This window comes from Streptomyces sp. NPDC050732 (genome assembly GCF_040654255.1).
In the GTDB taxonomy this organism is placed as follows: domain Bacteria; phylum Actinomycetota; class Actinomycetes; order Streptomycetales; family Streptomycetaceae; genus Streptomyces.
In genome coordinates this window covers 56,768-113,765 of record NZ_JBFAHP010000011.1, presented here as the reverse complement: position 1 = coordinate 113,765, position 56,998 = coordinate 56,768, and the positions used below count along the sequence as shown (strand labels likewise).

51 protein-coding genes (1 of these 51 only partly in view) are annotated in these 56,998 nt (G+C 70.2%); 26 read left to right on the top strand and 25 right to left on the bottom strand.

Features of this window, described 5'->3' with window-relative positions; translation table 11 throughout:
* The 7 genes from dxs to AB0H82_RS12585 all read right to left on the bottom strand — a co-directional run.
* A protein-coding gene (gene dxs / locus AB0H82_RS12615; protein ID WP_362991731.1) for a 1-deoxy-D-xylulose-5-phosphate synthase crosses the window boundary here: on the bottom strand, window positions 1–340 show its 5' portion. 1,592 nt of this gene lie to the left of the window's left edge; the window shows 340 of its 1,932 coding nt (coding positions 1–340); its start codon is at window positions 338–340; its stop codon lies beyond the left edge, outside the window.
* A gap of 192 nt (window positions 341–532) precedes the next feature.
* Entirely contained in the window at window positions 533–1,837 is a 1,305-nt protein-coding gene (locus AB0H82_RS12610; protein ID WP_362991729.1) for a sugar ABC transporter permease, read from the bottom strand.
* On the bottom strand, window positions 1,834–2,634 hold the full coding sequence (locus tag AB0H82_RS12605) for an ATP-binding cassette domain-containing protein (protein WP_362991728.1): 801 nt from the start codon (window positions 2,632–2,634) through the stop codon (window positions 1,834–1,836). Before AB0H82_RS12605 ends, AB0H82_RS12610 begins: the two co-directional genes overlap by 4 nt.
* Before the next feature lie 221 nt (window positions 2,635–2,855).
* Entirely contained in the window at window positions 2,856–3,947 is a 1,092-nt protein-coding gene (locus AB0H82_RS12600) for a substrate-binding domain-containing protein (protein WP_362991893.1), read from the bottom strand.
* Between the two features lie 131 nt (window positions 3,948–4,078).
* The gene (locus tag AB0H82_RS12595; protein ID WP_362991726.1) at window positions 4,079–5,278 is read right to left on the bottom strand and encodes an ROK family transcriptional regulator; all 1,200 of its coding nucleotides are present in this window, start codon (window positions 5,276–5,278) and stop codon (window positions 4,079–4,081) included.
* A 140-nt stretch (window positions 5,279–5,418) separates the two neighbouring features.
* Entirely contained in the window at window positions 5,419–6,297 is an 879-nt protein-coding gene (locus AB0H82_RS12590; protein ID WP_362991891.1) for a DMT family transporter, read from the bottom strand.
* 92 nt (window positions 6,298–6,389) lie between these two features.
* Window positions 6,390–7,106 (bottom strand): XRE family transcriptional regulator, encoded by a 717-nt coding sequence (locus tag AB0H82_RS12585; RefSeq protein ID WP_362991724.1) that lies wholly within the window; start codon window positions 7,104–7,106, stop codon window positions 6,390–6,392.
* A gap of 656 nt (window positions 7,107–7,762) precedes the next feature.
* Here AB0H82_RS12585 and AB0H82_RS12580 point away from each other — a divergent pair.
* From AB0H82_RS12580 to AB0H82_RS12545, 8 genes are all read left to right on the top strand, one after another.
* Window positions 7,763–9,613: a non-ribosomal peptide synthetase gene (locus AB0H82_RS12580; protein ID WP_362991722.1), complete on the top strand. Its 1,851-nt coding sequence runs from the start codon at window positions 7,763–7,765 to the stop codon at window positions 9,611–9,613.
* A 23-nt stretch (window positions 9,614–9,636) separates the two neighbouring features.
* Window positions 9,637–12,651 (top strand): beta-ketoacyl synthase N-terminal-like domain-containing protein, encoded by a 3,015-nt coding sequence (locus AB0H82_RS12575; protein WP_362991720.1) that lies wholly within the window; start codon window positions 9,637–9,639, stop codon window positions 12,649–12,651.
* On the top strand, window positions 12,644–13,798 hold the full coding sequence (locus tag AB0H82_RS12570; RefSeq protein ID WP_362991718.1) for a MupA/Atu3671 family FMN-dependent luciferase-like monooxygenase: 1,155 nt from the start codon (window positions 12,644–12,646) through the stop codon (window positions 13,796–13,798). Before AB0H82_RS12575 ends, AB0H82_RS12570 begins: the two co-directional genes overlap by 8 nt.
* Window positions 13,799–13,801: 3 nt before the next feature.
* Entirely contained in the window at window positions 13,802–14,356 is a 555-nt protein-coding gene (locus tag AB0H82_RS12565) for a gamma carbonic anhydrase family protein (protein ID WP_362991716.1), read from the top strand.
* The gene (locus AB0H82_RS12560; protein WP_362991714.1) at window positions 14,346–15,104 is read left to right on the top strand and encodes a transporter substrate-binding domain-containing protein; all 759 of its coding nucleotides are present in this window, start codon (window positions 14,346–14,348) and stop codon (window positions 15,102–15,104) included. The genes AB0H82_RS12565 and AB0H82_RS12560 overlap by 11 nt, the downstream gene beginning before the upstream one ends.
* On the top strand, window positions 15,091–15,648 hold the full coding sequence (locus AB0H82_RS12555; RefSeq protein WP_362991712.1) for a flavin reductase family protein: 558 nt from the start codon (window positions 15,091–15,093) through the stop codon (window positions 15,646–15,648). Before AB0H82_RS12560 ends, AB0H82_RS12555 begins: the two co-directional genes overlap by 14 nt.
* Window positions 15,645–16,928 carry a homoserine dehydrogenase gene (locus tag AB0H82_RS12550; RefSeq protein WP_362991710.1) on the top strand — a complete coding sequence of 428 codons (1,284 nt, stop codon included), beginning with the start codon at window positions 15,645–15,647 and terminating at the stop codon, window positions 16,926–16,928. Before AB0H82_RS12555 ends, AB0H82_RS12550 begins: the two co-directional genes overlap by 4 nt.
* Before the next feature lie 87 nt (window positions 16,929–17,015).
* Window positions 17,016–17,318 (top strand): putative quinol monooxygenase, encoded by a 303-nt coding sequence (locus tag AB0H82_RS12545; RefSeq protein WP_362991708.1) that lies wholly within the window; start codon window positions 17,016–17,018, stop codon window positions 17,316–17,318.
* 66 nt (window positions 17,319–17,384) lie between these two features.
* On the opposite strand, the gene AB0H82_RS12540 is transcribed toward AB0H82_RS12545, so the two are convergent.
* The 7 genes from AB0H82_RS12540 to AB0H82_RS12510 all read right to left on the bottom strand — a co-directional run bounded on the left by AB0H82_RS12540 (window position 17,385) and on the right by AB0H82_RS12510 (window position 25,353).
* A complete protein-coding gene (locus AB0H82_RS12540) occupies window positions 17,385–18,266 on the bottom strand; it encodes a carbohydrate ABC transporter permease (RefSeq protein ID WP_362991706.1) in 882 nt (293 codons plus the stop codon).
* Window positions 18,266–19,144, bottom strand: coding sequence for a sugar ABC transporter permease (locus AB0H82_RS12535; RefSeq protein ID WP_362991704.1), 879 nt, complete (start codon window positions 19,142–19,144; stop codon window positions 18,266–18,268). Before AB0H82_RS12535 ends, AB0H82_RS12540 begins: the two co-directional genes overlap by 1 nt.
* 79 nt (window positions 19,145–19,223) lie before the next feature.
* A complete protein-coding gene (locus AB0H82_RS12530; RefSeq protein ID WP_362991702.1) occupies window positions 19,224–20,486 on the bottom strand; it encodes an extracellular solute-binding protein in 1,263 nt (420 codons plus the stop codon).
* Between the two features lie 150 nt (window positions 20,487–20,636).
* Entirely contained in the window at window positions 20,637–21,530 is an 894-nt protein-coding gene (locus AB0H82_RS12525; RefSeq protein ID WP_362991700.1) for a carbohydrate ABC transporter permease, read from the bottom strand.
* 21 nt (window positions 21,531–21,551) lie between these two features.
* Entirely contained in the window at window positions 21,552–22,499 is a 948-nt protein-coding gene (locus AB0H82_RS12520; protein ID WP_362991889.1) for a sugar ABC transporter permease, read from the bottom strand.
* A 119-nt stretch (window positions 22,500–22,618) separates the two neighbouring features.
* Window positions 22,619–24,052, bottom strand: coding sequence for an N-acetylglucosamine/diacetylchitobiose ABC transporter substrate-binding protein (gene ngcE / locus AB0H82_RS12515; RefSeq protein ID WP_362991698.1), 1,434 nt, complete (start codon window positions 24,050–24,052; stop codon window positions 22,619–22,621).
* Between the two features lie 317 nt (window positions 24,053–24,369).
* The gene (locus AB0H82_RS12510) at window positions 24,370–25,353 is read right to left on the bottom strand and encodes a DUF1731 domain-containing protein (protein WP_362991696.1); all 984 of its coding nucleotides are present in this window, start codon (window positions 25,351–25,353) and stop codon (window positions 24,370–24,372) included.
* Window positions 25,354–25,513: 160 nt separating this feature from the next.
* On the opposite strand from AB0H82_RS12510, the gene AB0H82_RS12505 reads away from it, so the two are divergent.
* The gene (locus AB0H82_RS12505) at window positions 25,514–29,413 is read left to right on the top strand and encodes a GH92 family glycosyl hydrolase (RefSeq protein WP_362991694.1); all 3,900 of its coding nucleotides are present in this window, start codon (window positions 25,514–25,516) and stop codon (window positions 29,411–29,413) included.
* A gap of 54 nt (window positions 29,414–29,467) precedes the next feature.
* On the opposite strand, the gene AB0H82_RS12500 is transcribed toward AB0H82_RS12505, so the two are convergent.
* On the bottom strand, window positions 29,468–30,049 hold the full coding sequence (locus tag AB0H82_RS12500) for a hypothetical protein (protein WP_362991692.1): 582 nt from the start codon (window positions 30,047–30,049) through the stop codon (window positions 29,468–29,470).
* Window positions 30,050–30,226: 177 nt separating this feature from the next.
* Here AB0H82_RS12500 and AB0H82_RS12495 point away from each other — a divergent pair, with 177 nt between their 5' ends.
* On the top strand, window positions 30,227–30,871 hold the full coding sequence (locus AB0H82_RS12495; RefSeq protein WP_362991690.1) for a hypothetical protein: 645 nt from the start codon (window positions 30,227–30,229) through the stop codon (window positions 30,869–30,871).
* On the opposite strand, the gene AB0H82_RS12490 is transcribed toward AB0H82_RS12495, so the two are convergent.
* Window positions 30,849–31,301 (bottom strand): ATP-binding protein, encoded by a 453-nt coding sequence (locus tag AB0H82_RS12490; protein ID WP_362991688.1) that lies wholly within the window; start codon window positions 31,299–31,301, stop codon window positions 30,849–30,851. The genes AB0H82_RS12495 and AB0H82_RS12490 overlap by 23 nt on opposite strands.
* A 153-nt stretch (window positions 31,302–31,454) precedes the next feature.
* Here AB0H82_RS12490 and AB0H82_RS12485 point away from each other — a divergent pair, with 153 nt between their 5' ends.
* Window positions 31,455–32,240: a helix-turn-helix transcriptional regulator gene (locus AB0H82_RS12485; RefSeq protein ID WP_362991686.1), complete on the top strand. Its 786-nt coding sequence runs from the start codon at window positions 31,455–31,457 to the stop codon at window positions 32,238–32,240.
* Complete coding sequence (locus AB0H82_RS12480; RefSeq protein ID WP_362991684.1) at window positions 32,237–32,497, top strand: DUF397 domain-containing protein; 261 nt, start codon at window positions 32,237–32,239, stop codon at window positions 32,495–32,497. The genes AB0H82_RS12485 and AB0H82_RS12480 overlap by 4 nt, the downstream gene beginning before the upstream one ends.
* Here AB0H82_RS12480 and AB0H82_RS12475 read toward each other — a convergent pair.
* Window positions 32,482–32,940 carry a carboxymuconolactone decarboxylase family protein gene (locus AB0H82_RS12475; protein ID WP_362991682.1) on the bottom strand — a complete coding sequence of 153 codons (459 nt, stop codon included), beginning with the start codon at window positions 32,938–32,940 and terminating at the stop codon, window positions 32,482–32,484. The two genes, AB0H82_RS12480 and AB0H82_RS12475, sit on opposite strands and share 16 nt — an antisense overlap.
* Window positions 32,941–33,037: 97 nt before the next feature.
* Here AB0H82_RS12475 and AB0H82_RS12470 point away from each other — a divergent pair, with 97 nt between their 5' ends.
* Window positions 33,038–33,916 (top strand): sigma-70 family RNA polymerase sigma factor, encoded by an 879-nt coding sequence (locus tag AB0H82_RS12470; protein WP_362991680.1) that lies wholly within the window; start codon window positions 33,038–33,040, stop codon window positions 33,914–33,916.
* Between the two features lie 190 nt (window positions 33,917–34,106).
* Window positions 34,107–35,753 carry an FAD-binding protein gene (locus AB0H82_RS12465; protein WP_362991678.1) on the top strand — a complete coding sequence of 549 codons (1,647 nt, stop codon included), beginning with the start codon at window positions 34,107–34,109 and terminating at the stop codon, window positions 35,751–35,753.
* Between the two features lie 46 nt (window positions 35,754–35,799).
* Here the strand turns inward: AB0H82_RS12465 and AB0H82_RS12460 are convergent, their stop codons facing one another.
* Window positions 35,800–36,966: a S1 family peptidase gene (locus AB0H82_RS12460; RefSeq protein ID WP_362991676.1), complete on the bottom strand. Its 1,167-nt coding sequence runs from the start codon at window positions 36,964–36,966 to the stop codon at window positions 35,800–35,802.
* Between the two features lie 336 nt (window positions 36,967–37,302).
* Here AB0H82_RS12460 and AB0H82_RS12455 point away from each other — a divergent pair, with 336 nt between their 5' ends.
* Window positions 37,303–38,634 (top strand): MFS transporter, encoded by a 1,332-nt coding sequence (locus tag AB0H82_RS12455; RefSeq protein WP_362991674.1) that lies wholly within the window; start codon window positions 37,303–37,305, stop codon window positions 38,632–38,634.
* Window positions 38,635–38,713: 79 nt separating this feature from the next.
* Entirely contained in the window at window positions 38,714–39,106 is a 393-nt protein-coding gene (locus AB0H82_RS12450; RefSeq protein WP_362991672.1) for a VOC family protein, read from the top strand.
* 67 nt (window positions 39,107–39,173) lie between these two features.
* Here the strand turns inward: AB0H82_RS12450 and acnA are convergent, their stop codons facing one another.
* Window positions 39,174–41,888: an aconitate hydratase AcnA gene (gene acnA, locus AB0H82_RS12445; RefSeq protein ID WP_362991670.1), complete on the bottom strand. Its 2,715-nt coding sequence runs from the start codon at window positions 41,886–41,888 to the stop codon at window positions 39,174–39,176.
* Window positions 41,889–42,163: 275 nt separating this feature from the next.
* On the bottom strand, window positions 42,164–42,742 hold the full coding sequence (locus AB0H82_RS12440; RefSeq protein WP_362991668.1) for a CGNR zinc finger domain-containing protein: 579 nt from the start codon (window positions 42,740–42,742) through the stop codon (window positions 42,164–42,166).
* A 189-nt stretch (window positions 42,743–42,931) separates the two neighbouring features.
* Between AB0H82_RS12440 and AB0H82_RS12435 the strand changes: the two genes are divergently transcribed.
* Together AB0H82_RS12435 and AB0H82_RS12430 are read left to right on the top strand one after the other, a co-directional pair.
* A complete protein-coding gene (locus AB0H82_RS12435; RefSeq protein WP_362991666.1) occupies window positions 42,932–43,726 on the top strand; it encodes an MBL fold metallo-hydrolase in 795 nt (264 codons plus the stop codon).
* 79 nt (window positions 43,727–43,805) lie between these two features.
* Window positions 43,806–44,966: an LLM class flavin-dependent oxidoreductase gene (locus AB0H82_RS12430; protein WP_362991664.1), complete on the top strand. Its 1,161-nt coding sequence runs from the start codon at window positions 43,806–43,808 to the stop codon at window positions 44,964–44,966.
* Here AB0H82_RS12430 and AB0H82_RS12425 read toward each other — a convergent pair.
* Both AB0H82_RS12425 and AB0H82_RS12420 read right to left on the bottom strand, forming a co-directional pair.
* Window positions 44,909–45,568 (bottom strand): SUMF1/EgtB/PvdO family nonheme iron enzyme, encoded by a 660-nt coding sequence (locus AB0H82_RS12425; RefSeq protein WP_362991887.1) that lies wholly within the window; start codon window positions 45,566–45,568, stop codon window positions 44,909–44,911. The two genes, AB0H82_RS12430 and AB0H82_RS12425, sit on opposite strands and share 58 nt — an antisense overlap.
* 32 nt (window positions 45,569–45,600) lie before the next feature.
* Window positions 45,601–46,425: a class I SAM-dependent methyltransferase gene (locus AB0H82_RS12420; protein ID WP_362991662.1), complete on the bottom strand. Its 825-nt coding sequence runs from the start codon at window positions 46,423–46,425 to the stop codon at window positions 45,601–45,603.
* Between the two features lie 77 nt (window positions 46,426–46,502).
* On the opposite strand from AB0H82_RS12420, the gene AB0H82_RS12415 reads away from it, so the two are divergent.
* The 8 genes from AB0H82_RS12415 to AB0H82_RS12380 all read left to right on the top strand — a co-directional run bounded on the left by AB0H82_RS12415 (window position 46,503) and on the right by AB0H82_RS12380 (window position 54,313).
* Entirely contained in the window at window positions 46,503–47,090 is a 588-nt protein-coding gene (locus AB0H82_RS12415) for a TetR family transcriptional regulator (protein WP_362991660.1), read from the top strand.
* 217 nt (window positions 47,091–47,307) lie between these two features.
* Window positions 47,308–47,472 carry a hypothetical protein gene (locus AB0H82_RS12410; RefSeq protein ID WP_362991658.1) on the top strand — a complete coding sequence of 55 codons (165 nt, stop codon included), beginning with the start codon at window positions 47,308–47,310 and terminating at the stop codon, window positions 47,470–47,472.
* Between the two features lie 247 nt (window positions 47,473–47,719).
* Window positions 47,720–49,249, top strand: a complete 1,530-nt coding sequence (locus tag AB0H82_RS12405) for a UDP-N-acetylglucosamine 1-carboxyvinyltransferase (protein WP_362991656.1) — start codon at window positions 47,720–47,722, stop codon at window positions 49,247–49,249.
* A gap of 162 nt (window positions 49,250–49,411) precedes the next feature.
* Entirely contained in the window at window positions 49,412–50,686 is a 1,275-nt protein-coding gene (locus AB0H82_RS12400; protein WP_362991654.1) for a hypothetical protein, read from the top strand.
* 120 nt (window positions 50,687–50,806) lie between these two features.
* Complete coding sequence (locus AB0H82_RS12395) at window positions 50,807–52,072, top strand: DUF4145 domain-containing protein (RefSeq protein WP_362991652.1); 1,266 nt, start codon at window positions 50,807–50,809, stop codon at window positions 52,070–52,072.
* Complete coding sequence (locus AB0H82_RS12390; RefSeq protein WP_362991650.1) at window positions 52,069–52,929, top strand: carbohydrate kinase family protein; 861 nt, start codon at window positions 52,069–52,071, stop codon at window positions 52,927–52,929. The genes AB0H82_RS12395 and AB0H82_RS12390 overlap by 4 nt, the downstream gene beginning before the upstream one ends.
* A gap of 83 nt (window positions 52,930–53,012) precedes the next feature.
* On the top strand, window positions 53,013–53,561 hold the full coding sequence (locus tag AB0H82_RS12385) for a 2'-5' RNA ligase family protein (RefSeq protein WP_362991648.1): 549 nt from the start codon (window positions 53,013–53,015) through the stop codon (window positions 53,559–53,561).
* Entirely contained in the window at window positions 53,558–54,313 is a 756-nt protein-coding gene (locus tag AB0H82_RS12380) for an inositol monophosphatase (RefSeq protein ID WP_362991646.1), read from the top strand. Before AB0H82_RS12385 ends, AB0H82_RS12380 begins: the two co-directional genes overlap by 4 nt.
* A gap of 70 nt (window positions 54,314–54,383) precedes the next feature.
* Here AB0H82_RS12380 and AB0H82_RS12375 read toward each other — a convergent pair whose 3' ends face one another.
* The 3 genes from AB0H82_RS12375 to AB0H82_RS12365 all read right to left on the bottom strand — a co-directional run bounded on the left by AB0H82_RS12375 (window position 54,384) and on the right by AB0H82_RS12365 (window position 56,950).
* Window positions 54,384–55,100: a hypothetical protein gene (locus AB0H82_RS12375; RefSeq protein WP_362991644.1), complete on the bottom strand. Its 717-nt coding sequence runs from the start codon at window positions 55,098–55,100 to the stop codon at window positions 54,384–54,386.
* Between the two features lie 147 nt (window positions 55,101–55,247).
* Window positions 55,248–55,649 (bottom strand): RidA family protein, encoded by a 402-nt coding sequence (locus AB0H82_RS12370; RefSeq protein WP_362991642.1) that lies wholly within the window; start codon window positions 55,647–55,649, stop codon window positions 55,248–55,250.
* The gene (locus tag AB0H82_RS12365) at window positions 55,646–56,950 is read right to left on the bottom strand and encodes an acyl-CoA dehydrogenase family protein (RefSeq protein ID WP_362991641.1); all 1,305 of its coding nucleotides are present in this window, start codon (window positions 56,948–56,950) and stop codon (window positions 55,646–55,648) included. The genes AB0H82_RS12370 and AB0H82_RS12365 overlap by 4 nt, the downstream gene beginning before the upstream one ends.
* Between the last annotated feature and the right edge of the window lie 48 nt (window positions 56,951–56,998).

The window sequence follows — 56,998 nt, the reverse complement described above, 5'->3', positions numbered from 1 at the left end:
GGCTGTTCTCGATGACGTCGTGCTCGGACTCGGCGCGCGAGGGGTAGCCGGACAGGCCGCCCTTGCCGCGCAGCTTGCCGAAGTCCTGGCGGCCGGTGAGCAGCTTGTGCACGTAGCTCTGGTGGCCGGTGTCGAAGAGGACCTTGTCCTGGGGGGACTCGAAGACGCGGTGCAGGGCGATGGTGAGCTCGACCACGCCGAGGTTCGGGCCGAGGTGGCCGCCGGTCTTGGAGACTGCTTCGACGAGGAAGCCGCGGATCTCTCCGGCCAGCTGGTTCAGCTCCTCCGGGCTGAGACGGTCCAGATCGCGCGGTCCCGTGATGCGGGTCAGCAGCGGCACCCGTGCCTCCTTGCAGTAGAGCTGAGATGTGCGGTTCGAGCGTTGCCGGGTCTGCCGAGTCTAATGTTCCGCACCTGACGTGTGCGTCCGGGAGGCAACTTCTCCAGCCAAACGGAAGACCCCGCGCCCCTTTTTTAGGGGCGCGGGGAACTGCGCGCTCAGCCACAAACGGCCTGCAGCCGGCGGAGCACCTCAGGCGCGACCTGCGGACTTCTGAGTACGCCGCGAAACAGAGTCAATGACCACCGCGGCGAGCAGCACCGCACCCGTGATCATGAACTGGATCTCACTCGCCATGCCCAGCATGTTCAGCCCCTGCTGGATCGACTGGATCACCAGCATGCCGAGCAGCGCGGACCACACCTTGCCGCGCCCGCCGAAGAGGCTCGTGCCGCCGATGACGGCCGCCGCGATCACCATCATCAGCGTGTTGCCGCCGCCGAGGCTCTTCGTCGCACCGCCGGAGAGGCTGGCGATGAAGAGGCCGCCGAACGCGGCGAGCATGCCGGAGATGGCGAAGACGGTGATCCGGATCCGGTCGACGTTGATGCCGGCCCGGCGCGCGGCCTCCGCGTTGCCGCCGACCGCGAAGACCTGGCGGCCGAAGGTGGTGCGGCGCGCCACGAAGTCCGCGATCACCAGGACGGCGAGGAAGAGCACCAGGGCCAGCGGCAGGCCGCGGGCGCCGGACGGCTCGTTCAGCTCGTACGCGGCGCCGCCCGCGAGGACGGCGACGACGGCCGTGCGCAGCACGATCTCGCTGACCGGCCGCGACGGGAGCCCGGCGGCCTTGCGGCGACGGCTGTCGAGGAGCAGGGAGCCCGCGTACGCGATGATCGCGACGGCCGCGAGGCCGTAGGCGGCGCCCTTCTCGGCGAAGAAGTGCCCGGTGAGGTCCTCGACGACGCTGCCCTCGGGCGTGTTGATGCTGCCCTCGCCGCCCATCAGCCAGATCTGCAGGCCGCTCCAGCCGAGGAAGCCGGCGAGGGTGACCACGAAGGCGGGCACGCCGATCTTGGCGAAGAAGAAGCCGTGCAGGGCGCCGATGACCAGGCCGGACAGGACGGCGATGAGCACCGACAGCCAGTCGTTCAGCTCGTGGGTGACGCTCAGCACGGCCCAGACCGCCGCGCCCATGCCGGCCACCGAGCCGACCGAGAGGTCGATCTCGCCGAGCAGCAGGACGAAGACGATGCCGACGGCCATGATGCCGAGGCCGGAGGTGAAGACCGCGATGTTCGCGAGGCTGCTCGCGTCCAGGAAGTGGTCGTTCTTCAGCTGGAAGATGACCGCGATGACGATCAGGCCGACGACGACGGGCAGTGAGCCGAGCTCACCGCCGCGCATCTTGCGCTTGAACTCGGTCCAGTAGCCGGCCAGGCCCTCCTCGCGGACGAGCAGGCGCGGGTCGACGGCGGGTGCCGGGGCGGCCGGGGCGGGGGCGTCGGTCGCGGGCCCCGAGTCCTTGCCGGTGGGGGTCTTGGCGAGGTCGCTCACTTCGCGTCCTCCTTCGTCGCCGTGGCCGTGCGCGCCCTGCGGCGGGTGACGGCGTTGTCCGTCGCGCCGGTGATGGCGGCGATGATCTCTTCGTTGGTGGTGTCGGCGACGGAGAACGTGCCGTTGTTGCGGCCGAGCCGCAGCACAGCGACGCGGTCCGCGACGGCCTTCACGTCGGCCATGTTGTGGCTGATGAGGATCACTCCGTGGCCGCGCTCGCGCAGCCGCTCGACGAGGTCGAGGACCTGCGCGGTCTGCTCGACGCCGAGGGCCGCGGTGGGCTCGTCGAGGATGACGACCTTGGGGTCGCCGACGAGCGCGCGGGCGATGGCGACGACCTGGCGCTGGCCTCCGGAGAGCGCCGCGACCGGGATGCGGACGCTGGGGATGCGGATGGAGAGCGTGTCGAGGAGTTCCTTGGCCCGCTTCTCCATCTTGATCTCGTCGAGGACGGAGGCCGTCTTCAGCTCGCTGCCGAGGAACAGGTTGGCGACGACGTCGAGGTTGTCGCAGAGGGCGAGGTCCTGGTAGACGGTGGCGACGCCGAGGTTCTGGGCGTCGTGCGGGCGCCCGATGCGGACCGGCCTGCCCTCCCACTCGATGGTGCCGTCGTCGATCGGGTGGACGCCCGAGATCGTCTTGACGAGGGTGGACTTGCCGGCGCCGTTGTCGCCGACCAGGGCGACCACCTCACCGGTGTGGATTTCGAGGTCTACGTCCGTGAGCGCCTGGACGGCGCCGAACCGCTTGGAGACCCCGCGCAACGCCAGCACGGGCGTAGCGGACACGTGAATCATCTCCTTCGCCGCCTGACCGGCGGGGAATGGTGGTGCAGCAAGGGCAGGGCCGGTGCCCGCCCCCCGTCTGCGGGGCGGAGTGAATGGGGCGAGCACCGGACCGGTACTGGAATGCCGTCCCGTACGGGGGCCGCTCGGGAGCGCTCTCGCGCGCCCGCGGGCCGCATCTCGTGCGGCCCGGGGACCGCATCTCGTACGAACGGATTTACCGCAAACGGGAGTTACTTGATACCCGCGGTGTCGCACGCCTTCTTGTACTGGGCGGTGCAGATCTCGCTGACCTTGTACACCTTGTCCTTGACGATGGTGTCCGCGACCTCGTCCTTGGTGATCGCCTGCGCGTCGTACAGCTTGGCCGGGATGCCCTTGAAGTCGCCGCTCAGCGAGTCGACCTTGCGGTCGGTGAGGGTGTCGATGCTCTTGCCCTTGAGCAGGTTCACGGCGATCTCGGCGGTGGTCTCGGCCTCCGGCCGGATCTGCTTGTAGATCGTGTAGTCCTGGTCGCCGCTCAGCAGGCGCTGCACGCCCGCGAGTTCGGCGTCCTGGCCGCCGACCGGGACCTTGATGCCGCGCTGCTTGAGGGCGGTGATCACGCCGCCCGCCATGCCGTCGTTGGCGGCGTAGACGCCCTGGATGCCGTCCTTGCCGAGCTTGTCGATCGCGGAGGACATCTTCTTGTTCGCCTCGTCGGGCGACCAGTCCGGGATGTCCTGCTCGTACGCGATCTTCTTGACCTTCTTGTCGAGCACCGAGTGGGCGCCCTTCTTGAAGAAGGGGGCGTTCGGGTCGGTCGGCGAGCCGTTGATCATGACGACGTTGGCGTCCTTGGCCGCGGAGCCGAGCGCCTTGACCATGGCCCCGCCCTGGAGGCGGCCGATCTTCTCGTTGTCGTACGAGACGTAGGCGGCGAGGGGGCCCTCGGCGAGGCGGTCGTACGCGACGACCTTCACGCCCTGCTTCTCGGCCTGCTTGACCCACGACTTGGTCGACTTGTAGTCGACCGCGTCCAGGATGATCACCTTGACGCCCTGGGTGACGAGGGCGTCGAACTGCTTCTTCTGGTTCTCGATGTCCTGAGCGGCGTTGTTGTACTTGACCTTGCAGTCCGAGCAGAGTTCCTTGATCTTCGCCTCCATGATGGGGCGGTCGAAGGTCTCGTAGCGCGTGGTCTTGTTCTCGGGGAGCAGCAGACCGATGGTCTTGCCGTCGCCGCCGCTGCCCTTGTCGTCGTCGCCGTCTCCGGCCTTGCCACAGGCGGTCATGGCGAGTGCCATCGAAACCGCGGCCGTGCCTATGACGACGCGACGCGTCATTGCGTTCATGGTGGGGTGCCTCCCTGACGAGGCCGCGTCGTTGCGGCCGAGGTGGCTCGAAGTCAACTCGGCCGCCACACCAGCGTCAAGGAGTAAATCCTTAACGAGATGACAACGGTGCCATGCGTTATCTAAGTGAAGGCAGGCGCGCCCGCAGGCAGTGTTCCGTCCAAAAGGGTCGAATCCCCCATCTCGCTGAGTGCGAGCGCCAGCGCGCCGAGCACCTCGGCGCGGCCGCCGAGCGCCCCGGGCAGGACCGACAGCTGACGCGCCGCGCTCGGGATCGCATACCGCCCGACGGACTCCCTGATGGGTCCGAGCACCAGCTCACCGGCCTCGGCGAGGTCACCGCCGAGCACGACACGGGAGGGGTTGAGGAGGTTGCAGAGGTTCGCGACGCCACTGCCGATGTGCCGCCCGACGTCGGCGATCACGCGCCGGCAACCGGGGTCGCCGTCGCGCGCGAGGCCGACCACCCGCTCCATGGTCAGGTCGGTGCCGTGGCTCGACTGGAGGAGCGGCAGGACATAGCGGGCGGCGGTGAAGGTCTCCAGGCAGCCGCGGTTGCCGCAGCGGCAGACCGGGCCCGACTCGTCGAGCGTGATGTGCCCGATCTCCCCGGCCGTGCCGCCGGGGCCGCGGTAGATCCGCCCGCTGATCACGAGCCCGGCGCCGACACCGCTCGCGACCTTGATGTACGCGAGGTCCCTGACCCCCCGGCCGCTCCCCCAGACCAGCTCGCCGAGCGCGCCCAGGTTGGCGTCGTTGTCGACGTGCACCGGCACGCCGAGGCGGCCCCCGAGCTCCTCGGCGGGCTTGGTGCCGGTCCAGCCCGGCAGGATCGACGTGGAGCCGAGGGTCCCGGACTCGACGTCGATGGGCCCCGGCACGCCGAGCCCCACTCCGGCGATCTTCGTACGGTCCACTCCGGTGGCCGCGATCAGCCTGCTGACCAGTTGCTCGGCCCGGTCGAAGCCCTGCGCGGCGGACGCGTCGACGTCCAGCGGCTCGGACTCCTCGGCGAGCACCTGGTGGGCGAGGTTGCCGACCGCCACGCGCAGGTGCGTATGGCCGAAGTCGACGCCGATGACGATGCCGGCGTCACCGCTGAGCGAGACGCTGCGGGCCCGCCTGCCGCCCGCCGAGGTGGGCGTGACCTCGACCGTACCGCCGTCCTTCAGTTCCCGGACGATGTTGGAGACCGTCGCGGCCGACAGGCCCGTCGTCCTCGCGATCTCCGCCTGCGTGAGCGATCCCGCGAGCCGCACGGCGCGTACGACCCGCTCCAGATTGGCCCGGTGCAGAGACGACTGCGACCCCGGAGTCTCCATTGACTCTCACCCTTTGCCCTCATTCGGGCGACCTGTGGCCTCCCGTGACACCGGCCGCAGAAACGGGTACCGGGCCATGTACAAGTTGTGAACTCCAAACTCCGCTGAAGGAGCTGCCGCAGTCAAGTCGTTGACGGAAATCAGGAGTCGGCGGAGCTCCGGTCCCGCGGCTTCCCCCGCATCCGCGACACCGCGACCCCGGAGAGGCAGAGGAGACCGCCGAGGAGCGCGAGCCAGCCGGGCACCTCACCGAGGAACAGCCACGACATGAGGATGACGAGCACCGGCACCGCGTAGGTCGTCGTGCCCATCTTCCCCGCGGTGCTGTGGGAGATCGCGTAGGCCCAAGTACTGAACGCGAGGGCGGTCGGAAAGACGCCGAGATACACCACCTGCAACGTCGCCGACGCCGGGGCCCGGCCCACCTCCGACACGAACTGCCCGACGAACGGCAGGCACGCCACCGCGCCGACGAGCGCGCCGAACGTCGTCACCTGCAGCGGTGTGGCGTGCTTCAGCGTCGGCTTCTGCAGCACCACGCCCACCGCGTACACCACCGCAGCGAGCAGGCACAGCAGCACGCCGAGCAGCGAGGACCCGCCGCCGCCCGACGACGTGGCGAGCCCGACCACCACGGCCCCGGCGAACGAGACCGTCATGCCGGCCATCAGCTTGGGCGGGAAGCCCTCCTTGAGCAGCCAACCGCCGAGAAGTGCCATCAGGATCGGCCCGACATTGACGATCATGGAGGCCGTACCGGCGTCCACCTCCCGCTCGCCCCAGTTCAGCGCGACCATGTACGCGCCGAACCAGAGGGCGCCCGACGCGGCGATGCCGAGCCAGGCCTCGCGGGGCGGGAACCCCTCGCGCCGGACCAGCAGGATGGCGCCCAGCACGAGGGATGCCACCGCGAGCCGGCCGAAGGCGAGCGCGCCGGGTCCGAAGTGCTCGCCGGAGCTGCGGATCGAGATGAACGACGAGGCCCACAGCACCACCGTGACGGAGGCCGCCGCGAGCACGCGGCCGTCGTTCTTCTTCGGCTGCTCCTGCTTCTCGGGCCGCGCCGGCTTCTCCGCCCCTTGCGCCGCCGCTGTTGTTCCGGACTGTCGGCTCACGTTCGTGTCCTCCTGGAAGTCACCGGGTCCGGGCCCGCGGTGGGGGTGGGGGTCGGGGTTGCGGGGTCGGGCAGCAGGAGTACGTAACGGATCTCCTGCCGGTACGCGGGCAGCAGCACCTGCGACGTGACGGTGATCTCGTCCGCCGAGACGTGCGGGAGGCGCAGTCGGAAGCGGTGGCCCTGCCGGTAGGCGATGACGTTGAGGTCCTGGCTCCATCTGCTCCGGCACTCGGGGTCGTCGAGCACTTCGTCGAGGAGCGCGCCGAGTTGACGGTCGCCGCGGCTCGTCACCAGCGCGAAGCGCAGCTGGGCGAGGTAGACGGCGGCGTGGCCCGGCCAGTCGGTGAGCTGCTCGCGCGCCTCGGGCGAGAGGAGGACCCAGCGCAGGAGATTGGCGCCGGGCTCCAGGACCCAGGGGAACCAGGTGGCCATGGTCCGCGTGTGGTCAAGGATGTTCCAGGCCTGGTCGACGAGGTAGGCGGGGAACTGCTCCTGCGTGGCGAGGAGTTGGGAGAGGGCGCACCGGGGCGCTCCGTCGACTCTGCGGCCGGGCGTGAGCGGGTCGGCGTCGGCGTGCACGTTCCCGTACAGGGCGAGGCGTTCGTCCGGGCCGAGCGCCAGCGCCGCGGAGAGCCGCATGAGCGCGTCGGGGGTGAGCGGCACGCCCGCGTCGCTCTCCAGATTGCGGTACCAGCGCTCGCTCACTTCCATGCGCCGGGCGACTTCTTTCTGGGGCAACGGCTTGCCGCGCTGCATTTTCTTTCCGGCGGTGGCCCGCCACGCACGCAACAAGTCCGGGAGCCTCGCGGTGTGCTGAACCACCTGGAATTACCTCTCAGTTGCGCCATACACGCGTCATGCACGGGCCCGAAATGGAAACGGGCCCGCCGAAACAAGATCATCACGACCGAGCCCGCATACTACCTTCACTCCCAGAGCACGCAGTGTGATCTCCGGCACCCGCACCCGGGGTTTCGCCGATGTGCGCCGCGGCAGCACGGGCCGCCCAACGACCGGCAAATATTTGCCGGTTACTGACCCTCGCAATTCTACTGCAGACCCCGTGACACCTGCGGCACTTGCCCGACCCGTCCCCTTTGCGGGTAGGCAATCCCAAGACGCGCCGTATTCGGACGGCCACGCCATTCGGCGCGAGGCGGCAGATATTTGCCGCTTGACGGTGATCGTTTTTGGCTGGAAGCATCACCGCCAGCTGTCACGGAGAACGTTTCCGATTCGTTCCGTCTCCGATTCCTTCTCCCATTCCTTCTACGCTCCCTTCTCCGTTTCACTCCTGTCTCCGTTTCGTTTCCGTTTCTGTTTCGCTTCCGTTTCAGGCCGAAACCCCATCTCATGGAGAGTTACCCGTGCAGGCGGTCGACACCCTTTTGAAGCGGGCGTGCGAGAAATTCGCTGACGCGACCGCGATCACCTCTTCTGCCGATTCGATGTCGTACTCCGCACTGTTGGCACGCGCCGGACAGGTGGCGGACGAGCTGCGGGCGCTGGACATCGGCAGGGGCCATGTCGTCGGCATTCTCGGGCGGCGCGGCGCGTCGGCCGTCGTGGCCGTCCTCGGCGTGTGGATGTCCGGGGCGATCGTCATGCTCGTCGACGACTCACTGCCCGAAGTGCGGCGCGAGACGATGCTGAATTCCGGGCCGGCCCGGGCGACCGTCGACTGTACGGACGGCCACCGCGTCGCACTGCGGCCTCTCGCCTCCGGGCAGGAGGGCGCCACGCCCGCGGACCTCGACGACGAGGACTACGCGTACATCGCCTTCACCTCGGGATCCACCGGGCAGCCCAAGGCGATCGTCGGCAGCCACACGGGTCTCTCCCATTTCCTGGAGTGGCAGTCGCGCGAATTCGGCATCGGCCCGCACGACCGTTTCGCCCACCTCACCAACCTCTCCTTCGACGTCTGGTTCCGGGACGCCCTGACGCCCCTGATATCCGGCGCGACGCTGTGCGTCCCGGACGAGCGGCACCTCGACGCCGACGGCGTCCTCGCATTCCTGCGCCACCACGAGATCACCGGATTCCACCTGGTCCCCTCGCTCGCCAAGGTGTGGCTGTCCGCCGCCGCGCAGACCGCGCCGCTGCCCGCCGTCCGCCTCTCCTTCTTCGCGGGCGAACCGCTGGACGGCGCCCTGGTGAGCAGCTGGCAGACGCTGTTCCCCGACTGCCAGGTCGTGAACCTCTACGGCCCCACCGAGACGACGCTGGCCCAGCACTTCCACCGGGTGCCGCGCGACCCGGCCCCGGGCATCCAGCCCGTGGGCCGCAACCTCCCCGGCTCGCGCAGCCATGTCCTGGACGACAAGGGGGAGTTGTGCCCGGACGGCACCGCCGGTGAGATCCACATCGCCGCCGACCACCCCTCGCACGGGTATCTGGTCGACGGCCGGATGGTCTCGCCCTTCGTCGAGCTGCGGATCGACGGGGAGCGGGTCCTCGCCTATCCGACCGGGGACCTCGGACGGCGTGCCGCGGACGGCGGCCTTGAGGTCCTCGGCCGCGCCGACGACCAGATCAAGATCGCCGGTGTCCGCATCGAACTGCAGGAGGTCCGCTCCGCGATCCAGTCGCACCCGAGCGTCCGCGACGCGTTCGTCTGCGCCCAGGAGGACCGGTTCACCAAGGTCGTCGTCGCCGTCGTGGAGGGCGACGCCTCGGCCGAACGCGAGCTCCGCGACTACCTCGGCGGGCGCCTGATGAGCGTCATGCTCCCGGCCGCCTTCCTCTTCCTGCCCGAGCTCCCGAAGCTGCCCAACGGAAAGGCCGACCGGAAGGCGCTCTCGGAGGCCGCCCGGGTCCACGTCCAGGAGCGGGCCCGGCGCGCCGCCGAGGAGCGCGCCACCGCCGCACAGGAGCCGGGCGCGCGGGGCCGCTCGGTCGCCGACCGGCTCGAACGCATCTGGCTCGACGTGGCGGGTGGCGGGGCGGGACCGCTGGCCGACCGCGAGGCGAACTTCTTCGACGTCGGCGGGACCTCGCTGACCATCGTGGTCCTCCACGCCGAGCTGCAGCGCGAGTTCGGCGTCCGCTTCCCGCTCGTCCGCCTCTTCGAGCACGCGTCCTTCAACGCCCAGCGGCGCTTCCTCACCTCCGTGACCGACGAGCCGCGCGACCGCGTGCCGAGCGCCCCGGCCACCGCGGGCCGCGCCACGCGGAGCCGTGTGCTGTCGACCCGGCGCGCCCGCCGCCGCCCGTAACCACTCCCTTTACCCGAGCAAGGATGAACATGGAAAGTGACGACGAGCTGATCGCCATCGTGTCGATGGAGTGCAGGCTGCCGCAGGCCGACGGCGTCGACGAGTTCTGGCGGAAGCTGGTGGCCGGCGAGAGCGCCCTCAGGGACCTCACGGACGCGGAGGTCGCCTCGGCCGGCGTCCCGGCGGACCAGCGCTCGCGCCCCGACTACGTAAAGCGGGCCGGAGTCCTCGACGGCCTCGCCGAGTTCGACTCCACGTACTTCGGCTACTCGCCGCGCGAAGCGGACATCCTCGACGTGCAGCAGCGCCTCATGCTGGAGTCGTCGGTGTCGCTCCTGGAGCGGGCCAACATCGATCCGCACCGCACGCACCAGCGCATCGGCGTCTTCGCCGGCTCCGGGATGAGCACCTACCTCTTCGGTGCCCTGCGCCGCCGGGACCTGGTCGAATCGCTCGGCGAGATGGTCATCCGGCACGGCAACGACAAGGACTTCCTCGCGACGCGGACCTCGTACAAGCTGAATCTGCGCGGCCCCAGCGTCAATGTGCAGACCGCGTGCTCGACCGGTCTCGTGGCCGTCCACTCCGCCGTGCAGAGCCTGCTCCTGAACGAGTGCGACGCGGCCATCGCCGGGGCGGTGCACGTGCGCCTGCCGCAGCACGCCGGGTACCGGTACCAGGTCGGTGGCGTGCTCTCGCCCGACGGGGTCTGCCGGCCCTTCGACTCCGGCGCCAACGGCACCGTCTTCACCAACGGCATCGGGCTCGTCCTGCTGAAGCGGCTGCGCGACGCGGTGGCCGACGGCGACGAGGTGCACGCCGTGATCGCCGCCTCCGCGGTGAACAACGACGGGGCGGAGAAGGTGAGTTTCACCGCCCCCAGCGTCTCCGGCCAGGTCGACGTGTTGAGCGACGCCCTCCAGATCTCGGGCGCCAAGCAGACGGACATCACGTACATCGAGGCGCACGGCACCGGGACCGCGCTCGGGGACCCCATCGAGATCGAGGCGATCAAGCAGGCGTACGGCCTCGACGGCGACCCCTGCGGCATCGGCTCGCTCAAGGGGAACTTCGGCCACCTCAACATCGCCGCGGGCATCATCGGCCTGATCAAGGCGGCGCTGGTCCTCAAGCACAAGTACGTGCCGCCGACGGTGAACGTCGACGAGGTCAACCCGGCCCTCGATCTCGACGGTTCGCGCTACTTCGTCACCACCGAGGGCCTGCCCCTCGACGGTGACACGGAGAACTGGGTCGGGGTGAGCGCCTTCGGCATGGGCGGTACGAACGGCCACGTCATCCTCAAGAGCTTCGAGCAGGACCCGGCCGAGCCCGCCGACGCGCCCGCCGCCGCCCCCGGAACCGCCGGAGGGCCGAGTGTCCTCACCTTCTCGGCACGGTCGGAGGACGCCCTCCGCAACCAGGCCGCCGCGCTGGCCGACCACCTCGCCACGCACCCGGACGCCTCCCTCGCCGCGTCCGCGTACACGCTGCGCGAAGGCAGGACGCTGCACCCCTACCGCGCGTCGCTGGCCGCCGTCGACCGGGCCGAGGCGATCACCCGGCTGCGCTCCGGGCGCTACCACCGGGGAGCCGAGGCGGACCCGGCCGGTATCGCGTTCGTCTTCGCCGGACAGGGGACGCAGCGCCGGGCGATGGGCGCCGCGCTCACCGCGACGAACGAGCACTTCGCCCGGCGCCTCGACGAGGCCGTCGACGCGGTGAACGAGCACACGGACTTCGACGTGCGGGCCCACCTCGGCCCCGACGGCGAGGTCGACGGCATCGACACCTCCGTGGCCCAGCCGCTCCTGTTCGCCGTCGAGTACGCCCTGGCGACCGCGCTGATCGACGCGGGCGTCCGGCCCGGCCACGTCCTCGGCCACAGCCTCGGCGAGATCGTCGCCGCGACCGTCGCGGGCGTCTTCGACCTGCGGTCGGCGGCGGCGCTCGTCGCGACCCGGGCGCGGCTCATGGGGCGCTGCCCGACCGGGGCGATGCTCGCGGTGGACCGCCTCGACGCGTTCGCGGACCTGCTGGCCGGCGGCGACCTCGTGGTCGCCGCGACCAACTCCCCCGCGCAGCACGTGCTGTCCGGCACCCACGAGGCCGTCGACGCGGCCGCCGCGCGCGCCGCCGACGCCGGGGTCCGTCACCAGCGCCTCGCGACGTCGCACGCCTTCCACTCGCCGCTCATGCGGGACGCCGCGGACGCGTTCCGCGAGTTCCTCGGCACCGTCACCCTGCGCGCGCCGCGCATTCCGCTGGTCTCGAACATCACCGGCCGCCTCCTCACCGAGTACGAGGCCAGGAGCCCGCACTACTGGGCGGACCACCTGCTGCGCCCCGTCGACTTCGCCGGGTCGATGGAGACGCTGCGGGAGGCGGGCGTGCACAGGTTCATCGAGATCGGCTCCGGCCGCTCGATGAGCAACCTGGTGCGGGCCAACCTCGCGTCCGAGTCCGGTACGGACCTCGAACTCGCGCAGACGCTGGGCGAGTCGGAGAACGAGGAGGAGGCGTTCGCGGACGCGGTCGCGCTCGGCTGGGCCGCCGACCCCGAGGTGCCCATCGAGGAGTACGCGAGCGCTCCGCGGATGGTGTCCCTGCCGACGTACGCGTTCGAACGGCAGGTGCACTGGGTGGAGCCGGCGCTCGGGTTCGGGACGGAGGACGCCGGCGCTGTCGCCGTTGCCGCCGATGACGCCACCCCTGCGACCAGGACCCCGGCCGTTCCCGCGTCCGCGCCCGCGCCTTCGGCAACGACTGCCGACGACGACCTCGACGGGCCGACCGAAGAGATCCGCAAGGTCGTCGCGAAGATCTTCGAGACCTTCCTCGGCGGCCCGGCCGCCGACCACGACCGCGAGTTCTTCGAGCTCGGCGGGAACTCGCTCATGGCCATCCAGCTGATCAACAAGCTGCGCGAGACGTTCGAACTGGACTTCTCCGTGCGGGACTTCTACGAGAACAGCTCGGTCGCGGCCACCACGAACGTCATCAAGTCACTGCTGCTCCAGGAGCCCGCCCGTGTCTGACAGTCCCTTCCTCGACGCCGGACGGCTCGCGAGCCTCAAGGCCCGGCTCAGGTCCGGGTCAGGGGCCGAGCCCGACGCCGACGCCCCTCCGCCGCCGTCCCTGCCCGACCTGGGCGTCATCTTCTTCTCCGGGCTGAGCGGCGACAGCGACCCCTACGATCTGCTGCTCGAAGTCTCCCGCTATGTCGACGGGGCCGGGTTCGGCGCCATCTGGACCCCGGAGCGGCACTTCACCGACGCGGGCGGCGCCTACCCCAACCCGGCCGTCCTCGGCGCCGCCCTCGCGATGATCACCGAGAACGTGCGGATCAGGGCGGGCAGCATCAACCTCCCGCTCCACAACGTCCTGCGCGCCGCCGAGGAGTGGGCGCTCGTGGACAACCTGTCCGGCGGGCGTGTGGACCTAGCGGTGGCGCCCGGCTGGCACGCGCGGGACTTCGTCCTGAACCCCGACGCGTTCGAGGACCGGGCCCAGGTGCTCAACCGGTCGCGCGAGCAGCTGCAGGACCTGTGGCGCGGGAACACCGTCCCGCGCACCGACGCCCTCGGCGAGAGCCACGACATCCTGACGTTCCCGCGGCCCGTCCAGCCGGAGCTGCCCGTCTGGCTGACCTCGTCCAAGAGCGAGGACGCCTGGCGGTTCGCGGGCGAGAACGGCTTCAACGTCCTGTCGGCGCTCATCAACTTCGGCCCTCCCGAACTGAAGAAGCGGATCGACATCTACCGCGAGGCGCGGGCCCGGGTGGGGCTCGACCCCGACGCCGGCGTCGTGTCGCTGATGCTGCACACCTACGTGGGCGCCGACATGGACGAGGCCGTGGAGACGGTCAGGCCGGCCATGACCGAGTACCTGAGCTCGTTCGTCACCCAGCACGCGACCTCCGGCCAGAGCGAGTCGCGCGACAAGTCCGAGACCCTGCGGAGCCTCGACAGGGACCGCCAGGAATTCCTGGAGATGGTCTTCCAGCGGTACGTCACGTCGAGCTCGCTGATCGGCGACGTCAAGCAGGCCCGCGCGACCCTTGAGGGCTTCCACGAGATGGGCGTGGACGAGGTCGCCTGCCTCGTCGACTTCGGCCTTTCCAAGGACGAGGTGCTCGCGAGCCTCGCCCGACTCTCCCCGCTGCTCCGCGAGAAGGGGGCCTGAGCCGTGAAGACGTACAGCTTCGAGGGCATCGAGCCACGCATCCACCCCAGCGTCTACGCCTTCGACGACGTCGTGGTGATCGGGGACGTCGAGATCGAGGAGGGCGTCAGCCTCTGGCCCGGCGTGACCGTGCGCGGCGACAAGGGCAGTGTGCGGATCGGCCGCGGGTCGAACGTCCAGGACCACGCGATGCTGCACTCCGACCCGGGGCAGCCGCTGACCATCGGGCCCGACGTGACGATCGCCCACAGCGCGGTGCTGCACGGCTGCTCGGTCGGCGCCGGAACGGTCGTCGGGATCGGCGCGGTCCTGCTGAACGGCGTGTCGGTCGGGGCGAGTTCACGGGTCTCCGCGGGTGTGGTGCTCAGCGCCGGGCCCGTCCGCCCGCCCAGGAGCCTCATCGCGGGCAACCCCGCGACCGTCCTGATGACGCTCAGCGACAGCGACGTGGCCGTGCTCGACGAGACGGCCGCCGAGTACCGGGAGCTGGCCGCGCGGTACCGCGCGGGCCTGCGGCCCCTCGGCCCCCGCCCCGAGGCGGCCGGCGTTGTCGACTAGCGCACGCGAGCGCGGGACCCTCCGCGTCGGGTTCCAGCGGCACACCCCACCGTTCTCCTACGCCGCCCCTGACACGGCCGGCACGGCGTTCGAGCCCGTCGGCTACTCCGTCGATCTGGCCCGGCTCGTTCTCGCCCGGGTCTTCGACGGTACGCCGTCCGCCCCGTCCCTCGAAGCCGTCGAGGTCACGTCCGCCACGCGGGAAGGGCTCCTCATCGAGGGCCGCATCGACATCGAGTGCGGGTCGACGACCATCACGGAAGACCGGCTGCGGCGCCATGCGTTCAGCAGGCCGATCTTCCGGACCTCGCACCGGGTCGCCGTGAAGTCCGGTGCGCGGACGGGCCCGCTGCGGGTGGTCGGCATCCAGGGTTCGACGAGCCAGGCCGCGCTCGAAAGCGCACCCGATCCGGGCTTCGCCTTCACCTTCACCGGTGTGCCGTCCATCGGGGCGGCCCTGGACGCCTTCCTCGACGACCCGCTCATCGACGCGATGGTGGCGGACGAGGTGATCCTGCGGACCCTGCTGCGCGGCGACAGGGCCCGGGACGACATCAGCCTGCTCGACGTGCGGCTCGGCGAGGAGTCGTACGGATTCATGATGCGGAAGGACGACCAGGAGTTCGTCCGTGCCGTCGATGCCGCGCTGGCCGACGTGTTCGCGTCCGACACGTACCCGAAGCTCCTCGACACGTGGTTCGCCGACGAGCTCCCCGACCGGAACAGGCACTTCGATGAAACCCATTAAGACCGCCCCGACCGCCCCGAACGTCCCGACCGCCCTGTCCGCGCTGCAGGACACGTTCAAGGACGTCATGGCCTGCGTGGCGACGCCCGTGTCGATCGTGACGGCCCTGGCCCACAACGGCGCGCCGTGCGGTGCGACCGTCAGCGCCTTCTCCTCCTTGTCGGTCTCCCCGCCGATGGTCCTGATCAGCCTGGACAGGCGGTCGCGGACGCTTGAGGTGATCCGTGAGTCGGGCCGGTTCGGGCTCAACGTGCTCGGCGCCGACCAGGGCGACCTGGCGATGTCGTTCGCGTCCAAGGGCGGCGCCGACAAGTTCCGCGGGACGTCCTGGAGCATCGAGCACGGCCTGCCTCGCGTCTCCCGCGCGTCGGCGTGGATCGCCTCGACCGTGGCCGACTTCGCGGACGGCGGCGACCACGTCATCGTGCTCGGTCGCGTCGACGCCGCGGAGGCCGCGGCGGGCAGGGCGCCGCTGGTCTACCACCGGCGCCGCTTCGGGACCCACCAGCCGTACCACGACCCCGCCCGGGGGGTGCCGGCATGACGCACCGGGTCAGGATCGGGCTCCTCGGCTGCGGCACGGTGGGGGCGGACTTCGCCGGGCTGCTGGTCGAGCGGCGGGCGGCGGTCGAGTCCGTCACGGGCCTGTCCCTGGAGCTCGTACGGATAGCGGTGCGCGATCCGCTCAAGCCGCGGCCGCCCGCGCTGGCCGCGGAGCTGTTCACCGGCGACGCCCACGACGTGGTCAAGGCCGACGACGTCGACCTCGTGGTGGAGCTGATCGGCGGCACGTCGGCCGCCGCCGAGCTGGTCATGGCGGCGCTGGACGCCGGGAAACCGGTGGTGACCGCCAACAAGGAGCTCATCGCGAGCGCGGGCCCCGACCTGTTCGCCGCGGCCGACCGGGCCGGCGTCGACCTCTTCTTCGAGGCCGCAGCGGTGGCCGCGGTGCCCATCCTGCGCCCCCTGCGGGAGTCCTTGCAGGCGGAGGACGTGACGCGGGTGGTCGGCATCGTCAACGGCACCACCAACTACATGCTGACCCGGATGACGGCCGACGGCCTCGACTTCGACGAGGCGCTGGCGCAGGCGCAGCGGCTGGGGTACGCGGAGCCCGACGCGACCGCCGACGTCGAGGGCGCCGACGCGGCGTCCAAGATCGCCATCCTCGCCTCGCTGGCCTTCAACCGGTCGGTCGTGGCGGACGACGTCAGCAGGGAGGGCATCGCGGGTCTCGACCGGGAGGACTTCGAGCTGGCCGACCGGTTCGGGTTCGACATCAAGCTCCTCGCCGTGGCGGAGCGCTTCCCCGGGGGCGGGGCGGTGGGCGCCCAGGTCTTCCCCGCCCTGATCGGGCGCGAGCACCCGCTGGCCAGCGTCCGTGACAGCTTCAACGCGGTGTTCCTCACCACGTCCGCCGCCGGTGAGCTCATGTTCTACGGGCACGGGGCGGGCCCGCGCCCGTCCGCGTCGGCGATCCTCGGCGATGTGGCGGGCGCGGCGGAGCAGCTGGTGCGGGGCACGCACCGGCGCGTCCCCGTCGGCCCGCCCGCGGTCGTGCGGCCGACGCGGGACCTGGTGCACTCGTACTACGTCCGCGCGGATGTCGACGAGGCGCCGGGCGTCCTGTCCGAGGTGACGGGGGTGTTCGCGCGGCACGGCGTGTCGATCCGCACGGTCGACCAGCACGGCTCGGAGTCGCGGGCGCGCATCGTGTTCATCACGTTCCCCGCGCCCGAGCACGCGCTGCACGCCGCGCTGGACGAGCTGCGGGGCCTGGGCCAGGTGCGGCGGGTGGGCCGGGTGCTGCGCATCCACAAGTAGCCCGCACCGGCGGCCCGTTGACGCCGCACCGACGGCAACAGCACAGAAGCACGACACAGCACAACACAGCACCAGAGGAGTCCCACCATGTCCCAGCCGATCCAGCTCGTCATCCACATCACCACCCAGCCGGGCCGCGGCAAGGAGCAGATCGCCGCCTTCGAGCGTCTCGCGCCGCTCGTCCGGGCCGAGGACGGCTGCCTGCAGTACGACCTGCACCAGGTGAGCGGCGAGCCCGACCGGTTCGTGCTCATCGAGCGGTGGGCGTCGCAGGAGGCGCTCGACGCGCACGACGCCACGCCGCACATGGTCGAGGCCGACGCGGCGAGCCCCGCGTTCCGCGCCGGTCCCGCCCAGGTCGTACGACTCGACGCCGAGCCGCTGGCCTGACCCGCACCCGTACCCGAAGAACGGCCGTCCGGATCCCTCCGGACGGCCGTTCCGCGTGTCCGTCGGCTACTTGACGGACCCTGCCGTGAGACCCGAGACCACGTGCTTCTCGATGAAGGCGAACAGCACGATGACCGGCACGATCGCCACGACGGACGCGGCGAAGAGGTAGTTCCACTGCACCGTGTAGTTGCCGATGAAGTTGTTGATGCCGACCGTCAGGGGCTGCTTGTCCGGTTCGGTGGTCAGGGTGAGGCCCATCACGAACTCGTTCCAGGACGTGATGAAGGTGAAGATCACGGCTGTGACGACGCCCGGCAGGGCGAGCGGCAGCGTCACCCTGATCATGGCTCCGAAGCGGCTGGTGCCGTCGACCATGGCGGCCTCCTCCAGCTCCGGTGGGATGGAGCTGATGTAGGCCGTCAGGATCCATACGGCGAAGGCGAGGTTGAACGCCGCGTTGGTGAGGATCAGCGTCCAGACCGAGTTGAGCATGTCCAGCTGGTGGAACTGGCGGTAGAGGCCGACCAGGAGCGCCGTGGGCTGGAACATCTGGGTGACGAGGACGAGGAGCAGGAAGAGCTTGCGGCCGCGGTAGCGCATGCGGGCCGTGTAGTAGGCGGCGGGCAGCGAGACGAGCAGGACCAGCAGGGTGGCGCCGCCGGCGACGAGCAGCGTCACCTGGAGGTTCTGGCCGAGCTCGGACTCCTTCCACACGTCGACGAAGTTGGCCCACTCCAGGTTCTGCGGCAGGTACGTGCGGTCGCGGAGCTCCTCCTTGGGGCGGAGCGCGGTGACGATCATCTCCAGGTACGGCGCGAGGAAGACCGCGGCGAGGAGCCACGCGCAGGCCGTGATGACCAGGGTGCGGGGCCGGAAGGCGCGCCGGGGCTTCCTGGGTCCGCCGTCCTTCCGGGGCGCGGGGCGGGTCGCCGTCGCGGTGGCCATCAGTCCTCCTCGTTCCACCGGCTGACCTTCAGGAAGATCAGCACGAGCACCACGACCATCAGGAAGTTGACGACCGACATGGCCGCGGACTCGCCGATGTCGGTCTCCTTCAGCTTGTACATGAACACCATCGACGTGGAGGTGTCGTAGCCCGGACCGCCCTGGGTCATGGCCCAGATGATCGGGAAGGAGTTGAAGACGTTGATGAGGTTGATGACGACGCCGACGAGGAAGGCGGGCCGCAGCATCGGGAGCGTGATGTGGCGGTACGTCTGCCAGGTCCCCGCCCCGTCGATGCGCGACGCCTCGTAGACGTCGTGCGGGATGGTCTGCAGGCCCGCAAGGAGCGTGTACGTGGTGAAGGGGAGCGACACGAAGACGGCGACGGCCATCATCCACGGCCAGGCGGTCTCCGGCTTGCCGAGCCAGTCCTTGGAGCTGTCGATGAGGCCGAGGTCGAGCATCAGCGTGTTGAGGACGCCCGCGGTCTGGTTGAGCATCCACTTGAAGCCGATGGCGGTCATCAGGACGGATGCCGCCCAGGGGGCGATGAGCGCCCAGCGGGTGATGCGGCGGCCGGGGAACTTCTGGTTGAACAGCTGGGCGAGGGCGAGCGAGAGCAGCATCGTCGCGGTGACGACGACGATCGTCCAGATCACGGTCCACGTGAGGACGGCGCCGAAGTCGCTCTCCTCGAAGAGCTTCTTGAACTTGTCGGTCCCGGCGCTGCCGCGCACCTTGCCCGAAATGGAGATGTTGAGGAACGAGGTGCGGATCAGCTCGACGACGGGCCAGACGACCACGGCGAGGATCAGCAGGATGACGGGCGCTATCCAGGGCAGCGGGCCGAGCCGGGCCAGGCCGCTGCGGCGGCTCACCGGCCTGGGTGCGCGCCCGCCCCGTCCCCGGCCGGACCCGGCCGGGGACGGAGGGGCCTTCAGCGACACGGGGACTCCCTTACTTGGCGTCGGCCGCCGCCGACTCCGCCTTCTTCTGGAGGTCGCCGAGGACCTGCTTCGGGTCGTCGGAGACGGCCTTGCCGCCGGTCTTCTTCATCTCGGCGGAGACGAGGTCCCAGGAGGTGTCGCCGAGGGGGTAGAACTCGGCGTTCGGCAGGACCTCGAAGAACGGCTCCAGGTCCTTGTGCTTGCCGTTGGTCTGCATCTCCTTGAGCGCGTCCTGCGTGACGGGCATCAGGTTGTACATCTCGTCGAACGCCAGCATCTTCTTGGAGTACGTGAAGTCCAGGAACTTCTTCACGCCCTCCTTCTCCGCGCCGCCGTCCTTGAACGCCATCATCCAGTCGGCCACGCCGAGGGTGCTCTCCAGCGGGCCCTCCTTGCCGGGGATGGGCGTGACGCCGTAGTCGACCTTGCCCTCCTTGGCCATCTGGATGAGGCTCGGGTGGCCGTTGAGCATGCCGACCTTGCCGGCCGCGAAGTCCGCGAAGGCCGTCTTGCGGTCGGTGGAGGCGGGGTTGGCGTAGGTGAGGCCGGGCTTGACCAGGTTGGTCCTGAGCCACTCGAAGGTCTCGACGTTCTGCGGGCTGTCGATCGTGTACTTGCCGTCCGCGTCGGTGTATCCGCCGCCGTTGCCGAGCTCCCACATCATCGTCTCGCCCTGGGTCTCCTCGGGGCCGAGGGGCAGGGCGTAGGGGGTCTCGGCGGCCTTCTTGGCCTTGATCTTCTTCGCGGCGTCGGCGAGTTCGGCCCACGTCTTCGGCGGGGACTTGATGCCGGCCTTCTTGAAGACGGACTTGTTGTAGAACATGACGCGGGCGGAGGAGACCCACGGGATGCCGTACTGGGTGCCGTCGACCTCGCCGGCCTTGGCGAAGGTGGGGATGAGGTTGTCGCGCGTCTTGGCGGACAGCACCTCGTCCGCCTTGTAGAGCAGGTCGTCGGCGACCTTGTCGGCGTAGCCGCCGGTCTGCAGGAGGTCGGGCTCGTTGCCCGCCTGGATCATGTTCTTGACGGACTTGTCGATCTCGTTCCAGTTGATGACCTGGACGTCGACCTTGTAGCCCTTGTTGGCCGCCTCGAACTCCTTCTTGACCTCGGCCCAGTAGACCTTGGAGGCGTTGGATGCCTTGTCCCCGTAGTCGGCGGCGACGAGCTTGATCGTCTTGCTGTCGCCGCTGTCGCTGTCGCCGCCGCAGGCGGTGAGTCCCAGCGCCATGGCGAGTGTTGCCGCGCCGGTGGCGACTATTCGGTTCCTCATGCTGTTTTCAACCCTTCGACATCGGTGTCGACTTGAGCGCTTCCAGTCGCCCCCCGCGGCGCCGTGGCGCAGACACTACTCACGGCCCGATTCACCCAGACAGGCCTAGACCACTTTCGTGGCCAAGCTGAAATCACCTGCCTCACCTGGTCACTTGAGGGCTCCCGCCGTCAGACCGGCCTGTACCTGTCGCTGGAAGACGGCGTAGACGACGAGCACCGGGAGCATGGCGATGGTGAGGCCCGCGAAGAGTGCTCCCCAGTCGCCCCGGTAGCCCTGCGAGACGGCGAGCGAGGCGAGTCCCTGCGGCAGCACGTAGCTCTTCTCGTCCTCGTTGTTGAGCAGCAGCGGCAGCAGGTACTGGTTCCACTGGCCGAGGAAGTTGAAGATGCCGATGCTGACGAGGCCGGGCTTGGCCATGGGCAGCATGATCTGGAAGAAGGTGCGGGTGTGCGAGGCGCCGTCGACCATCGCCGCCTCCTGCACGCCGGTCGGCAGCGTGCGGAAGAAGGAGGTCAGGAAGAAGGTGGTGAAGGGCAGTGAGTAGGCGATGTACGCGATCATCAGCCCCGGCCGGGTGTCGAGGAGGCCGAAGTTCTCCATGACCGCGAAGAGCGGGACGAGCGCCAGGATGACGGGGAACATCATGCCGCCCGCGAACAGCATGAAGACGACGCGGTTGCCGGGGAAGGTGAAGCGGGCGATGACGTAGGCCGCCATGGAGCCGAGCAGCATGGTGCCGGTCAGCGAACCGGCCAGGATGATCAGCGAGTTGACGGTGTACTGGCCGATGTTGGCCTTGTTCCACGCGTTGGTGAAGTTCTCCCAGTGGAAGGAGGCGGGCCAGCCCATCGGATCGCTGAGGATCTCGGCGGAGGGGCGGAGCGCGGTGAGGGCGACCCAGATCAGGGGCCCGGCGGCGAGGATCACCCACAGGACGAGGAAAGCGTGCGAGAAGACGTTGAGGGTGCCGCCCGTCTCCTTCTCGCGGCGGGGCGCGTCGGTGGTGGCGGGGCGGGGCGCGGTGGTGGTCGTGGTGGTCATGATGCAGCGGCTCCCGCGGTCTCAGTATTCGATCCGGTCGCGGTTCCCGACCCGCATGACGATCAGGGAGAACGCCATGCTCAGGACGAGAAGGACCACGCCGATGGAGGTGGCGTAGCCGTACTGGCCGTCCCGGAACCGTTCGTAGAGGAAGACCGGGGTCACCTTCAGGACGTGCGGCGGCACCATGACCAGGCAGATGGCGAACGTGTCGAGCGCCTGGATGCCCATGTAGATCCAGCCGGTCCGCACCGTGTCCCTGATCAGCGGGAGCGTGACGTTGAAGAAGGTGCGGGCGCGGCCGGCGCCGTCGAGCAGCGCGGCCTCGTAGATCTCCTTGGGGATGGCGCCCATCGCCGCGGAGAACAGCACGACGTAGAAGCCGACGAAGCTCCAGCTGATCACGGTGAGCAGCGCGATGAGGGCGAGCCCCTGGTCGCCGCCGAGCCAGGCGGGTCCCTCGATGCCGAACTTGTCGAGGCCGCCGTTGATCAGGCCGCTGTTGGTGTTGAAGACGCGGCCCCACACCACGGCGATGATGGCGACGGACAGGACCTGCGGGAAGAAGTAGACGACCTTGTAGACCGAGGAGCCCGCGACGCCCGCGATGGCCTGTCCCCTGCGGTGCCGGCCACCCGAGGTGATCATGAAGGCGAAGAACATGCCGAGCACGAGCGTGACGACCGGGGCGATGACCAGCAGCAGGGTGCTGACCTGCAACGAGTCCCAGAAGCGGTCGTCGTTCCACATCTTCTCGTAGTTGTCGAACCCGACGAAGTTCGCGACCGGGCCGCCGGACCAGTCGGTGAACGAGTAGTAGATCGCCTGGAGGAACGGCGAGATGACGAACAGCGCGTAGAACGCCAGCGGCACGGCCAGGAAGCCCACGATGAAGCGGTACTTGTCGAGCGTGCGGTAGCGCCGGTCGTAGCGGACGCGGCGGGGGGTGAGGCGGGGCGGCAGCAGCATCGAGACGCCGAGCAGCAGCCCGTTGGCCGGACGGGGCGGAGCGGTGGGCTCCGCCCGCTTCTTCTTCGAGGGGCGCGCGGGTGGGGGGCTGTCCACCCGGGTGTCGGTGCGCACGCCGCTCAGGCCTTCTTGACCTTGGTGACGTCGGGGTCCTTCAGGATCCGCTGGGAGGCCTTCTCCATGGTGTCCATCGCCTGCTTGGCCCCGATCTGGCCCTGCATGAACTTGTGGATCATGTTGTTGAAGTCCTCGCGGAACAGTTCGTTGTACCAGTCGTAGAACTTGGGGATCACGACGTTCTCCCCGGCCGCCTTGATCGCGGCCTGCGCGCTGGCCGCGCCCGAGGGCAGCTTCTGCCCGTCGATGGCGCCCTTCACGACCGGCATCGACCCGATCTCCCTGAAGAGGTTGAGCGCGGCCTCCTTGCTGTACATCATCCGCAGCCACTCCAGGCCGCCCTGCCGGTTCCTGGCCTTGGCGGGGACGATGAAGGGCTCACCGGCCGGGGCGAAGAGGGTGCCGAACGGCATCTTGTCGCCGGAGTCCAGGGACGGCGTCGCGCCCACCGTCATCCGGAAGTCGTCGGGCGTGGTGTCCTTGGCCTCGTTCTCCACCCAGGAACCGTTCGGCACGAAGAGGCACTTGCCCTCCTTCGTCCACGCGGTCTGCATCTCGGTGTGCGCCTCGGTGCCGTCGAAGCCGGTCAGCACGTACTTCTTGGCGACCAGTTCCTCCCAGGCCTCGAAGACGTCCTTGACCGCGTCGTGCTGCCAGGCGCCCGGCTCCAGGTAGTCCATGGCGGTGGTGACCTCGCGGCCGCCGCGCTGGGCGAACATCGCGTACATGCTGAAGAACATGTAGCGCGGGTGGCCGCCCGGGTAGCTCCAGCCGTGGATGCCCTTGGCCTTGGCCTTCTTGCAGACGGCGAGCATCTCGTCCCAGGTCTTGGGATACGAGGAGTCGAGCCCGTCCTCCAGAAGCTTCCTGGAGTACCAGTTGCCGTACACGGTCAGCGTGATGTTGAGCTGGTAGCACTCCTTGCCGCCGAAGCGGCCCATCTCCTCGACGACCGGCACGAGGGTCTCGCGCACGGTGACGTTCGGATCGTCCCAGGAAGGCGCGTCGAGCACCTCGCTCAGATCGGCCACCTGCTTGTTGTGCACCAGCTTGCCGGGGTTCATCTGGTCGGCGCCGGAGTTGTTGACGACGTCCGACGTGGGCTTGCCGCGGACGATCTTCGGCTGGACCTGGGTGGCGATCTTCTCCGTGGACTTCTGCTCCGGGTCGGACTCCGGGTACTTCTTGGCGTACATGTCCGTGACGAACTGGGCGTACTTGTCGCCGTACCCGCCGTTGAAGATGTAGACCGCGAGCCCCGCGTCCTCCTTCACGCCGAGCGGGTTCTTCTTGCTCTTCTCGCCCTTCTCGGCCTTGTTCTCCCCGCCGCCTCCGCTGGCGCACGAGCTGAGCGCCCCCACGGCCGGCACCGCGAGCAGACCGGCGGCCGCTGCCCTCTTCATGACATCACGACGGTTGACGCTGGTGGATCCCATGCTCAAGTCCTCGCCTTCTCCAGGACTCAGGCGGTGAACCGGACCCTCCCCGGCACCGCGTTGGTGTGAAGCTGGGGTCGATCGCCGGGTTCTCCCACCGGCCAGGGCAGTTGACGTCGGACGCGGACAGGTATAGTCCACTCGCGGTCGGGTGGGCAAGATCGAATACGACTTTGCCCGGCAGCCTTGTCCGAGTTGAGACCTGCGACGATCCCCGGTCGAACCTCTCGCACATCACCGCACGAAACCGTGGACTTTCGCGCCGCTTTCCATGGACTTTCCCTCGGACCACCCGAGTGGCCGGTCAAGGATCCGGGTCAGCGCCGCGCGTCGTCGCCCCGGACCCGCCGCGAGCGGGACCGCTCACGACGCACCCGGCCCACCAGGTCGGCCGCCGCCTGCGGCCAGGCACCGTGGTCGAAGCCGAACCCCGCCTCCGTCAGCCGCCCGGGCACCACCCGTCGGCTCTTCAGGAGGAGTTCGGTGTCGGAGCGCAGCGCGAAGGCACCGAGCCCGGCCATCCAGCGCGTCGCGGGCAGCCCGACCGGCATGCCCCAGGCGCCGCGCAGCACCCGCATGAACTCCCGCTGCGGCAGCGGACCTGACGCCGCGAGATTGACCGCACCGGTGATGTCGTCCCGGTCGATCAGGAACTCCACGGCACGCACGAAGTCGCGGTCGTGGATCCAGGACACGTACTGGGCGCCGCCCGCGACCGGCCCGCCGAGACCGAGCCGCGCCAGCCACAGCAGGTAGTCGAAGACGCCGCCGCGGTCGGGGCTCATCACCATCGCCGACCGCAGGGCCACCTTGCGCGTCCGCGGCGTCGCGGCCCGCTCCTGCTCCCGCTCCCAGTTCCGCGCGATCTCGACGCTGTAGGCCCAGTAGCCGGGGACACCGGGCTCGTCCCCGCCGAGCACACCGGTGGCCTCGTCGTTGGGCGCGTCGAAGCGGTGGGCGTAGATGGTCGCGGTGCTCATCTGGAGCCAGAGCCCGGGCGGCTTCCCGGCGCCGGCGATCGCCTCGCCCACCACACGTGCGGAGTCCACGCGCGAGTCCATCATGGCGCGCAGGTTCTCGTCGGTGTAGCGGCAACTGACGCTGCGCCCGGCGAGGTTGATCACGACATCGCTGCCGTCGACCTCCTCCGTCCAGGGACCGGGTGTCCGGCCGTCCCACCGGACTTCGCCGTCCCGTACCGGGCGTCGGGTCAGGACCACGACCTCGTGTCCGGCGGCGGTCAGCGCCCGCCGCAGCACACCGCCCACCTGGCCGGTCCCTCCCGGCAGCACGATCTTCACTTGGCCCTCCCCTGTCGCCCGGCCCCGTACGGCGAGCGTACGACGGGTCCGCACCCACCGCCCCGTCAGCAGCCTTGACACCACTCGGCACTTGCGGCCCTACTAGACCTTGCGCAGCGATCGTGACAACGTTGTCCAACTCGCAAGGAGGGGCTCGGGGATGCCGTACCCGGCACGCAACACCGCACGCAGATCCCGCTACAGACACCATCGTCCGGCAGCCGTCATCGGCGCGCCGGCGCTCGCGCTCGCGGTCGTCGTGGCCGCGCAGGGCGCCGCCGTCGCCGAGCCCGAGCGGCCGCCCCGTACGGAGCGGGAGTTCGCCTCGTCCTTCGAGGCGGGCGAGGCCCTGCCGGACTGGCTGAGCACCGTCGAGACGGGTCCCGACGGGAGGAAGAAGGCCTCCGGGGTGAACGGGGAGTTCAGCTCCGGGCTTCCCGGGAGCGTGAACGACCACGTCACCGAGGTCCGGGCGAGCGGCGAGAACACCGGTTCCGGCGAGGTCGCCGCGAACCTCGTCGACGGTGAGGCGACCAGCAAGTGGCTGACGTTCGCCAAGGACGGCTGGGTCGAGTTCGAGCTGGACCGGCCGGCCGAGGTCGTGACGTACGCGCTCACCTCCGCCAACGACCACGCCCCGCGCGACCCGAAGGACTGGACCCTCAAGGGTTCGAAGGACGGCAAGGACTGGAAGGTCCTCGACGAGCGCAAGGGCGAGACCTTCGACGGGCGGCACAAGACGAAGAAGTACGACTTCCAGAATGCGGAGGCGTACGCGCACTATCGCCTCGACGTCACCGCGAACAACGGTGCGAGCGACATCCTGCAACTCGCCGATCTGCAGTTGTCCGTGGGCGGCTCGGAAGCCCCCGCGCCCGAGGACATGCTGAGTCTGGTGGACCGTGGTCCGAGCGGCTCCCCCACCGCCAAGTCGCGCGCCGGGTTCACCGGGAAGCAGGCGCTGCGGTACGCGGGCAGCCACAAGGCGGACGGGCGCGGCTACTCGTACAACAAGGTCTTCGACGTCAATGTGAAGGTCGGGAGGAACACCGAGCTGGGGTATCGCGTGTTCCCCTCGATGGCGGAAGGCGACCTCGACTATCAGGCGACGAACGTCTCCGTGGACCTCGCCTTCACCGACGGCACGTACCTCAGCGATCTGAAGGCCGTCGACCAGCACGGCTTCGCGCTGACTCCGCAGGGCCAGGGCGCGTCCAAGGCGCTCTACGTCAACCAGTGGAACAACGTCGAGGCGCGCATCGGGCAGGTGGCGCGCGGCAGGACGGTGGACCGGATCCTGCTGGCGTACGACGCCCCGAAGGGGCCCGCCAAGTTCCGTGGCTGGCTCGACGACGTGTCGTTGAAGGAGAAGGCCCCGGCGAGGCCGAAGGCGCACCCCTCCGACTACGCCGACACGACGCGCGGCACCAACTCAAGCGGCGGCTTCTCGCGCGGCAACACCTTCCCGGCCACCGCGGTCCCGCACGGCTTCAACTTCTGGACGCCGGTGACCAACGCGGGCTCCCTGAGCTGGCTGTACGACTACGCGCGCGGCAACAACGACGACAACCTGCCGACGATCCAGGCGTTCAGCGCGAGCCACGAGCCGAGCCCGTGGATGGGCGACCGGCAGACGTTCCAGCTGATGCCGTCCGTCGACAAGGACACCCCGAGCGCGTCCCGCACCAAGCGGGCGCTGCCCTTCAGGCACGAGAAGGAGACGGCGCGCCCGCACCACTACGGCGTGACGTTCGAGAACGGCCTGAAGGCCGAGATGGCGCCGACCGACCACGCGGCGATGATGCGATTCACCTATCCCGGTGACGACGCGAGCGTTATCTTCGACAACGTCTCGGAGAAGGGCGGCCTGACCCTCGACAAGGAGAAGGGCGTCGTCTCCGGCTTCTCCGACGTCAAGTCCGGCCTGTCCACGGGCGCGACGCGGCTCTTCGTGTACGGCGTCTTCGACTCCCCCGTGACCGCGGGCGGCAAGCTGGACGGCGGCGGTGGCGGCGATGTCACGGGCTATCTGCGCTTCCGGCCCGGCAAGGACCGCACGGTCGACCTGCGTCTCGCGACGTCCCTCATCAGCCTGGACCAGGCGAAGGCCAACCTCGCCCAGGAGATCCCGTCCGGCACCTCCTTCGGCCGCGTCAAGGACAGGGCCCAGAAGCAGTGGGACGACATCCTCGGCAAGGTGGAGGTCGAGGGCGCGAGCGAGGGCCAGCGCACGAGCCTGTACTCCTCCCTCTACCGCCTGTACCTCTACCCCAACTCCGGCTTCGAGAAGGTCCGGTCGGCGGGTGGCAGGGCGACGTTCAAGTACGCCTCCCCCTTCTCGCCGCAGACCGGGCCCGACACCCCGACCCACACGGGCGCGAAGATCGTCGAGGGCAAGCCGTACGTCAACAACGGCTTCTGGGACACGTACCGCACGACGTGGCCCGCCTACTCCCTGCTCACTCCGAAGAAGGCGGGTGAGCTGGTCGACGGCTTCGTGCAGCAGTACAAGGACGGCGGCTGGACGTCGCGCTGGTCCTCGCCCGGCTACGCGGACCTGATGACGGGCACGTCGTCGGACGTCGCGTTCGCCGACGCGTACGTGAAGGGCGTGAAGTTCGACGCCGAGGCCGCGTACGACGCGGCGCTGAAGAACGCGACGGTGGTACCGCCGAGTTCGGGCGTCGGCCGCAAGGGCATGAAGGCGTCGCCGTTCCTCGGCTACACGCCCAGCGAGACCCACGAGGGCCTGTCGTGGGCGCTGGAGGGCTACCTCAACGACTACGGCATCTCCCGCATGGGCGCCGCCCTCTACAAGAAGACGGGCGAGAAGCGCTACAAGGACGAGTCCGAGTACTTCCTCAACCGGGCGCGCGACTACGTGAACCTGTTCGACGACAAGGCGGCCGGTGCGGGCACCCCGCCCGGCTTCTTCCAGGGCAAGGACGCGAAGGGCGTCTGGCGGGTGCCTTCGGAGAAGTTCGACCCGCGCGTGTGGGGCCACGACTACACGGAGACCAACGCCTGGGGGTACGCCTTCACCGCCCCGCAGGACTCGCGCGGTCTGGCGAACCTGTACGGCGGCCGGTCCGGCCTCGGCAAGAAGCTGGACACGTACTTCGCGACCCCCGAGACCGGCTCCGCCGAGTTCGCGGGCTCCTACGGAGGCGTCATCCACGAGATGACCGAGGCACGCGACGTACGGATGGGCATGTACGGCCACTCCAACCAGGTCGCCCACCACGCCGCGTACATGTACGACGCGGCCGGGCAGCCCTGGAAGACGCAGGAGAAGGTCCGCGAGGTCCTCCGCCGCCTCTACACCGGCAGCGAGATAGGGCAGGGTTACCACGGCGACGAGGACAACGGCGAGCAGTCGGCCTGGTACCTCTTCTCGTCGCTCGGCTTCTACCCGCTGGTCATGGGCAGCGGCGAGTACGCCATCGGATCACCGCAGTTCACGAAGATGACCGTGCACCTGGACAACGGCCGCGACCTCGTCGTGAAGGCGCCGAAGAACAGCGCGAAGAACGTGTACGTGCAGGGGCTCAAGGTCAACGGCAAGGCGTGGAAGTCGACGGCCCTCCCCCACGAGATCGTCGCGCGCGGCGGGGTCCTGGAGTTCGACATGGGCCCGAAGCCCTCGGCGTGGGGCAGCGGCAAGAACGCCCAGCCGACCTCGATCACGCGGGACGACAAGATCCCGTCGCCGAGGAAGGACGCCCTCAAGGGAGACGGCGCGCTCTTCGACGACACGTCCGCCACGGAGGCCACTTCGGCCGCGGGCGCGGCGGTCGAGCTGCCGGTGGCGAAGGGGACGAAGGCGGTCCAGTACACGCTGACGTCGTCCGCCGACCGGACGAAGGCGCCGCGCGGCTGGGTGCTCCAGGGTTCGAAGGACGGCGAGACCTGGAAGCGGCTGGACGAGCGGTCCGGCGAATCCTTCGCCTGGGACCAGCAGACCCGCGTCTTCACGGTCGCCCGCCCGGGAACGTACGACCACTACCGGCTGGTGCCGGACGGCTCCGCGACCCTGGCGGAGGTGGAACTGCTCAGCTGATCCGGCCGGCGGGGACGGGTGTGGCGCGGCCACCCCGCCCCCGCTGCTGCCGTCCTACGACGCCGGGGACTTCGTGGCGGAGGTCACCTGGCAGGAGTAGACGAGCCGGTCGTTGGTGCTGTGCGAGGCGTGCACCGTGACGGAGCGGTCGCCGCCCGAGGTGACCGTCACCGTCTCGAACCGGGAGCCGATGCTCCTGGTCGCGACCGCGGAGTCGGGATACTGGCCGACCTTGAACTCCACCGTGAAGTTGTACCGGTAGGCGAAGTCGGTCGACGCGTTCTGGATGTCGACGTCGTAGCTGATCCGCCCGGCGGACCGCTCGTACCGGCAGTTCTCGCCGATCACCTCGCTGAGCGCGTCCGCGTTGTACGACGGCTGCGCGGTGGGAGTGGAGCTGCTGCCGCCGTAACCGCCGCCGTAGCTGCCGCCGGAGGAGGTACCGGGGGCGCTCGGCAGCCCGCTCGGCGGACTCAGCGTGAACGACGGGTTCGGACCCGGCATGCTCGGCGCCGCGGGCATGTCACCGCCCAGGCCGCCGAAGGCCTTGTCGTTCGGATTGTCGGTACAGCCGGACAGCACGGCCATGGCGGCAAGAGCGAGAGTGGCGGCGCCGACGGCGCGACGGACACGCATGTGATGATCCCCCGAAAACAGAATGCGCGAGAACTGCGGATACAAGTGGTGCAGATTCTCGTGTGAAAGGCGATGGGCCCGGGGCAGGCTACCGGATCACCCGGTGTTGGTACTTTGGGCCGCTCGCGCACTCACGCGTGGGAGCGCGTCGGAAACGCATTCACCATCGGGGGAACCATGAACCAGCCCTGGCAGCCACACACGCCGCAGCCGCCGCAGCACAATCCGTACGGGCAGCCCGTACAGCCGCAGCCGGGGTACGGCTACCCGGCCGCCCCGGCCCCGTACCCGCCCCAGCAGCCGATGCAGCCCATGCAACCCATGCAGCCGGGCCACCCCTACCCCTTCGCTCCCGGCTTCCCGCCGCCCGGCGGCGGCGCGCAGCCCGGCAAGGCCTTCTTCCTCGGCCTGCTGGTCGCGGGGGCCGTGGGAACGGTCTACGCGGGCATCCTGCTCGCCTCCAACGAGGACCTGTCGCAGACGGGCCTCCAGGCGAGCTACCTGGTCGTCGCGGCCCTGCTCGCGCTGGCCGTGGGAGCCGTGGTGGGCCGCACCGGCGGCCGCGGCGCCGGACCGCACATCTGGGCCGCCGTCCTGGCCGCCCTGGGCGCGTACATGGGCGTCGCCAACGGCTACGTGTTCACCCTGCTCGACGCCGGCGGCACCGACCTGCTCGAAGCGGTGCTGGAGCACGAGCCGATGGCGCCGCACAAGTTCTGGTGGGAGCGGGTCGAGAGCGGCATCGCCCTCGTGGGCCTCGTCGTGGCCGCGGCGGGCGCCTACCTCATGGCTCACATGATCAGCAAGAAGCAGCCTCACTAGTCCCGGACGGGATCCGATCCCGGACGAACTCGGCCCACACGGTCTTGCCGGGGTCGCACTCCGTCACGCCCCACTTGTCCGACAGGGCGGCCACGAGCAGCAGGCCCCGGCCCGACTCGGCGGCGTCCTCCGCGGCGCCGCCGCAGCGGGGCCATCCGCCGCCGCTGTCGTGCACCTCGACGCGGAGCACGCCGCCGACGTGGCCCAAGCGCAGCCGGAATCCACGGCCGGGCGGTACGCCGTGCACCAGCGCGTTGGTCGCCAGCTCGCTGACGCAGAGCGTGATGTCGTCCGCGCGTTCACCGTCGATCCCCCAGTCGACGAGGGTGAGCGCGGCGAAGGCGCGGGCCGCCGGGACGGACCGGCATTCCCGCCGGTAGAAGCGTTCGCGCGGGGCGCGCGGAGTGGGGGGTGGAGTTTCGCGATTCACGTGACCACAGTCACACTCCGTGCCCATCATGGAGCAGTAAGTGAGACCGTACGGCTGGGCTGTACGGATTCTCCGTGTGAAAGCACGGCTTCGGATGGGGAGTTGGACCGTATGAGCAGCCCAAGGCGACGGTCACGCAGGAACGCGTCGGCGATGAAGATGGTGGGCGCGCTGCTCGCCGTCCACAGGGAGGCCGCCGGGTACACCCAGCGGGCGCTGGCCCAGCGGTTGCTCATCAGCGAGGAGCTGATCGCCTCCATCGAGCAGGGGCGACGGCCGCTGAAGATGGACCTGGCGGTACAGCTGGACGACTTCCTCGGGACGAACCGCACGTTGCAGACGGCGGTTGAGCACATGCCGGAGGTGGATCTGGTTCCCCGGTGGGCCGAGGAGTATCTGGACTGCGAGCGGGAGGCGATTGCTATCTCGTTGTACGCAAATCAGGTGCTGCCCGGCCAACTTCAGACGGAGGCTTACGCGCGAGCGGTCTTCCGCAGTCGCGTGCCAGTCTTCGACGCGGATGAGATCGAGCAGTTCGTAGCGACGCGGATGGAGCGCCAAGAGATCCTGCACCGAAAGGTCCCGCCGACCACCAGCTTCGTGATCTGGGAGGCAGTGCTGCGCGACCAGCTGGGCGGCCGCACTGTGTACTGCGAACAGCTGCAGCGCCTACGTGAGTATGCCGAACTACCAGGGCTGGCCTTGCAGGTTCTACCGTTCGGTCGTACCGCTCACGCCGCTCTCGACGGACCGTTCGTACTCCTTGAGACGCCTGAGCATCAGCGGCTCGCATACACAGAAACCCAGCGGGGAAGCCAACTGATCGCTGATCCGGACGAGGTGGCGATCCTGACGCAGAAATGTGCGATGCTGCGGACGCAGGCCCTAAATCCCGAGGACACCAGGGACCTGCTGGACCGTCTGCTAGGAGAGCAATGAGCGGCACCGCGCTTATGTGGTTCAAGTCGACCTACAGCGGCAGCGAAGGCGGCGAATGCCTCGAAGTCGCCTACGACTGGCGTAAGTCGAGCTACAGCGGCAGCGAAGGCGGCAACTGCGTCGAAATCGCCGCCCACCCCACCGCCGTACACATCCGTGACTCCAAGAACCCGGACGGCCCGCACTTCACGGTCGCGCCCGAGGCCTGGACCGCCTTTCTGCCCCTACAGCGTCACGCCGGTCAGCCCCAGGTCTGACCGGCCGGTTCCCTGACGGTGCGGTTGAGCCGGTTGAAGAAGTTGGTCAGCGCGATCTCCAGGTTGATCGCGCCGATCTGCTCCTCGGTGAAGTGGGCGTTGGCCTCTTCCCAGACCTCGTCGGTGACGCCCTCCGCGCCGTCCTGCAACCGCGTGGCGCCCTCGGTCAGCGCCAGTGCCGCGCGCTCCGCGTCGGTGTAGAACGGCGCCTCGCGCCACGCGACCACGTTGTGCAGCCGGTCGTCGGTCTCGCCGGCCTTCTTTCCACCGGCCACGGAGGCGTGGACGCACGCCGAGCAGCCGTTGATCTGGCTGGCGCGCAGGTGGACCAGCGTGAGCAGCTTCGGGTCGACGCCCCCTGCGGCGATCGCCTTGTGGAGGTGCTGGATCGCGGTCCACAGGTCGGGGTTGTGCGTGTTCTTGTTCTTGAGCCGGTTTTCCATGTGGGTGTGCTCCGATGCATCGGGATTCCGTCTGGTTACGTTCCGGGGCTCGTGCCCGTCACCCCTATGACGGAGCAGCTTCCAGGGAGGTAACAACATGACCGGCACCCAGCCCACGGACTCGATAGCGGCCGCCTTCGAGTCGCAGCGCGACCGGCTCCGAGCTGTCGCCCACCGCGTACTCGGCTCGCACGCCGACGCGGAGGACGTGGTCCAGGAGGCGTGGCTGCGGCTCTCCCGGCAGGACGCCGGCACCATCGACAACCTCGGCGGCTGGCTGACCACCGTGGTCGGCCGCATCAGCCTGGATGTGCTGCGGTCGGGCCGGACCCGCCCGGAAGTCCCGCTCGACGACCAGCTGTCGGAGTACACCGTGACGCTCGACGACGCGCCCGCCCCGGATGAGGTCGTGGCGCTCGGGGACTCCGTCGGCCTCGCGCTCCTCACGGTCCTCGACTCGCTGCGCCCGGACGAACGCCTTGCGTTCGTGCTGCACGACGTGTTCGCCGTGCCGCACGGGGAGATCGGCACCATCCTCGGCAAGTCCGCCGACGCGACCAAGATGCTCACCAGCCGGGCCCGCAGGAAGGTGCGTGCCGCCCGGCAGCCGGACAGCGCAGGGCCGCCGCAACAACGCGAGGTGGTGCGGGCCTTTCTGGCCGCTGCGGGTGAGGGCCGGTTCGAGCAGCTGCTGGAGGTGCTCCACCCCGAGGTGAGGTTCACCGTGCACACCCCGGACGGCCCGTTCGTGACGCTCGGAGCCACCGAAGTCGCCACCCGCGCGCGCGTGGCCCGCAGCATGGCGCGGGCACATGCGGTCACCGTCAACGGTCACCCCGGCGTCATCGCCTGGAGCGAGGACGGCACCCCGCTCTCCCTGCTCGCCTTCACCGTCGCCGACGGACACATCACCGGGATCACCGCCGTGGTCGACCCGGCCGCACTCGCGGGCATGGACCTGCCGGCCCCGGTGTGACGTCTACGAACGAAGGACGCAGGACGCAGGAACCCGGTGGCCGGAAAGCGCTCCATCTGCGGGCCCACCCCTAAGGGGTCCGTCTGCACCCTGCGGAGCACGCGTCGCTTGGCCACACGGTGGATGACGCGGGTCACACCCGCCGTGATGGTGGTGGGTCACCTACACCTCACCGTTCGGGGGACGACCCATGACAGAGCGACGATCCGACGCATCACCCGCCCCGACACCCGCCCCGACCCGCAGGCGCGTGCTCGCGGCCACGGCGGCGGGTGGCGCGGCGGCGTTGGCGGGACCGGCCCTCCTGCCCGCCGGCACGGCGGCCGCCGCAGCCGGTGCGCCCACCGACCCCATCCGCCCCGACGACCCCCGCTACCTCTCCCTCACCCAGCGCGGCTGCAACGGACGGTTCATCGGCAAGCCCGACTACTACCGCGTGGTGCACTCCACCGCCGAGGTCGTCGACGCCGTCCAGCGTGCCGTACGCGAAGGCAGACGTATCGCCGTACGCAGCGGCGGCCACTGCTTCGAGGACTTCGTCGACCACCCGGACATCAAGGCCGTCGTCGACATGTCTCCGATGCGCGAGATCTCGTACGACGCCGGGCGGCGGGCCTTCTGCGTGGAGCCCGGCGCTCAGCTCGCCGAGGTGTACCGCGAGCTGTTCATCGGCTGGGGCGTGACCATCCCGGCGGGCGCGACCGCCGAGGTCGGCATCGGCGGTCACGTGGTCGGCGGCGGATACGGCGTGATGTCGCGGCGCGACGGCGTCTCCGTGGACCACCTGCACGCCCTCGAAGTCGTCGTCGTCGACAAGGACGGCACCGCGCGAGCCGTCATCGCCGAGCGCGACCCCGACACGCCGCACCACGACCTGTGGTGGGCGCACACCGGCGGAGGCGGCGGCAACTTCGGTGTCGTGACGCGCTACTGGTTCCGCAGCCCGGACGCGAAGGGCGACGATCCGACGAAGCTGCTGCCGGCGGCGCCCGCCTCGTTCCTCGCCTTCCGGGCCGGCTGGACCTGGAAGGACCTCGACGCGCGGGACTTCAGGACCCTCCTGCGCAACCACGGGCAGTGGTGCGAGCGCAACAGCGACCCCGGCTCGCCGTACGCGAACCTGTTCAGCGTGCTGATGGTCAACACCACCCAGGCGGCGGGCTCCGGCGCCGTCCTGGCCGGTGTCATCGACGCGGCCGTGCCGGGCGCGCGGCGGCTCGTGGACGACTACATCGCCGCCGTCGGGCGCGGTGTGGGCGCCCAGCCCGCGATCCGCAGGCCCCCGCTGTCGTGGCTGAACGCGCTGACCTCCGTCACCGACACCAGATCCTCGCCGTTCAAGGTCAAGAGCGCGTACCTGCGGAAGACCTTCACCGACCGCCAGATCGACGTCCTGCACGAGCACCTGCGGCCGTCCGACGACCCGGCCGGGCGCATCAGCGGCACACTGTGGCTCGTCGCGTACGGCGGCGCCGCCCGCAAGGTCGCCCCCGACGCCACCGCCGTCGCCCAGCGCGACTCGATCCTGAAGGCCGTCTACATGGCGGGCTGGGACGCGGAGACGCAGGACGGCGCCCGCGAAACCGCGTGGGTGCGCTCGCTCTACAGCGGTGTGTACGCCGACAGCGGCGGCGTCCCGGTGCCGGGTGCCGTCAGCGACGGCGCGTTCATCAACTATCCGGACGCGGACCTCGCCGACCCGGAGTACAACACCTCGGGCGTGCCCTGGTACACCCTCTACTACAAGGACAACTACCCGCGCCTGCAGCGGGTGAAGGCGAAGTACGACCCGCGCGACGAGTTCCGCCACCGGCTGGCGGTCCGGCCCGCACAGTAACGAGCCGTGTGCGCCCGGCGGTTGCTCGCGCCGGGCGCACCTCGGGTCACGCGGTGTGCAGCCGCAGTCCGTATCGCTGGAGAATCTCGTTCACCGGCTGGAACCACGTCTCGCCGCCGCTGCCGCAGTTGCCCCAGCCGCCGGATGTAACGCCCTGGGCCTGGTCGCCGCTGATGAACGAGCCGCCCGAGTCGCCGCCCTCGGCGCAGACGCTGGTCTTGGTCAGCTGGCGGACGACGGCGCCGCCCGAGTAGTTGACCGTCTCGTTCTTGGCGAGGAGGGTGCCGCAGTGCCACTTCGTGGTGGAGCCGGAGCGGCAGATCGACGAGCCGACCGGCGCCTCCGCCGAACCGCGCACGAGCCGGTCGGGGATCGCGCCCCAGCCGAGCACGACCGGCACGGTCCACCAGCCGTTGCCCACGGACACCCACGCGTAGTCGTTGTCCGGGAACGAAGAGCCCTGGAACGAACCGATGGTGGAGCCGTCCCAGCCGCGCACACCCGCGCCCACGCCACCGCAGTGCCCGGCCGTGACGAAGCCGCCGTGCACCGAGAAGCCGATGGAGCAGCGGACGTTGCCGGTGTAGTACGGGTCGCCGCCCACGGTCCCGGCGGCGAAGGTGCTCGGCCCCTCGGGGACCGTGTCGACGCGTACGGGTGCGAGGGTGCGGGCGCGCCGCAAGAAGGTGGTGACATCGTTGTCGGCACGGTGGCCTTCGACGACATCGACGACGACGCGGTTGGCCTTGGGGTCGACTCGCCAACTGGCGACGTTCTTCGGGGCCTTGAGCTGGTCGACGTGCTTCTTCGCCGCGTCCAGGCGCGCGGCGCTGTGCTCGACGAACCGGACGTCGGCGCCGGCTTCGCGCACGTCGGCGGCGGCCGCTCGCTCGGTCACGGCTACGGTGAGCCGGCCGTGCCCGGCGTCGAACCAGGACCCGGCGTAGGCCGCGCCGGCCGCCTTCCGCGCGGCGCGCTCGACCCTGCCCGCCTGCTTCTCGTCGGCGAGCCGCTCGCGCGCGGCGGCGGGCGTCAGCCCGAGGTCGCGCTCCATCGCCTGGAGAAGACCGTCGGACGCGGGCGCCTTTTCGGCGCCGGAGGAAGTGGAGGTGCCCGGGTCGGCGGCAGCGGCGGGGACGAGCGCGGTGCCGACACAGGCGGTCGCCAGAAGTAACGCGGACAGGCCGATACGTGTGCTGGTCTTGCGTCTCACAGGGGGACCTCTCGTCGTTCCAACAGGGGTGTGGTGGACCAGAGTTTCGAGGAACCATGAGGGGAGAGAGCGCTCTCACTCCGTGGTGGGGCCGAGCGTAGAGAGCCCCCGCGGACAAGTCCAGGCCGCACCCCGCCACATCCCGGCCTGAACCCTCCCTCCCCCCGGATAATCACGTGCGGGCCGGTGCGCCCGTCCGTTAAGGTCCCCCGCGTGTCCGTGACCGAGTAACTCCAGGTGCCCCACCCGCCCCGCGCGGGTCCGTGGCACGGAAGCGTCCGTCTTCCTCAGCCCCCGCCGCACACCGGCCGGGGGCCGACCTGGAGTGCCCCCTTCATGAACACCCGCACCCACTCCCGCACCCTCAGCCTCGCGCTGCTCTCCCTCCTCCAGTTCCTCATCGCGATCGACGTGACCGTCGTCAACGTCGCGCTGCCCGCCATCGGCGACCGTTTCGACGCGGGCCCTGCGACCCTGTCCTGGGTCGTCACCGGCTACACCCTCGTCGGCGGCGGGCTGCTGCTGCTCGGCGGGCGGCTCACCGATCTACTCGGCAGGCGGCGGATGTTCCTGCTCGGCGCCGCGCTCTTCGCCCTGGCGTCGCTGGCCGCCGGGCTCGCACCGAACCTGGAGACACTGGTCGCCGCCCGCTTCGCGCAGGGCGCGGGCGAAGCGCTCGCCTCGCCCGCCGCGATGTCGCTGATCGCGCTCCTCTACCCGGGCCCGGAGGAGCGCGCCAAGGCCCTCGGCATTTGGGGCGCGATCTCCGCGAGCGGCCTCGTCGTCGGCGTCCTGCTGTCCGGCGCGACCGTCCAACTCCTCGACTGGCGCTGGATCTTCGGCATCAACGTGCCGGTCGTCGCGGTGGTGCTCCTGGCCACCCCCGCCCTCGTACGCCCCGACGAACCGCGTCGCGGACCGCGCCGGCTCGACCTGCCAGGAGCCGCGCTCCTCACGGCAGGCCCCTTGCTCCTCGTCTTCGGCGTGCTGCGCCACTCCGCGCCCGCGGTGGCCGCCGGATGCGTGGTCCTCGGCGCCTTCGTGCTCGTCGAGCGGCGCACGAAGAGCCCGCTCGTGCCGCTCTCGTTCTTCACGCACCGGACCCGGGCGGTCGCGAACGCGGCGACGGTCCCGCTCAGCGCGGGCCTCTCCACCACCTTCTTCCTGGCGACCCTGTACCTCCAAGACGTCCTCGAACTCACACCCGTTCAGGCTGGGTTGGCGTACCTGCCGTTCTGCGCCGCGCTCCTGCTCGCGGTCTCCGCGGTGGGCCGGGTCATCCAGGCGCTCGGCACGGCGTACGCGTCCGTGGCCGGCCTGCTCCTGACCGCCGCGGGGCTCGGCTGGCTCGCCCGGCTGCCCGACCGGGGCAGCCTGTGGGTGGACGTCCTGCCCGGCATGACCGCCGTGGCCGCCGGCATGGGCATCGGTCTCATCGCCCTCCAGAACGCCGCCCTGTCCGACGTGACCGAGGCCGACGCGGGCACCGCCTCCGGTGTGCAGCGCTCCGTCGACCAGCTCGGCGGCTCGCTCGGGCTCGCGGTCCTGGTGGGCGGGACGTTCGGCGCTACGTCTCAAGTGGCCGAGTTCCGGGCGGCGTTCGCGTGGGCGGCGCTCGCGGTGCTGGTCGCGGCGGTGGCTGTGGCGCTCGCGGGGCGACGGACGTAAGATCCACGGCGGCATCGCGTGTCGGTCACCGGCCGGGTGAGGCATGGAGGTGCCGGGACATGCCTGTTGGAGGCATTCCTTGTCGGTACAGCTGAATCACACGATCATTCACTCCCGGGACAACCGGGAGTCGGCGGAGTTCTTCACGGACCTGTTGGGCCTTGAGATCGCCGCCGAGTGGGGCCCGTTCATCGCGGTGGCCCTGTCCAACGGAGTCACCCTCGACTTCGCGACCATCCCCCCGGAGCACCTCACCCCGCAGCACTACGCCTTCCTCGTCCCGGAGGCGGAGTTCGACGCGGCGTACGACAAGATCCGCGCGCGCGGCATCCGGCACTGGGCCGACCCGCACCAGAAGCAGCCGGACGAGATCAACCGCAACGACGGCGGCAAGGGCGTCTACTTCCTGGACCCGTCGGGCCACGCGATGGAACTGATCACGGTTCCGTACGGCGGCTGGCCGCAGAAGTAGCCGGATGCGGCGAGGGCCGCACCCCGTGCGAAACGGGGTGCGGCCCTCGACTCATGCTCAGGCAGGGTTACTTGCGGATCAGCGACCGCAGCACGTACTGCATGATGCCGCCGTTGCGGTAGTAGTCCGCCTCACCGGGCGTGTCGATGCGGACAACCGCGTCGAACTCCACACCGGTGTCGGTGGTGACCTTGACCGTGCGCGGCGTCGTGCCGTTGTTCAGCTCCTCGACGCCGGAGAAGGAGAAGGTCTCCTCGCCGGTCAGGCCGAGGGACGAGGCGGTCTGGCCCTCCGGGTACTGGAGCGGCAGGACGCCCATGCCGATGAGGTTCGAGCGGTGGATGCGCTCGTACGACTCGGCGATGACGGCCTTGACGCCGAGGAGCGCGGTGCCCTTGGCGGCCCAGTCGCGGGACGAGCCGGAGCCGTACTCCTTGCCCGCGAGGACGACGAGCGGGATGCCCTGCTCGATGTAGTTGCGCGAGGCGTCGTAGATGAACGAGACCGGCGCGTCCTCCTGCGTGAAGTCACGCGTGAAGCCGCCCTCGGTGCCCGGCGCGATCTGGTTGCGCAGGCGGATGTTCGCGAACGTGCCGCGAATCATGACCTCGTGGTTGCCGCGGCGCGAGCCGTACGAGTTGAAGTCGCGGCGCTGCACGCCGTGCTCCGTCAGGTACTTGCCGGCCGGGGTGTCGGCCTTGATCGCGCCGGCCGGGGAGATGTGGTCGGTGGTGACCGAGTCGCCCAGCTTGGCGAGGACGCGGGCGCCCGTGATGTCGGAGACCGGGGTGGTCTCCATCGTCATGCCCTCGAAGTACGGGGGCTTGCGGACGTACGTCGACTCGGTGTCCCACTCGAAGGTGTTGCCGGTCGGGATGGAGAGGGCCTGCCACTGGGCGTCGCCCGCGAAGACGTCCTGGTAGGACTTGTTGAACATGTCCTCGCCGATGGAGTTGGCGACGACGTCGTTGACCTCGGCCTCGGAGGGCCAGACGTCCTTGAGGTAGACCGGGTTGCCGTCCTGGTCGACACCGAGCGCCTCGGTCGTGATGTCGATCTTCATCGAGCCGGCGAGGGCGTACGCGACGACGAGCGGCGGGGACGCCAGGTAGTTCATCTTGACGTCGGGGTTGATGCGGCCCTCGAAGTTCCGGTTGCCGGAGAGGACGGACGTCACGGCCAGGTCGTGGTCGTTGACGGCCTTCGAGACCTCCTCGGGCAGCGGGCCCGAGTTGCCGATGCAGGTGGTGCAGCCGTAGCCGACGAGGTTGAAGCCGACCTTGTCGAGGTACGGGGTGAGGCCCGCCTTGTCGAAGTAGTCGGTGACGACCTTCGAGCCCGGGGCGAGGGTGGTCTTGACCCACGGCTTGCGGGTCAGGCCCTTCTCGACGGCCTTCTTCGCGACGAGCGCGGCGGCGACCATCACGTACGGGTTCGAGGTGTTGGTGCAGGAGGTGATGGCCGCGACCGTCACCGCGCCGTGGTCAAGCTCGTACGTCGAGCCGTCGGGGGCGGTCACGAGGACCGGGTTCGACGGGACGCCGTTCGTGGTGGCCGGGGCGTCGGAGGCCGGGAAGGACTCCTTGCCCGCCTCGTCCACGCTGTCCACGTAGTTGCGGACGTCGATCTTGAACTGCTCGGCGGCGTTGGCGAGGACGATGCGGTCCTGCGGACGCTTCGGGCCGGCGATGGAGGGGACGACCGTGGAGAGGTCCAGCTCCAGCTTCTCGGAGAAGTCGGGCTCGGCGGCCGGGTCCAGCCAGAGGCCCTGCTCCTTGGCGTACGCCTCGACGAGCGCGACCTGCTGCTCGTCACGGCCGGTCAGGCGCAGGTACTTCAGCGTCTCGTCGTCGATCGGGAAGATCGCGGCGGTGGAGCCGAACTCGGGCGACATGTTGCCGATGGTGGCGCGGTTCGCGAGGGAGGTGGCGGCGACGCCCTCACCGTAGAACTCGACGAACTTGCCGACGACACCGTGCTTGCGCAGCATCTCGGTGATGGTCAGCACCAGGTCGGTGGCGGTGGTGCCGGCGGGCAGCTCGCCGGTCAGCTTGAAGCCGACGACGCGCGGGATGAGCATGGAAACCGGCTGGCCCAGCATCGCGGCCTCGGCCTCGATGCCGCCGACGCCCCAGCCCAGGACGCCCAGGCCGTTGACCATCGTGGTGTGCGAGTCGGTGCCGACGAGGGTGTCGGGGTAGGCCTGGCCGTTGCGGACCATGACCGTACGCGCCAGCTTCTCGATGTTGACCTGGTGCACGATGCCGGTGCCCGGCGGGACGACCTTGAAGTCGTCGAACGCGGTCTGGCCCCAGCGCAGGAACTGGTAACGCTCCTTGTTGCGGCCGTACTCCAGCTCGACGTTCTGGCCGAAGGCCTCCGCGGTGCCGAACTTGTCGGCGATGACGGAGTGGTCGATGACCAGCTCGGCCGGGGAGAGCGGGTTGACCTTCGCCGGGTCGCCGCCGAGCTCCTTCACGGCCTCACGCATGGTCGCCAGGTCCACGACGCACGGGACGCCGGTGAAGTCCTGCATGATCACGCGGGCCGGGGTGAACTGGATCTCCTGCGACGGCTGGGCCTGGGAGTCCCAGTTGCCGAGCGCGCGGATGTGGTCGGCGGTGATGTTCGCGCCGTCCTCGGTACGGAGCAGGTTCTCCAGCAGCACCTTCAGGCTGTAGGGAAGGCGTGCGGAGCCCTCGACCTTGTCCAGCTTGAAGATCTCGTACGACTCGTCGCCCACGCGCAGCGTGCTGCGGGCGTCGAAGCTGTTCGCCGACACGACAGTCTCCTTCAGATTTTTTCGCGCGTTCCGTACATCCTGCCGCCTACGACTCCTCGTCGGTCCGCTAAGGTAAGGCTTAGTTAGGTAACCCTTACCGAGTGGCGGCTTCTGGTGCGCCTCGGCAGATATCTCGATGTCGAGATAACTCTAGTACATCACCCCTGGGTACGACGAGGCACGCCCGCCTGCCCGCATTCGGCCGCCCGCATTCCGCCTGCCCGCGTTCCGCCCTGCCCGCATCCGTCATCCCGTCGACGCGTCGACGCGCCCGCTCACTCCGCCGTGGCGCGGCGGGCATAGGCGCGGGCGGCGCGCACGCGGTCGCCGCAGCGGGTGGAGCACCACTGCCGGCGCCCGTGCCTGATCAGGAAGCGGTTGCAGGGCGGGGACGCGCAGGCGGTCAGGCGGGCGGCGTCGGGGGACGTCAGCAGGTCGGCGGCGTCGGCGGCGACGACTGCGAGGGCGTGCTCGACGATCGCGGTGGTCGGGTGGGGTGTCGCGCGATAGGGGCCGGACCTCTCGTCCCACACCAGCAGCGACGCGGTCGGGACGCGGGTCATCGCGTCATTGACCGCCGCGACGGCGGCGGGCAGCGCCGGCTGCTCGGCGACGCGTGAAGCCAGCAGCGACCTGATCTGTTCGCGCAATGAGCGCAGCTGCGTCGCACACACCTCCGCCAGGCCCGCGCCGACCGGGGCGAGATCGCGCCGCGCCAGCCACTGCTCGGCCTGCGCCGGGGTCCCCAGAAAGTCGAACGTGTGCCCGCCGGGCAGCGCGACGGCGCTGTTCGCCAGGGCCAGGGCGGGGTGCGCGGCCTCACCCGGCGCGGCCGGGAGGGCGACTTCCTCCATGGCTCCTTCCGCGACTGCCCCCGTGGCTCGTTCCGCGGCTTCTTCTGCGGCTTCTTCTGCGGCTTCTCGCGCCGCTTCTTCCGTCACGGACTCTTTCATGGTTCTCATGGTACGGGTTGCATCCATCCGTGAGACATGCGTACTGTCGTCTCACGGTTAACACGCAACCTATCCGTGAGGAACCTTTTCGTGTCTTCCCCGACCCCGCAGCACGCCCCGTTCCCCGTCCGCGTCTTCGGCGGCCCCACCGCCCTCTTCGACTACGCCGGCCTGCGCTTTCTCACCGACCCGACCTTCGACGGCCCCGGCGACCACCCGGCGCCGGGCGCCGTGCTGACCAAGACGGCGGCGGCCGACGGCAGCCCGGCCGACCTCGGCCGCGTCGACGTCGTCCTGCTCTCGCACGACGAGCACGCCGACAACCTCGACACCTCCGGCCGGGCCCTGCTCGCCGACGTTCCGCTGACGCTCACCACCCCCGGCGGCGGGGAGCGCCTCGGGGAGAAGGCCACGGGGCTCGCCGACTGGCAGTCGGTCGAGCTGGAGCGCCGGGACGGCGGGCCCGGCACGGTCACCGTGACCGGTGTGCCCGCCATCCACGGCCCCGGCCCGCGCGAGCAGGTCGAGCCGGTCTGCGGCGAGGTCGTCGGGTTCGTCCTGACCGGCGAGGGCCTGCCCACCGTCTACGTCAGCGGTGACAACGCCTCGCTCGACGCCGTCAGGGAGGTCGCCGAGCGCTTCGCCCCGGTGGACACGGCCCTCCTCTTCGCCGGAGCGCCCCGCTTCCCCGACGTCTTCGACGGCGGGCTGATCGTCCTGGACAGCGCACAGGCCGCAGAGGCCGCCAAGATCCTCGACGCCGGCCGCGTGGTCCCCGTCCACTACGACAGCTGGGCCCACTTCACCGAGGGCCGCGACGAGCTCGCCGCCGCCTTCGCCGCCGCCGGTCTCAGCGACCGCGTCGACTTCGGCGTGCGCGGCTGACCCACGCCCGCTGAGCACAGGGGCCGGGGCGCCGGCCGGCGCTCCGGCCCCTCCCTCACCACCGAAGGACCGCACCACCATGACCGACCCGATCCGCGGCGCCCGCCACGGCTCCGCCCCCGCCGCCCTGTCCGTACTGGACTCCGCCATGACCGGTACCGGCCAGACCGCCGCGGAGGCGCTGGCCGGCAGCGTCGAACTCGCCCGGCTCGCCGACCGGCGCGGCTTCACCCGCTACTGGATGAACGAGCACCACGCCATGCCCGGCGTCTCCGCCTCCAGCCCGCCCGTCCTGCTGGCCCGGCTCATCGCGGAGACCAGCAGGCTGCGGCTCGGCGCGGGCGGAATCATGCTGCCCAACCATCCGCCGCTGGTCGTCGCCGAACAGTTCGGCATGCTGGACGCCCTCGCCCCCGGCCGCATCGACCTGGGCCTGGGCCGCGCCCCGGGCACCGACCACACCACGGCCGCGGCCCTGCGCCGCGGCGCGAGCGACGCCGACGACTTCCCCCGGCAGGTCCTCGAACTGCTGCACTTCCTCGGCGACGACTTCCCGGCCGAGCACCCCTACGCCGGCCGCGTGTACGCCGTTCCGGGGCCCGCCCAGGACCGGCTCAACGGCGTCACCCCGCCCACCGGGCACCTGCCGGTGTGGCTGCTCGGCTCATCCGGCTACTCGGCGCAGCTCGCCGCCCGGCTCGGCCTGCCGTTCGCCTTCGCCGCGCACTTCAACCCGCGCGACGTCGTGGCAGCCCTGCGCCTGTACCGCGAGCGGTTCACTCCGTCCGAGGCCCTGGCCGAGCCGTACGCGCTGGTCAGCTTCACCGTCGCGGCATCCGACGACGAGCGCGAGGCCCGCCGCCAGGCCGGCACCCTCGCGCACGCCATGCTCCGCATGTTCCAGCGCAAGTCCTACCTGCTGCCGTCCCCCGAGGAAGTGGACGCCTACACCTACGACACGCAGGAGCGCCAGGCCGTCGACAGCTGGCTGGAGCACGTCCCGCACGGCACCCCCGAGCAGGTCACCGCCCACCTCGACCAGGTCCAGCGGGACTCCGGCGCCGACGAGCTGATGATCGGCGGCGTCGGCCACTCCGTCCGGGCCCGGCTGCGCTCCATCGAACTGATCGCCGACGCCTACGGCATGCCCGACCAGGGACTGGTCGACGTGGCCCCCGCGGCTCAGCGGGCTTCCGCTTCCGAACGCGCCACCCGGAAGCCCACGTCGTCCACCCGGTAGGTCGGGTGGCTGCGGCGGCGGGCCGAGGAGCGGCAGCTCCAGTGCTCGTCGAACCAGCCGCCGCCGCGCAGGACGCGGTACGAGCCGTACACCTCGGCGTCGTAGACGTCCCAGCACCAGTCCCAGACGTTGCCGAGCATGTCGTGCAGGCCCCACGCGTTGGGGCGCTTGCCGCCGACCTCGTGGAGGCGCTCGTCCGAGTTGCCGCGGTACCAGGCGATCTCGTCGAGCGAGGCGTAGTGCGGTCCCGTGGTGCCCGCGCGGCAGGCGTGCTCCCACTCGGCCTCGGTCGGCAGCCGGTAGCCGTCGGCCGACTCGTCCCAGAAGATCTCTTCGGCGGCCTCGTCGCCGAGGCGGTACGCGGGGGTGTAACCGTCGCGCACGGACAGCGCGTTGCAGAAGCGGACCGCGTCCCACCAGGAGACGCCCTCGACCGGCAACCGGTCCCCGCGGGCGGCGCCGGGCCACTCCCCGGTGACCGCCGCGTACAGCTCCTGGGTGACGGGGAACGCCCCCAGCAGACAGGGCGCCACCTCGACCTGCCAGCTGCGCCGCGTCCGGCGGTCCGACAGCGTGACCCGTCCCGGCGGGACGGCGATCATCTCCGGCATGTCGGGCCTCGTGCTGATGGTGGTCATCGGCCGATGATCCCAGCCAGGCGCTCCGCCGCCAGCGCCACCGTCGCGTACCGCATCGGGAAGCTGCCGCCCATCGCGTCGACGGCCGCGCCGACCGCGTCGAGGACCCGGGACACGTCGTCCGGCGGGAGCCGGGTGAGGGCGCCCTGTGTCGGCAGCTGGTCCAGCCAGGCGTCCCTCGTGTATGTCACCTCCCAGTCGAAGCGCCACTGCTCGGGCGCCCCGAACGCGCCCGTCCCGCGGATGCCGTCGGCGGCCTTGGTGAGCAGCGACCAGTAGCCGTCCCCGGCCCGCCGAGGTGTCGCGCGGACGTCGACCGGCGAGTCGGGCGCCACCCTCTCGTAGGCCTCGGCGAATGCCTCCGCGACGGCGGGCGGCGGCTCGGGCACGTTCCAGAACACCGCGAGACGGCCCCCGGGCCGCAGCACCCGCGCGGCCTTGGCCGCTCCCGCGACCGGGTCGACCCAGTGCCAGGACTGGCCGGCGGCCACCACGTCGAACTCCCGGCCCGCCGGGTCCCAGGCCTCGAACGTCGCCACCTCGGCCGGCACGCCGAGCCGCCGCGCGAACTCCGCCATCCGCTCGTCGGGCTCCACCCCGAGCACGGTGCAGCCCGCCGCGCGGAACTGCCGGGCGGCGATGCCGGTGCCGCAGCCGACGTCGAGGACGGCGGGCCCGGAGCCGTGGCCCGCCGGAACGATCCGGTCCACCAGGGCGTCGGGGTAGCGGGGGCGCGCCCGGTCGTAGCGCTCGGCGTCCACGCCGAAGGACTCGGCCATGCGACGGTGCCGGTGGGGTTCGTCCCCCGGGTGAGTGGGCATGCGCCCACTATGGTGGGCACCTGCCCACTCGTCAACGGACCGGTGGGCCGGAACCACGGAGACAGGAAGGTGCCCGCGTGCCGACAGGTGTGGCCATCCGCGATGTGCGCGAGCAGCTGTTCGCCGCCGCCGAGCGCGTCCTGCTCCGGGCCGGACCGAACGCGCTGACCAGCCGCGCGGTCACCACGGAGGCGGGCTGCGCCAAGGGTGTCCTGCACCGGCACTTCGCCGACTTCGACGCGTTCCTCGCCGAGCTGGTGCTCGACCGCATCCGCGGGGTCGAGGCGCGGGGCGCCGCGCTGCGTGAGGCCGCGGGCACGGGCACCGTCGTCGACCACGTCACCGCCGCGCTGACGGACCTGTTCGGGCCCGTCGCCCTGGGCGTCCTCGGCCTGATCACCTCACGGGACGCGCTCCGCGCCCGGCTGCGGCGGACCACACCGACCGGTGTCCCCCTCCTCACGGAGGCGGGGGCCGCGCTCGCCGGCTACCTCGCGGCGGAGCGCGAACTCGGCCGCGTCGCCCCGGACACCGACACCGACACGCTCGCGTTCACCCTCGTCGGCAGCGGGCACCTGCTCTTCGCCGGTCAGCGGGACGTCCCGCAGGACGCCGCCCGGAAGGTCGTTCGCTCGGTGGTCGCAGGGGTCGTACGGGAGCCGTGACTTGAGGGTGCCGACGGTGCGCGCGGTCCGCTCCGGCTGGAGGGTCACTGCGGTCACGGGAGCTGAAGCCCTGTCAGCGACTCCGTCGCGGCACAGAGGGCAGTACCGGGCGCGCGGCCTCGAAAGGCGGCGCGCGGCGCTCGCGGGTGGCTCGGACCGACCGGTCGGCCCTCTGCGGGCCCGGAACCGGATACGCGCCGCGATCGACCGTGACGGCATGCAGGACGAGGGTGACCTCTACTGCCCCCAGGAAGGCATGAGTCGTACGTCTTCCCTGCTCACGCACGCCTCGGGCACCGCGCACACCTTCGTACGGAACACGCCACCGGAACCGCGGACAGAGCAGAAGCGGCCGATCTCCTCGTGCTCGCCCGCGATGTGACGCGGTGTCCGGTGGCCGGTATCAGCTCTGTCGACGTGCGGCTCACGCCCGTCGGGGGCACAGTGGTGCACGAGGCCGAGTCGTCGGCAGGAGGCGCGGCCGCCGCCCGAGTGACGCGGGCGGCGGCGGGGCCACCGGCGCGTCGGGTCCCGCGCGGGAAAGGTCCGAAAGGTCCCCCGGACGGCGGCTCCTCGAATGGCCTACCCCGGCGCGCACTTCATCTCATATCTGAGATAGCCTGCGACTCATGGCAGACGACTACCTCGTACGCATCGGCAAGCTCATCCGTGACGCCCGGCAGCACCGGGGCTGGACACAGACGCAGCTCGCCGAGGCGCTCAGCACCAGCCAGAGCGCCGTGAACCGCATCGAGCGGGGCAACCAGAACATCAGCCTTGAGATGATCGCCCGAATCGGCGAGGCTCTCGACAGTGAAATCGTCTCGCTCGGGTACGCGGGCCCCATGCATCTGCGAGTCGTCGGCGGCCGCAGGCTCTCCGGCTCCATCGACGTCAAGACGAGCAAGAACGCGTGCGTGGCGCTGCTCTGCGCGTCCCTCCTCAACAAGGGCCGCACGGTGCTGCGCCGCGTCGCCCGCATCGAGGAGGTGTACCGCCTCCTGGAGGTGCTCAACTCCATCGGCGTACGCACCCGTTGGATCAACGACGGCGTCGACCTGGAGATCGTGCCGCCCGCCAAGCTGGAGATGGACGCCATCGACGCGGAGGCCGCGCGCCGCACCCGCTCGATCATCATGTTCCTCGGCCCGCTGCTGCACCGCATGGACCACTTCAAGCTGCCCTACGCGGGCGGCTGCGACCTCGGCACCCGCACGATCGAGCCACACATGATCGCGCTGCGCCGGTTCGGCCTGGACATCGCGGCGACCGAGGGGCTGTACCACGCCGAGGTGGCCCGCGACGTCTCCCCCGACCGCCCCATCGTCCTCACCGAGCGCGGGGACACCGTGACCGAGAACGCCCTGCTCGCCGCGGCGCGCAGCGCGGGCACCACCGTCATCCGCAACGCCTCGTCGAACTACATGGTCCAGGACCTCTGCTTCTTCCTTGAGGCGCTGGGCGTCGAGGTCGAGGGCATCGGCACGACCACGCTGACCGTGCACGGCGTGCCCACCATCGACGTCGACGTCGACTACTCCCCTTCCGAGGACCCCGTCGAGGCGATGAGCCTGCTGGCGGCCGCCGTCGTCACGGAGTCCGAACTGACGGTGCGCAGGGTGCCGATCGAGTTCCTGGAGATCGAGCTCGCGGTCCTGGAGGAGATGGGCCTCGACCACGACCGCACGGCGGAGTACGCGGCGGACAACGGCCGCACCCGCCTCATCGACCTCACCGTGCGCCCCTCCAAGCTGGAGGCGCCCATCGACAAGATCCACCCGATGCCGTTCCCCGGCCTCAACATCGACAACGTCCCCTTCTTCGCGGCCATCGCGGCGGCGGCACAGGGCAAGACGCTGATCCACGACTGGGTCTACGACAACCGGGCGATCTACCTCACGGACCTCAACCGCCTCGGCGGCCGCCTCCAACTCCTCGACCCGCACCGCGTCCTGGTCGAAGGCCCCACCCGCTGGCGCGCCGCCGAGATGATGTGCCCGCCCGCCCTGCGCCCCGCCGTGGTCGTCCTCCTCGCCATGATGGCGGCGGAGGGCACCTCGGTCCTGCGCAACGTCTACGTGATCAACCGCGGTTACGAGGACCTGGCGGAGCGGCTGAACTCGGTGGGGGCGCAGATCGAGACGTTCCGGGACATCTGACGCGACAGTGCCGCTGCACTCGTTTCTGACCTGCTGTTGTGCGGGTCATGGGCGGGTGCGGCGGCATTTTTTGTGCGCCTTCTCCGGGGCGCGGCGGGCGATATCCGTACTCTGGGGCCCGCCCGGCCCATGTCCCAACGTCACGCACCGGAGGCTCCCCCCGTGAACCCGGACCTCAGTTCCGTCACCGGCGTCCGGCAGACGTTGGCCGTCGTTCTGCCGGTCCGATTCACCGCGGTCGCCGACTGGCCGACCGGCCCCATACCCTTCGAACTCGGCAGCCGCCGCACCGATGCCGCGGCCCGGCAGACGTACTTCACTCCGGCCGCCGCCCGTGCTCTCTACGGCACGCCCGAGAAGCCCTGCCGCTGGCACCGGTTCATGGACGTGCGGCACGAGTCGCTGCACCTGCGGGGAATCGAGTTGCTGCGCACCTCCACAGCCCGCTGTCCGGACCATGGTCTGGCGGTGCTGCACTTCGACGTCGAGGGCCCCGCCTTGCTGGAGACGCTGCGGGCCATCGGCGGCCACCACGGCCCCGCCGGCTCCGACCCGCTCGACGGACCCCTCTCCCCCGCGTTGCTGCTGGCCGGAGCGGCCGAGCCACGAGATGTCGATGCCCCTTTCGCGACCGCCCGCCCGTACACGGTCGCGCTCCTCACGCCTGGAACGCAGCACACCCCCGCGCTGCGGGAGGACGGCCGGCTTCCGGAGACGGCCGACCGATGGCTCTGGTACCTCGCATCAAGGTCAACGGAGGCAGACTTCCCGACCCCGCTCGAACAGTGGGCCGACCGGGCAGGAAGCGCCCTGCGCATCTCCGCCGACTGGAGCGCTCTGGTGCTGCGCCACGGTGCGGCGTTCCTCGGGCACCGCGCCGACCCGGGCGAGGGCGACTTCTACGACTTCGCGCAGTTGCACACCCGCACCGTCTACCTCGACGCTCTGCTGCTCGGCAGCATCCAGCGCAGCCACATCGACGAACTGACCGACGGTCTCTCCGGTGTCTTCGACGGCCCGAAGCTCGCCCGCCGTGTGACCGCTCTCGAACGGCACATCGCCACGTTTCGCAGCACCTACTGGCGTCAGCACCTCACCGCCCACGGTCCGGCCAACGAACTGCTGCTGAGCTTCCAGACCCAGCACCGCCTCGCGGAACGCTTCGACGAGATCCTCGCCGAAGCAGCAGACTACGCGCGGCTGGTACAGACCCAGGAGAGTCAGCAGATCGCGGGCGCCCTCGGTGTCCTGACCATTCTCGGCCTGCCGGTCGGTACGGCTCTGAGCATCGTCCAGGTTCTCGATGCCAAGGGAGCCACCGCCGTCGTCGTCGCGCTCGCCGCCGCGCTGGCCGCCACGGCGCTGGCCCTCACCACACGCTACGGCCGTCTCGTCCTGTCCTCACTGCGCGGCAGGGATCCCGGCGACGGTCGATGAATCCCGTGCGCGCCCCTCCGACAGGAGCAGGCGACGCGACCGGATACCGCCTGTACCCGTCCTTGACCCCGCGCTATCTTGCTCTCCGCGGACCTGAGCGAAAAGGATGCGGGACACGGGGTGACGGTCAATGAAGGGGAGCCGCTCCGGCTGTACAGAAAAGCTCTGAGGTACGCGGAATCAGACCCCGAGGTCTTCCTCGGCACAGCGAGGAGAGCAGCGGAGTCAATTCTGTTGGACATCGCCCTGCGGGAGGCGGTCGGCTCGAAGCCGACCCTTGAGTCCCTGCTGACCGTGCTGACCGCGAAGAACCTGGTGCCGCCCAAGGTCGTGCTCGCCGTGCGCACGATCCAGAACTACGGCAACTACGGCAGTCACGCCCAGGACGGATCGGCCGAGGAGTTCTCCACCGAGGACGTGAGTCCGTGCCTCAACGCCTTGACCCAATTGGCCGTCTGGTACGGGCAGACCAGTAAATCGCTCGCCGAGGAGGCCGCCCGGCACGAGCTCTCCGACCACCGGCGCAGCACGGGCACGACCCGGCTCGCGGACTCCACGCTGATAGTGGTGAAGGCCGTACTGCTGGGCTGTGGCCTGGAGAAGGCCCTGGCCCGCCGGAACCACCGTGTGGTGTCGCTGCAACTCCCCTGGTCCGACAATCTCGTGCGGGACGTGTCGGTCCGGCTCCTCGACGCGGCGGTCTACAACGAGCAGCGCATACTTCGCCTGCTCAAGACGGATGAGGCCGTCCAGGACCAGGTGGTGCCCGTCGGCCGGGTCGGCTACTCGATGGGCGGCCGGAACTTCTACCTGCTGGCGGCCCGTGGTGGCCGGTGGGGTGGGGCGACGGCCCAGGAGTTCCTCACGGACCCGGCCGGTGCGCAGATCGCGGTGCCCAAGCACAGCGACATGTTCGACAATCTGCTCTCGGCGCTGTCGACCGACGAGGCGGGCCTCGCGGACATGGGGATCAGCGTCCTCGACGTACCGCACCACCTCGGGCTGGAGTTGTTTCATCTGAATCGGGACGTCCTGGCGGTGGGCGGCCAGAACCTGCGCATGCACGCTCGGGAGGACGACGCCTACTTCGAACTCCTCAACTCCGAGATGCTGCCGGCACCGACCCAGGCGCGGCTGCGTTCGGCCGCCGCCAACGTACTCATCGCGAACCGGGCGTGGCTGGAGGAGCTGGACCTGCATCCCGGGGAGCTGCGCCGTGAGCTGATGCGGTCGTTCCACGAGTGCGGATCCGACGACGAGATGTTCGAGCGGCTGGTCCGTGACCTGGTGGCTCACGCCTCGTTCCCGCCGGAAACACTGCCTGAAAGCCGTGAACGGCTGGTGCGCCACGTGCTGTTCGAGAGCTACCGCTGGGGCGGGCCGTGAGCGCGCCGAAGCGCGTGCTGGTCGTGGGCGGCGTGAACTTCGACGTCATCGCGCAAGCCGACCGGCTCCCCTCGGAACACGAGAAGCTGCGGGGCAGTGAATGCTCCGTGCTGCCGGGCGGCGCCGCGTCGAACACCGCCGTGGGGCTGGTCCGGCAGGGCTGCGCCGTCCGGCTGGTGTCCGCCGTGGGCGACGACACGGCGGGTGCGATGTGCCTGGAGGTACTGAACACGAGTGGTGTCGACACCTCGCTGGTTCAGGTACAGGCCGGGGCCCGTACGAGCATGGCCGTCGTCCTGTCGTCGGGTGCCGGGAAGCGGATGCTGACCTTCGCCGGCGCGGACCGCGATCGCGCGTTCCGCGCCGTCACGGAGGAGGACGTACACACGGTGGATCACGTCCATGTCATCGGGGAGCCCACTTCCGTCCTCGGACGCGTCGTGGATCTCGCGCACCAAGCCGGGCGGAGCGTTTCCATCGAATGGAACGGCAGGGACATGGGCCCCCTCGCACACAGGGCGTCGCTCAATTTCATGAACGCCGATGAGGCGGCGCGTCTCCCGCGACCGTACGAAGCGTCCGACGTCTTCGGGATCGCGCGGCGCACCGCGGAGCTCGTATCCGGCGATGTGATAGTGACTTTGGGTGCCGAGGGCGCCGTGTGGGCCTCTGCCACCGGGCAACTGTTCCACGAGCCCACCGTGCCAGTGGATCCGTTGGACAGAACCGGCGGCGGCGATGCGTTCGACGCGGGCGTCATCGCCGGCTGGCTGGACGGCGAACCGCCGACGGTCTGCATGCGGCGAGGCCTCGACGCGGCACGCCATGTGATCACAAGAATTGGAGCTCACCCGTGACGAGATGGCTCGGTGTTGCACTGCTGCCACGAGCGGACCACTTGCGGGTCGCCGTACGACTGCAGAAAGACATCGGAGGTGACGTGCGTCTGCAGCCCGTGCTGCATCCGGACGGCAATCTCCCGCATGTCACCGTCTTCCAGGGGCCGTTCACGGACTCCCTTGTTCCGGCAGAGGCGTTGGAGATGATCGGCACCGCCGCGGCCGAAAGTGGTCTACGCGACGAGGTACGCCTGTCCAGCACGGGTGTGGTCTACCAGCCCACCGGCTGGCTGTTCCTCGCCCTGGAGCGGCCTCCGCTGCTCGAAGCGCTGCAGGAGGCCGCACTTGCCGCGCTGGACCGGCATCTCGACCGGGCAGCCTTCGACAACACCAAGGACATCTCCCGGTTCACTGCCGACGAACGGGCCAGCTTCGAGCGCTACGGCTACCGTTACACCGGCAAGGCCTACGCGCCGCACGTGACCCTGGGCCGAGCCGAGGAAGAGACCGCCCTGGAGCTGGCCCGCACCGCGGAGGACCGGGTCAGCCTGCCCAAGGAGTGGGTGTTCGACCGCCTCAGCTTTTACGTCATGGGCAAGCACGGAGCCCACGCGGAGACCTTGCTGGAGCGACCGCTGGGGCCTATGTGACGGACCTGCCGCAGCTGCTGAGCATTGCCGAGGCGGCCGTCGACGAGGTTGCCCCGTGGTTGGCGACGGCCGGAGGGACATGGTCGACCGCCCGGTTCAAGACCTCCGGCGAGGAGGTCACCGCCGCCGACATCGAGGTGGAGTCCCGGGTGCGGCGAGTACTGGCCGCGCGAACGCCGCGCGTACCGCTCGTCGGCGAGGAGTCGTGGGCCCCCGGCGCCCCGCTGCCCGCGCGCTCCTGGCTGCTCGACCCGATCGACGGGACGACGAACTTCGCCAGGGGCGGCCCGATGTACGCCGTCTCGCTCGCCTACGTGGAGCACGGCGTTCCGCTGGTGGGTGTCCTGACGGCGCCTGCCCTCGGACAGCGGTGGACGACGCCGGGCCGCTCCAACGATGTGCGCCCTGTGGCCGACGACGTGGGCCGCGCGCTCGTGGGTATCTCCGGCACCGGCTCCGGGCACAGCAGTGTGCGACATGTCCTCGACCGTGTACGGGACGAGGCCTACCGGGTCCGGCTGCAGGGCTCGATGGCCCTGGACCTGGCGGGCGTGGCGGAAGGCTGGCTGGACGCCTGCGTGTGCGTCGCTCCCAAGCCGTGGGACGTCGCGGCCGGGGCGGCGCTGTGCCGCGACCGGGGGCGGGCGGTCCTCGGCATCGACGGCACCGCGTTCACCTTCGACTCTCCCGTTCTTCTGGCGGGCGCGCCAGGGGTGGCCCGGTGGCTCGCCGACCTGTGCCGAAGCAGCTGAGCCAAAGCTTTCGGCGCCGGAGTGGTGGGCGGTGGGCGTGGCGTCGACCCGACCGCCACGCCCGTCCTCGCTACTGCCCGGAAGCGGCCAGTTGCTTGAGGTCCACCGTCTCGTCCTTGGCCGGTGCCTTCGGGCGGACCGGCTTGTTGTAGTCGCCGAACGTGGCGTCGTTGGGAGTGTCGCCGCCCTTGACGGAGATGCGCAGGATGTACGGCTTGCCCTCCGTGGCGACGTACAGCGTGTTCGTCTCGCCGCCCGAGCCCTTCTTCGTCAGGGCGATGGCCTCCTTGCCGTCGACGGTCGTCGTGTCGCCCTTCTTCATGCCCTTGCGTTCGGACTTGTTCTCGTCCATCGACGCGACCAGGCCCTGCTTGTCGCAGAGGCCGCTGGTGGAGGCGTCGTCGGCGGGCATCTTGACCCACTTGTCGGCGACCTTGGACACGGCCTTCTGCGCGCCGGGCTGGGTCTTGAGCGCGGACTTCCAGTACTGCTCGTTGCCGCGCAGGTACAGCGTCCCGTCCGTGTGCCGCACCTCGGCCTCGGAGCCGCCCGTGCCGATGGTCCCCTGGCAGTTCTTCGCCTGGTCAACCACGATGTCCATGCTCACCGACTTGCCGTCGGTCTGCCGCACGTCACCCTTGACGCGCATCGAGTCGGCGCCCTTGGTGGCCTTCACCGCCTTGGCGGCGATCCGGTCGGCGCTGTCGCCGGCGAAAGGCTTGTCGGAACCGCCTCCGTCGTCGCTGTCTCCGCAGCTCGTCAGCAGGGCCGCCGACAGCACGGTCACTCCGATGACACCCGTAACCCTTCTCGAACGCACGTGGTCATCCCTCCCGCGGAACACTCGGACGTTCCGTCATCCGCGGCCCCAGTGGCCGCGGTCGTCGTCGAGTACCCGCGGATTCCCCGCGCTCACCCGGAATGCGGCATTCGCTCAGTCGAGCACGGCCACCCCGTCCAGCTCCACCAGGGCCTCCACGTCCCACAGTCTGACGACACCCACCACCGCCATCGCCGGGTAGTCGCGGCCCGCCAACCTGTGCCAGACGCGGCCCAGTTCGGGCGCGCAGGCGCGGTAGCCGGCGACGTCCGTGGCGTAGACGGTGACGCGGGCGAGGTCGGCCGGGGTGCCGCCCGCGTGGCGCAGGGCGGTGAGGAGGTTGGCCAGCGCGCGTTCGAACTGCTCGGGCAGGGTGGCGCCGGTGACCTTGCCCTCGCTGTCCAGCGCCGTCTGCCCGGCGAGGAAGACGAGGCGGGAACCGGTGGCGGTGACGGCGTGCGAGAAGCCCTTGGGCGGGGAGAGTTCGGCGGGGTTGACGCGGTTCAGGCTGCTCATGCGGGCGGCTCCTCCGGGTGGGTGGCGTACGGCTCCTTATGGGCGTGCCCCTCCTTATGGGCGTGCCCCTCCGTGTGGGCGTACCCCTCCGTGTGGGCGTACAGCTCCTTGGCGATGATCGTGCGCTGGACTTCGCTCGCCCCCTCGTAGATGCGGGGCGCCCGCACCTCGCGGTAGAGGTGTTCCAGGAGGTGTCCGCGGCGCAGCGCGCGGGCGCCGTGCAGTTGGACGGCCGCGTCAACCACGTACTGGGCGGTCTCCGTGGCGATGAGTTTCGCCATCGCGGCGCGCCGGGCGATGCCGGGGGCCTGCGGGCCCTCGCGGTCGTACGCCGCCGCAGCCGCGTACACCATCAGGCGGGCCGCCTCCGTGCGCGTGGCCATCTCGGCGACCTGGTGGGCGACGGCCTGGAGGCCCTTCAACGGGCCGCCGAACGCGGTCCGTTCGGCGGTGTGGGCCAGTGTGGCGTCGAGCGCGGCCTGCGCCATGCCGACCGCGAACGCGCCGACGCTCGGCCGGAACCGGTTGAGCGTGGTCATCGCGACCCGGAAGCCGCGGTCCACCTCGCCGAGCACGTCGGCCGCGGTGACCCGCACGCCGTCGAAGGCGAGGGCGCCGATCGGGTGCGGGGAGAGCATGTCGAGAGGGATGCCGGTGAGGCCCGCGCGGTCGGCGGGGACCAGGAACGCGGTGACGCCGCGGGAGCCCGCGCCGGGGGACGTACGGGCGAAGACGGTGTAGAAGTCGGCTTCGGGGGCGTTCGAGATCCAGCACTTCTCGCCGGTGAGGCGCCAGCCTTCGGAGCCGGCGGGGGTCGCGGCGAGGTTCAGGGCCGCCGCGTCCGAGCCCGCGCCCGGCTCGGAGAGCGCGAAGGCCGCGATGGCGTGGCCCCTGCGGACCGGGGGCAGCCACCGGTCCCGCTGGGCGCGGGAGCCGTGGGTGTGGACGGGGTGCGCGCCCAGTCCTTGCAGGGCGAAGGCTGTTTCCGCCTCTGTGCAGGCGTAGGCGAGGGACTCTCGGGTCAGGCAGAGGCCGAGTGTGCGGGACGCTTCGCTGGAGGGGGCGGTTCTGATCTGCGGATCCGATGGGGCTGGCCGCGCAGTTCCCCGCGCCCCTGGGGAGCCTTCGTCCGCCTCGAACAGGGCGTCCAGTAGGCCGAGTTCGCCCAGTGCTGCCACCAGTGGGCGGTTCACGTGGCCCGGTTCGCCCTTTTCCGCCAGGGGGCGGAGTCGGTCGGCGGCCAGGGTGCGCAGTTCTGCGCAGCGGGCGGTTTGTTCAGGGGTGAGTGCGAAGGCCGTCATCCCGGTCCCCTCCTTTATCGCGCACCGTTGACTGTCGTCACCATCACG

What these genes read in the sequence shown, in the direction of transcription:
- AB0H82_RS12605 (WP_362991728.1), bottom strand. Translation starts at nt 2,634, where the DNA reads ATGATTCACGTGTCCGCTACGCCCGTGCTGGCGTTGCGCGGGGTCTCC.
- AB0H82_RS12600 (WP_362991893.1), bottom strand. Translation starts at nt 3,947, where the DNA reads ATGACGCGTCGCGTCGTCATAGGCACGGCCGCGGTTTCGATGGCACTC.
- AB0H82_RS12595 (WP_362991726.1), bottom strand. Translation starts at nt 5,278, where the DNA reads ATGGAGACTCCGGGGTCGCAGTCGTCTCTGCACCGGGCCAATCTGGAG.
- AB0H82_RS12585 (WP_362991724.1), bottom strand. Translation starts at nt 7,106, where the DNA reads ATGGAAGTGAGCGAGCGCTGGTACCGCAATCTGGAGAGCGACGCGGGC.
- AB0H82_RS12575 (WP_362991720.1), top strand. Translation starts at nt 9,637, where the DNA reads ATGAACATGGAAAGTGACGACGAGCTGATCGCCATCGTGTCGATGGAG.
- AB0H82_RS12555 (WP_362991712.1), top strand. Translation starts at nt 15,091, where the DNA reads ATGAAACCCATTAAGACCGCCCCGACCGCCCCGAACGTCCCGACCGCC.
- AB0H82_RS12550 (WP_362991710.1), top strand. Translation starts at nt 15,645, where the DNA reads ATGACGCACCGGGTCAGGATCGGGCTCCTCGGCTGCGGCACGGTGGGG.
- AB0H82_RS12545 (WP_362991708.1), top strand. Translation starts at nt 17,016, where the DNA reads ATGTCCCAGCCGATCCAGCTCGTCATCCACATCACCACCCAGCCGGGC.
- AB0H82_RS12540 (WP_362991706.1), bottom strand. Translation starts at nt 18,266, where the DNA reads ATGGCCACCGCGACGGCGACCCGCCCCGCGCCCCGGAAGGACGGCGGA.
- AB0H82_RS12530 (WP_362991702.1), bottom strand. Translation starts at nt 20,486, where the DNA reads ATGAGGAACCGAATAGTCGCCACCGGCGCGGCAACACTCGCCATGGCG.
- AB0H82_RS12525 (WP_362991700.1), bottom strand. Translation starts at nt 21,530, where the DNA reads ATGACCACCACGACCACCACCGCGCCCCGCCCCGCCACCACCGACGCG.
- AB0H82_RS12520 (WP_362991889.1), bottom strand. Translation starts at nt 22,499, where the DNA reads ATGCTGCTGCCGCCCCGCCTCACCCCCCGCCGCGTCCGCTACGACCGG.
- ngcE (WP_362991698.1), bottom strand. Translation starts at nt 24,052, where the DNA reads ATGGGATCCACCAGCGTCAACCGTCGTGATGTCATGAAGAGGGCAGCG.
- AB0H82_RS12505 (WP_362991694.1), top strand. Translation starts at nt 25,514, where the DNA reads ATGCCGTACCCGGCACGCAACACCGCACGCAGATCCCGCTACAGACAC.
- AB0H82_RS12500 (WP_362991692.1), bottom strand. Translation starts at nt 30,049, where the DNA reads ATGCGTGTCCGTCGCGCCGTCGGCGCCGCCACTCTCGCTCTTGCCGCC.
- AB0H82_RS12495 (WP_362991690.1), top strand. Translation starts at nt 30,227, where the DNA reads ATGAACCAGCCCTGGCAGCCACACACGCCGCAGCCGCCGCAGCACAAT.
- AB0H82_RS12485 (WP_362991686.1), top strand. Translation starts at nt 31,455, where the DNA reads ATGAAGATGGTGGGCGCGCTGCTCGCCGTCCACAGGGAGGCCGCCGGG.
- AB0H82_RS12480 (WP_362991684.1), top strand. Translation starts at nt 32,237, where the DNA reads ATGAGCGGCACCGCGCTTATGTGGTTCAAGTCGACCTACAGCGGCAGC.
- AB0H82_RS12475 (WP_362991682.1), bottom strand. Translation starts at nt 32,940, where the DNA reads ATGGAAAACCGGCTCAAGAACAAGAACACGCACAACCCCGACCTGTGG.
- AB0H82_RS12470 (WP_362991680.1), top strand. Translation starts at nt 33,038, where the DNA reads ATGACCGGCACCCAGCCCACGGACTCGATAGCGGCCGCCTTCGAGTCG.
- AB0H82_RS12465 (WP_362991678.1), top strand. Translation starts at nt 34,107, where the DNA reads ATGACAGAGCGACGATCCGACGCATCACCCGCCCCGACACCCGCCCCG.
- AB0H82_RS12455 (WP_362991674.1), top strand. Translation starts at nt 37,303, where the DNA reads ATGAACACCCGCACCCACTCCCGCACCCTCAGCCTCGCGCTGCTCTCC.
- AB0H82_RS12440 (WP_362991668.1), bottom strand. Translation starts at nt 42,742, where the DNA reads ATGGAGGAAGTCGCCCTCCCGGCCGCGCCGGGTGAGGCCGCGCACCCC.
- AB0H82_RS12430 (WP_362991664.1), top strand. Translation starts at nt 43,806, where the DNA reads ATGACCGACCCGATCCGCGGCGCCCGCCACGGCTCCGCCCCCGCCGCC.
- AB0H82_RS12425 (WP_362991887.1), bottom strand. Translation starts at nt 45,568, where the DNA reads ATGATCGCCGTCCCGCCGGGACGGGTCACGCTGTCGGACCGCCGGACG.
- AB0H82_RS12420 (WP_362991662.1), bottom strand. Translation starts at nt 46,425, where the DNA reads ATGCCCACTCACCCGGGGGACGAACCCCACCGGCACCGTCGCATGGCC.
- AB0H82_RS12410 (WP_362991658.1), top strand. Translation starts at nt 47,308, where the DNA reads ATGCAGGACGAGGGTGACCTCTACTGCCCCCAGGAAGGCATGAGTCGT.
- AB0H82_RS12405 (WP_362991656.1), top strand. Translation starts at nt 47,720, where the DNA reads ATGGCAGACGACTACCTCGTACGCATCGGCAAGCTCATCCGTGACGCC.
- AB0H82_RS12370 (WP_362991642.1), bottom strand. Translation starts at nt 55,649, where the DNA reads ATGAGCAGCCTGAACCGCGTCAACCCCGCCGAACTCTCCCCGCCCAAG.
- AB0H82_RS12365 (WP_362991641.1), bottom strand. Translation starts at nt 56,950, where the DNA reads ATGACGGCCTTCGCACTCACCCCTGAACAAACCGCCCGCTGCGCAGAA.